55 protein-coding genes and 2 pseudogenes (1 of these 57 only partly in view) are annotated in these 56,340 nt (G+C 70.5%); 43 read left to right on the forward strand and 14 right to left on the reverse strand.

Annotated features, from left to right (window positions below; translation table 11 throughout):
* The first annotated feature begins 624 nt into the window (after positions 1-624).
* From ABEA93_RS32985 to ABEA93_RS42210, 3 genes and pseudogenes are all read left to right on the forward strand, one after another.
* Positions 625-2,178: an Ig-like domain-containing protein gene (locus ABEA93_RS32985; protein WP_345679565.1), complete on the forward strand. Its 1,554-nt coding sequence runs from the start codon at positions 625-627 to the stop codon at positions 2,176-2,178.
* 131 nt (positions 2,179-2,309) lie between these two features.
* Entirely contained in the window at positions 2,310-2,678 is a 369-nt protein-coding gene (locus ABEA93_RS32990) for an integrase core domain-containing protein (protein WP_425585193.1), read from the forward strand.
* Between the two features lie 568 nt (positions 2,679-3,246).
* Positions 3,247-3,327: pseudogene (locus tag ABEA93_RS42210) on the forward strand (transposase); the annotation flags it as partial.
* Between the two features lie 165 nt (positions 3,328-3,492).
* On the opposite strand, the gene ABEA93_RS32995 reads toward ABEA93_RS42210, so the two are convergent.
* Positions 3,493-4,638, reverse strand: coding sequence for a ferritin-like domain-containing protein (locus ABEA93_RS32995; RefSeq protein WP_345679566.1), 1,146 nt, complete (start codon positions 4,636-4,638; stop codon positions 3,493-3,495).
* 1,183 nt (positions 4,639-5,821) lie between these two features.
* On the opposite strand from ABEA93_RS32995, the gene hsaA reads away from it, so the two are divergent.
* The 13 genes from hsaA to ABEA93_RS33060 all read left to right on the forward strand — a co-directional run bounded on the left by hsaA (position 5,822) and on the right by ABEA93_RS33060 (position 18,350).
* On the forward strand, positions 5,822-6,997 hold the full coding sequence (gene hsaA, locus ABEA93_RS33000; RefSeq protein WP_345679567.1) for a 3-hydroxy-9,10-secoandrosta-1,3,5(10)-triene-9,17-dione monooxygenase oxygenase subunit: 1,176 nt from the start codon (positions 5,822-5,824) through the stop codon (positions 6,995-6,997).
* Positions 6,994-7,554: a 3-hydroxy-9,10-secoandrosta-1,3,5(10)-triene-9,17-dione monooxygenase reductase subunit gene (gene hsaB / locus ABEA93_RS33005; RefSeq protein ID WP_345679568.1), complete on the forward strand. Its 561-nt coding sequence runs from the start codon at positions 6,994-6,996 to the stop codon at positions 7,552-7,554. The genes hsaA and hsaB overlap by 4 nt, the downstream gene beginning before the upstream one ends.
* Positions 7,555-7,645: 91 nt before the next feature.
* Complete coding sequence (locus tag ABEA93_RS33010) at positions 7,646-8,464, forward strand: alpha/beta fold hydrolase (RefSeq protein ID WP_345679569.1); 819 nt, start codon at positions 7,646-7,648, stop codon at positions 8,462-8,464.
* The gene (locus tag ABEA93_RS33015; RefSeq protein ID WP_345679570.1) at positions 8,461-9,300 is read left to right on the forward strand and encodes an alpha/beta hydrolase; all 840 of its coding nucleotides are present in this window, start codon (positions 8,461-8,463) and stop codon (positions 9,298-9,300) included. The genes ABEA93_RS33010 and ABEA93_RS33015 overlap by 4 nt, the downstream gene beginning before the upstream one ends.
* Before the next feature lie 257 nt (positions 9,301-9,557).
* Positions 9,558-11,024 (forward strand): 2-hydroxymuconic semialdehyde dehydrogenase, encoded by a 1,467-nt coding sequence (locus ABEA93_RS33020; protein ID WP_345679571.1) that lies wholly within the window; start codon positions 9,558-9,560, stop codon positions 11,022-11,024.
* A gap of 23 nt (positions 11,025-11,047) precedes the next feature.
* Complete coding sequence (locus ABEA93_RS33025) at positions 11,048-11,854, forward strand: 2-keto-4-pentenoate hydratase (protein ID WP_345679572.1); 807 nt, start codon at positions 11,048-11,050, stop codon at positions 11,852-11,854.
* A 56-nt stretch (positions 11,855-11,910) separates the two neighbouring features.
* Entirely contained in the window at positions 11,911-12,690 is a 780-nt protein-coding gene (locus ABEA93_RS33030; RefSeq protein ID WP_345679573.1) for a 2-keto-4-pentenoate hydratase, read from the forward strand.
* The gene (locus ABEA93_RS33035) at positions 12,687-13,142 is read left to right on the forward strand and encodes a RidA family protein (RefSeq protein WP_345679574.1); all 456 of its coding nucleotides are present in this window, start codon (positions 12,687-12,689) and stop codon (positions 13,140-13,142) included. The genes ABEA93_RS33030 and ABEA93_RS33035 overlap by 4 nt, the downstream gene beginning before the upstream one ends.
* The gene (locus ABEA93_RS33040; RefSeq protein WP_345679575.1) at positions 13,139-13,735 is read left to right on the forward strand and encodes a 3-hydroxyanthranilate 3,4-dioxygenase; all 597 of its coding nucleotides are present in this window, start codon (positions 13,139-13,141) and stop codon (positions 13,733-13,735) included. The genes ABEA93_RS33035 and ABEA93_RS33040 overlap by 4 nt, the downstream gene beginning before the upstream one ends.
* A 73-nt stretch (positions 13,736-13,808) precedes the next feature.
* Positions 13,809-14,828, forward strand: a complete 1,020-nt coding sequence (locus ABEA93_RS33045) for an amidohydrolase family protein (RefSeq protein WP_345679576.1) — start codon at positions 13,809-13,811, stop codon at positions 14,826-14,828.
* 133 nt (positions 14,829-14,961) lie between these two features.
* Positions 14,962-15,939 (forward strand): LysR substrate-binding domain-containing protein, encoded by a 978-nt coding sequence (locus ABEA93_RS33050; protein ID WP_345679577.1) that lies wholly within the window; start codon positions 14,962-14,964, stop codon positions 15,937-15,939.
* Positions 15,940-16,057: 118 nt separating this feature from the next.
* Positions 16,058-17,494, forward strand: coding sequence for an amidohydrolase family protein (locus ABEA93_RS33055; RefSeq protein ID WP_345679578.1), 1,437 nt, complete (start codon positions 16,058-16,060; stop codon positions 17,492-17,494).
* 97 nt (positions 17,495-17,591) lie between these two features.
* A complete protein-coding gene (locus ABEA93_RS33060; RefSeq protein WP_345679579.1) occupies positions 17,592-18,350 on the forward strand; it encodes a hypothetical protein in 759 nt (252 codons plus the stop codon).
* Positions 18,351-18,755: 405 nt separating this feature from the next.
* Here the strand turns inward: ABEA93_RS33060 and ABEA93_RS33065 are convergent, their stop codons facing one another.
* Entirely contained in the window at positions 18,756-19,091 is a 336-nt protein-coding gene (locus ABEA93_RS33065) for a hypothetical protein (protein ID WP_345679580.1), read from the reverse strand.
* A gap of 270 nt (positions 19,092-19,361) precedes the next feature.
* Complete coding sequence (locus tag ABEA93_RS33070) at positions 19,362-20,078, reverse strand: TetR/AcrR family transcriptional regulator (protein ID WP_345679581.1); 717 nt, start codon at positions 20,076-20,078, stop codon at positions 19,362-19,364.
* 181 nt (positions 20,079-20,259) lie between these two features.
* Here ABEA93_RS33070 and ABEA93_RS33075 point away from each other — a divergent pair, with 181 nt between their 5' ends.
* From ABEA93_RS33075 to ABEA93_RS33085, 3 genes are all read left to right on the forward strand, one after another.
* Positions 20,260-21,378, forward strand: a complete 1,119-nt coding sequence (locus ABEA93_RS33075; protein WP_345679582.1) for an amidohydrolase family protein — start codon at positions 20,260-20,262, stop codon at positions 21,376-21,378.
* Positions 21,379-21,439: 61 nt separating this feature from the next.
* Positions 21,440-22,384, forward strand: coding sequence for an SDR family NAD(P)-dependent oxidoreductase (locus tag ABEA93_RS33080; RefSeq protein ID WP_345679583.1), 945 nt, complete (start codon positions 21,440-21,442; stop codon positions 22,382-22,384).
* Positions 22,385-22,475: 91 nt separating this feature from the next.
* Positions 22,476-23,555 (forward strand): amidohydrolase family protein, encoded by a 1,080-nt coding sequence (locus tag ABEA93_RS33085; protein WP_345679584.1) that lies wholly within the window; start codon positions 22,476-22,478, stop codon positions 23,553-23,555.
* Positions 23,556-23,888: 333 nt separating this feature from the next.
* Here the strand turns inward: ABEA93_RS33085 and ABEA93_RS33090 are convergent, their stop codons facing one another.
* Positions 23,889-25,619 (reverse strand): ATP-binding SpoIIE family protein phosphatase, encoded by a 1,731-nt coding sequence (locus ABEA93_RS33090; RefSeq protein ID WP_345679585.1) that lies wholly within the window; start codon positions 25,617-25,619, stop codon positions 23,889-23,891.
* 239 nt (positions 25,620-25,858) lie between these two features.
* On the opposite strand from ABEA93_RS33090, the gene ABEA93_RS33095 reads away from it, so the two are divergent.
* A complete protein-coding gene (locus tag ABEA93_RS33095) occupies positions 25,859-26,032 on the forward strand; it encodes a hypothetical protein (RefSeq protein ID WP_345679586.1) in 174 nt (57 codons plus the stop codon).
* Between the two features lie 18 nt (positions 26,033-26,050).
* Here ABEA93_RS33095 and ABEA93_RS33100 read toward each other — a convergent pair.
* Positions 26,051-26,260: pseudogene (locus ABEA93_RS33100) on the reverse strand (integrase core domain-containing protein); the annotation flags it as partial.
* A 97-nt stretch (positions 26,261-26,357) separates the two neighbouring features.
* Here ABEA93_RS33100 and ABEA93_RS33105 point away from each other — a divergent pair.
* From ABEA93_RS33105 to ABEA93_RS33120, 4 genes are all read left to right on the forward strand, one after another.
* Positions 26,358-26,606 carry a hypothetical protein gene (locus ABEA93_RS33105; RefSeq protein WP_345679587.1) on the forward strand — a complete coding sequence of 83 codons (249 nt, stop codon included), beginning with the start codon at positions 26,358-26,360 and terminating at the stop codon, positions 26,604-26,606.
* Between the two features lie 460 nt (positions 26,607-27,066).
* Positions 27,067-28,377: a PP2C family protein-serine/threonine phosphatase gene (locus ABEA93_RS33110; protein ID WP_345679588.1), complete on the forward strand. Its 1,311-nt coding sequence runs from the start codon at positions 27,067-27,069 to the stop codon at positions 28,375-28,377.
* A gap of 73 nt (positions 28,378-28,450) precedes the next feature.
* Entirely contained in the window at positions 28,451-28,807 is a 357-nt protein-coding gene (locus ABEA93_RS33115) for a DUF5994 family protein (protein ID WP_345679589.1), read from the forward strand.
* A gap of 158 nt (positions 28,808-28,965) precedes the next feature.
* Positions 28,966-29,502, forward strand: a complete 537-nt coding sequence (locus tag ABEA93_RS33120) for a DUF5994 family protein (protein WP_345679590.1) — start codon at positions 28,966-28,968, stop codon at positions 29,500-29,502.
* A 21-nt stretch (positions 29,503-29,523) separates the two neighbouring features.
* Here ABEA93_RS33120 and ABEA93_RS33125 read toward each other — a convergent pair whose 3' ends face one another.
* A complete protein-coding gene (locus tag ABEA93_RS33125; RefSeq protein ID WP_345679591.1) occupies positions 29,524-30,291 on the reverse strand; it encodes a neocarzinostatin apoprotein domain-containing protein in 768 nt (255 codons plus the stop codon).
* Positions 30,292-30,430: 139 nt separating this feature from the next.
* Between ABEA93_RS33125 and ABEA93_RS33130 the strand changes: the two genes are divergently transcribed.
* From ABEA93_RS33130 to ABEA93_RS33210, 17 genes are all read left to right on the forward strand, one after another.
* The gene (locus tag ABEA93_RS33130; RefSeq protein WP_345679592.1) at positions 30,431-31,411 is read left to right on the forward strand and encodes a DUF1838 family protein; all 981 of its coding nucleotides are present in this window, start codon (positions 30,431-30,433) and stop codon (positions 31,409-31,411) included.
* Between the two features lie 268 nt (positions 31,412-31,679).
* The gene (locus tag ABEA93_RS33135; RefSeq protein ID WP_345679593.1) at positions 31,680-31,961 is read left to right on the forward strand and encodes an STAS domain-containing protein; all 282 of its coding nucleotides are present in this window, start codon (positions 31,680-31,682) and stop codon (positions 31,959-31,961) included.
* Positions 31,962-32,115: 154 nt separating this feature from the next.
* Positions 32,116-32,643 (forward strand): MaoC family dehydratase, encoded by a 528-nt coding sequence (locus ABEA93_RS33140; RefSeq protein ID WP_345679594.1) that lies wholly within the window; start codon positions 32,116-32,118, stop codon positions 32,641-32,643.
* On the forward strand, positions 32,640-33,899 hold the full coding sequence (locus ABEA93_RS33145) for a CaiB/BaiF CoA transferase family protein (protein ID WP_345679595.1): 1,260 nt from the start codon (positions 32,640-32,642) through the stop codon (positions 33,897-33,899). The genes ABEA93_RS33140 and ABEA93_RS33145 overlap by 4 nt, the downstream gene beginning before the upstream one ends.
* On the forward strand, positions 33,896-35,272 hold the full coding sequence (locus tag ABEA93_RS33150; RefSeq protein ID WP_345679596.1) for an MmgE/PrpD family protein: 1,377 nt from the start codon (positions 33,896-33,898) through the stop codon (positions 35,270-35,272). The genes ABEA93_RS33145 and ABEA93_RS33150 overlap by 4 nt, the downstream gene beginning before the upstream one ends.
* Positions 35,269-36,432 carry a RidA family protein gene (locus ABEA93_RS33155; RefSeq protein WP_345679597.1) on the forward strand — a complete coding sequence of 388 codons (1,164 nt, stop codon included), beginning with the start codon at positions 35,269-35,271 and terminating at the stop codon, positions 36,430-36,432. Before ABEA93_RS33150 ends, ABEA93_RS33155 begins: the two co-directional genes overlap by 4 nt.
* Positions 36,432-36,935 (forward strand): FAS1-like dehydratase domain-containing protein, encoded by a 504-nt coding sequence (locus ABEA93_RS33160; RefSeq protein WP_345679599.1) that lies wholly within the window; start codon positions 36,432-36,434, stop codon positions 36,933-36,935. The genes ABEA93_RS33155 and ABEA93_RS33160 overlap by 1 nt, the downstream gene beginning before the upstream one ends.
* The gene (locus ABEA93_RS33165) at positions 36,932-37,354 is read left to right on the forward strand and encodes a MaoC family dehydratase (protein WP_345679600.1); all 423 of its coding nucleotides are present in this window, start codon (positions 36,932-36,934) and stop codon (positions 37,352-37,354) included. The genes ABEA93_RS33160 and ABEA93_RS33165 overlap by 4 nt, the downstream gene beginning before the upstream one ends.
* Positions 37,351-38,499 (forward strand): acetyl-CoA acetyltransferase, encoded by a 1,149-nt coding sequence (locus ABEA93_RS33170; RefSeq protein ID WP_345679601.1) that lies wholly within the window; start codon positions 37,351-37,353, stop codon positions 38,497-38,499. The genes ABEA93_RS33165 and ABEA93_RS33170 overlap by 4 nt, the downstream gene beginning before the upstream one ends.
* Positions 38,496-38,927, forward strand: a complete 432-nt coding sequence (locus ABEA93_RS33175; protein WP_345679602.1) for a Zn-ribbon domain-containing OB-fold protein — start codon at positions 38,496-38,498, stop codon at positions 38,925-38,927. The genes ABEA93_RS33170 and ABEA93_RS33175 overlap by 4 nt, the downstream gene beginning before the upstream one ends.
* A gap of 2 nt (positions 38,928-38,929) precedes the next feature.
* Entirely contained in the window at positions 38,930-40,093 is a 1,164-nt protein-coding gene (locus tag ABEA93_RS33180; protein WP_345679603.1) for an acyl-CoA dehydrogenase family protein, read from the forward strand.
* Positions 40,090-40,995: an HpcH/HpaI aldolase/citrate lyase family protein gene (locus tag ABEA93_RS33185; RefSeq protein ID WP_345679604.1), complete on the forward strand. Its 906-nt coding sequence runs from the start codon at positions 40,090-40,092 to the stop codon at positions 40,993-40,995. Before ABEA93_RS33180 ends, ABEA93_RS33185 begins: the two co-directional genes overlap by 4 nt.
* Positions 40,995-42,011, forward strand: a complete 1,017-nt coding sequence (locus ABEA93_RS33190; protein ID WP_345679605.1) for an LLM class flavin-dependent oxidoreductase — start codon at positions 40,995-40,997, stop codon at positions 42,009-42,011. The genes ABEA93_RS33185 and ABEA93_RS33190 overlap by 1 nt, the downstream gene beginning before the upstream one ends.
* 6 nt (positions 42,012-42,017) lie before the next feature.
* Positions 42,018-42,584 (forward strand): cupin domain-containing protein, encoded by a 567-nt coding sequence (locus ABEA93_RS33195; protein WP_345679606.1) that lies wholly within the window; start codon positions 42,018-42,020, stop codon positions 42,582-42,584.
* Positions 42,585-42,828: 244 nt separating this feature from the next.
* Positions 42,829-43,515 (forward strand): biliverdin-producing heme oxygenase, encoded by a 687-nt coding sequence (locus ABEA93_RS33200; protein ID WP_345679607.1) that lies wholly within the window; start codon positions 42,829-42,831, stop codon positions 43,513-43,515.
* Positions 43,516-43,535: 20 nt separating this feature from the next.
* A complete protein-coding gene (locus tag ABEA93_RS33205; protein ID WP_345679608.1) occupies positions 43,536-44,897 on the forward strand; it encodes an NADH-ubiquinone oxidoreductase-F iron-sulfur binding region domain-containing protein in 1,362 nt (453 codons plus the stop codon).
* Positions 44,898-44,927: 30 nt separating this feature from the next.
* Positions 44,928-45,122: a ferredoxin gene (locus ABEA93_RS33210; RefSeq protein WP_345679609.1), complete on the forward strand. Its 195-nt coding sequence runs from the start codon at positions 44,928-44,930 to the stop codon at positions 45,120-45,122.
* 223 nt (positions 45,123-45,345) lie between these two features.
* Here ABEA93_RS33210 and ABEA93_RS33215 read toward each other — a convergent pair whose 3' ends face one another.
* From ABEA93_RS33215 to ABEA93_RS33245, 7 genes are all read right to left on the reverse strand, one after another.
* Positions 45,346-45,915, reverse strand: coding sequence for a TetR/AcrR family transcriptional regulator (locus ABEA93_RS33215; RefSeq protein WP_345679610.1), 570 nt, complete (start codon positions 45,913-45,915; stop codon positions 45,346-45,348).
* A gap of 151 nt (positions 45,916-46,066) precedes the next feature.
* On the reverse strand, positions 46,067-46,840 hold the full coding sequence (locus tag ABEA93_RS33220) for a DUF3598 family protein (protein WP_345679611.1): 774 nt from the start codon (positions 46,838-46,840) through the stop codon (positions 46,067-46,069).
* A 40-nt stretch (positions 46,841-46,880) separates the two neighbouring features.
* Positions 46,881-48,296, reverse strand: a complete 1,416-nt coding sequence (locus tag ABEA93_RS33225; protein WP_345679612.1) for an aldehyde dehydrogenase family protein — start codon at positions 48,294-48,296, stop codon at positions 46,881-46,883.
* Entirely contained in the window at positions 48,293-49,357 is a 1,065-nt protein-coding gene (locus tag ABEA93_RS33230) for a nitrilase-related carbon-nitrogen hydrolase (RefSeq protein ID WP_345679613.1), read from the reverse strand. Before ABEA93_RS33230 ends, ABEA93_RS33225 begins: the two co-directional genes overlap by 4 nt.
* A 43-nt stretch (positions 49,358-49,400) precedes the next feature.
* On the reverse strand, positions 49,401-50,873 hold the full coding sequence (locus tag ABEA93_RS33235) for an MmgE/PrpD family protein (protein WP_345679614.1): 1,473 nt from the start codon (positions 50,871-50,873) through the stop codon (positions 49,401-49,403).
* The gene (locus ABEA93_RS33240) at positions 50,870-51,679 is read right to left on the reverse strand and encodes a cyclase family protein (RefSeq protein WP_345679615.1); all 810 of its coding nucleotides are present in this window, start codon (positions 51,677-51,679) and stop codon (positions 50,870-50,872) included. The genes ABEA93_RS33235 and ABEA93_RS33240 overlap by 4 nt, the downstream gene beginning before the upstream one ends.
* Positions 51,676-52,917, reverse strand: coding sequence for a CaiB/BaiF CoA transferase family protein (locus ABEA93_RS33245; protein WP_345679616.1), 1,242 nt, complete (start codon positions 52,915-52,917; stop codon positions 51,676-51,678). The genes ABEA93_RS33240 and ABEA93_RS33245 overlap by 4 nt, the downstream gene beginning before the upstream one ends.
* 137 nt (positions 52,918-53,054) lie before the next feature.
* On the opposite strand from ABEA93_RS33245, the gene ABEA93_RS33250 reads away from it, so the two are divergent.
* Positions 53,055-54,491, forward strand: a complete 1,437-nt coding sequence (locus tag ABEA93_RS33250; RefSeq protein WP_345679617.1) for a dihydroorotase — start codon at positions 53,055-53,057, stop codon at positions 54,489-54,491.
* Between the two features lie 54 nt (positions 54,492-54,545).
* Here the strand turns inward: ABEA93_RS33250 and ABEA93_RS33255 are convergent, their stop codons facing one another.
* Entirely contained in the window at positions 54,546-56,087 is a 1,542-nt protein-coding gene (locus tag ABEA93_RS33255) for a class I adenylate-forming enzyme family protein (protein ID WP_345679618.1), read from the reverse strand.
* 110 nt (positions 56,088-56,197) lie between these two features.
* On the opposite strand from ABEA93_RS33255, the gene ABEA93_RS33260 reads away from it, so the two are divergent.
* Positions 56,198-56,340 carry the 5' end (the start) of a DUF4437 domain-containing protein gene (locus tag ABEA93_RS33260; protein ID WP_345679619.1) on the forward strand. 1,105 nt of this gene lie beyond the right edge of the window, so 143 of the gene's 1,248 nt are visible here — the first part of the coding sequence; the start codon lies at positions 56,198-56,200; its stop codon lies beyond the right edge, outside the window.

Genomic DNA, 56,340 nt, shown 5'->3' on the forward strand with positions numbered 1-56,340 from the left:
TGCCGACCCGCCACGCACACCGCGACGATGCCGCCGTCCACGCCGACGTCGACTTTCCTGACGACGACCGGGACGCCGAGTACCTCGGTGGTGAACGGCACCGCGAGGTGCTCTTCGAGCATCGTGACTGCGGGCCCAGGTCCCCCTGCAGAAGGTTTCCACTGCTGCACCGTTGCCAAGCCAGGGGCGTTGCCCTGCAGTTCACGGTGGCAGCGTCTCATCGCTCGCCTCGGCGCTTCTTCTGGGTCTCAAGCAGGGCAGGCACGTTCGAGCCCCTGGGATCCGCGGCAAGGCATCACGCGAGCTGCCCCAGAGCACTCAGCTCCGGAGCGGCTCGCGTTGCGCACGCAGAGGACGACGGCGGGCAGGCAACCGTCACGTCGGACACCTGTCAGGCCGCACTCCGGCAACCGAGTCGGGTGGCCGCCCGGGGCGGGGGTCGACGCGGGCGGTGCCTCGCCCCCGCGTGACGTCGGCCGCCTGCATGTCGATATGGCGCGGACGTCGCCCATCCATGGCTGTCCGGTTCCCGCGCCTGGTTGTCCTGTTGCTGCGAGGGCTCGGCCACATACTGCGGCGCCGGTATCCTGCCCGCGATCTTGTTCCGCGAACGGTCCTGTCCCCGTGCCGGGTTCATGGGCCGTTGGCCGCAGGCATGGAGACGACAGGAGCCACAACATGTCTCGTCGGGCCATCCACAGCGCGGGAGACGGGGGCACCCCGCCACCACGTCGGACCAAGTGGTGGGGCGTCGCAGTCGCCACGGTCGTTCTGGTGTCGGCGCCCATCATCATCGTCGCCAATGCTGTGTCGGGCGGCGGCCGGCACAACACCGGCCGCACGCCCCAGCATGTCGCGGAGCGTGTGGACCACCCCGGTTGGCAGTCATACTGGTTCGACGAGTTCGACGGGACCGAGCTCGACGCCGGCAAGTGGATGACGTGCCTGTCCGGGTACGACACCACCAAGCCGTGCAAGGGCCCCACAAACGGCGAGCAACAGAAGTACACACCCGCTCAGGTGACCGTCTCCGACGGCAGCCTGCACCTGGCCGCCGAGCGCAAGCCGGTCGACGGGCTGCCGTTCTCCTCGGGCGCGGTGAGCACGGACGCGCGGGCGGGCGAGCCGCTCGAGAACAGTCGCGCGCTGTTCAGCCCGGGGGTCTACATCGAGGCGCGCGTACGTCTGGCACGCGGCGTCGCGATGCGGTCGGCGATGTCGCTCACGCCGATGGTCCCGCAGGAGCCGCACCGTCCCGAGATCGACGTGTTCGAGTTCGGCGGCGAGCAAAGCCTCGCACAGGCAAGGCTGCACGCCGCAGGACCGTGCCGCGTCGAGCTCGGGGAGGTGCGCTCCGCCGACGAGTGCTACGGCGAACTCACCCGTGCCAGCAACTACTTCGTCGACGACTACCGGATTTTCGGAGTCAACTGGCAAGACGACAAGCTCACTTACTATGCGGACGGCAAGCCCATCCTGACCGTCGTCGGAGACGCGGTGCCGCGCGAGCGCATGTACCTGATCTTCAACCTCGCGGTCGGCGGCATCATGGGCGGCGACACCCGGCACGCGCCCGACAGCGCCGCCATGTCGGTGGACTACGTCCGGGCCTGGCGCGGGAGCGGCGAGGCACCCGTCGGCGCCGCGAACGACGGGAACGGCGCGAACCCGAAATCCACGGTATCCGGCGCCTCCCCCACCTCGGCCACCCCCTCGACGACGCCGTCCACGTCGGCGCCCCCGGCCGGCACAACGGCTTCACCGTCCGCCGGGCAGCCCACCCATTCCACGGCCGCGGCGACGCCTGCCCCGCCGCCGGCCGTCACCTCGCAGCCCGCGCAATCCGGCGAGCCATGGCTGGAGGTCCTCGCGCCCGCCGCCGGCAGCACGGTGAGCGGCACGATCACTGTCACGGTGCGCGTCCATGGGGACCTCTCCCGGGTCCAAGAAGTGTCGTTCTACGTGAACGAGAAGAACTGCAGCTCACCCAAGGTGAACGCCGTTTGGGTCGGCTATGACGTCGACATGGAGAGCGACGGCCTGTACTCCTACAAGTTGGACACGCGCCGGCTGTCCAACGGCTGCAACACCATCTCCACGAACGGCGTCGATATCGAGAACAACGAGCACTACTGGCCGCAGAACCGCCTGCACGTGAACGTGAACGTGGCGAACTGAACTCGGTGCCTGCGCCGTTGTGGCCGCGTTGCGGGTGCCGATAACCTCATCCGCGCAGGCGGGAGCCTCAACAACGACTCTGTGCGAGATGCCCGACCCTGGTGCCTGGGCGTAGGCGCGACCGCGGCAGCATGATCACCCGTGCTGCTTCGATTCGCACCCAGCGCTCCATGATCGCGTTCATCCGAGGGGTGCGCACCGCGGTCAAGACGGTGCGAATGTCGGCGTCGGCGAGGAGCTCGTCGAAGAGTGCGTTCCGCACGTACCGCCGTGAGCTCCTCGACCGCACACTCATCTGCAACCAGCGACACCTGCTCCACGCGCTACGCCAGTTCGAACAGCACTCCAACGAACACCGGCCACACAGGGCTATCCACCAAGCAGCACCGCTACGGGAAGTGCCGGACCCGATCATCGATCCCGACGAACTCCAGCAGCTGCGCATACGCCGACACGACCGACTCGGCGACACCATCCACGAATACCGACATGCCGCATGACCTGCGCGGATGAACTTGTCGGCACCCACAAGGCCGAGTGCGTAGCAAGAAGGCCCATCGCCGCCAATCCGTAATCAATCCTTACGACGCCCACCCACAGGCCGCCCAATTCGAATTCAATTCGCGACGATAAACCGAATTCGCCCGCATACCCGCACCCCCTTGGAGTACAACCCCCTTCTTAATAACGGAACCCGCAGGAGGCGGTTTTTTCTGAGTGCGCACGAGTCTGGACTCTTGCGATACAAAGCGAGAAGGATGCAAACACCCGGGCCAAAGACCCAATGGGATTGTTTCAGGACATGGAAAAAGTGGGCCCGCAGCCCACCAATTTCCCCTTCCACCCTAGCCGCCGGAGCTCAATAGGGGAAAAGAATCGCTTCATCACGCGCATCGGAACCTGACGATCCGATTCCGGATTCAGCAGCGACCGAATTTGCTGTCGACTCTCAAGTTGGCTAAATCTAGAGGACGGTTCGCGAGTTTCCAGGTGCTATGTCTTCACCTGATGGTGTGGCCGCGCAGAGAGTCCGGCGGTTTGTAGTCGGCGGTCTGCTGGGGTGGTCGGGTGAGCGAATGCAAGCCGTATCCAAGCGACTTGCCGGACGGCCAGTGGGCGTTGATCGAGCCGGTGATCACGGCGTGGAAGGCCCGACACCGGTCAGTCAGCGGCCACCAGGGCGCGTATGAGGCGCCCGGCCGTGGTGACAGCCGGGCGCCTCGTGAGCGGGAGACCTGGTTCAGCGACGGTCCTCCGGGCGCACGTAATCGAACGTCGGGCCCGCCCTCAGGCCCTCGCCGTCGGCCATCGCCATCAGCGCCCGCGCGTTCTTTTTGAGCGCGTACATGGCCCGCACCGACATCTTGAGCATCTCGGGCTCGCCGTTGAACGCGTGCTCCAGGAACTCCAGTACCTCGCAGTACGTCTCGTTGAACGCTTCCTGCGCGGTGCGGATCTCGCTGCCGACCGGGTGATCCTGGCAAGGTCGGTGACCGGGCTCAGCTTCCCGCCCGTGTGACCGAACGGGCCCGCCGTCACCTGCCGCGCGGGATCGCCGACGAAGACCTTCTCCTCGCCGAGTTCGGCGCAGAGGCGGCGCAGTCCGCTCTCGATCGCGTCGTAGAACTGACCGATCGTCTCGTAATTGTCGCTCTCCCCCGGGTCGCCCGGGTGCGCCGGTTGCTCGAGTCGCATGAACATCGCAAGCGCCTCCTTCCCGAACGGAAGCAAGGACAGCTCCATGGCGGGATCGGCGTGGGGTACCGGCCGCGGGTACGGCGCGAGCATCTGCGGCGTGTCGATGCGCGGCCGTCCGCCGACCGCGTTCAGCAGGTTCGCGGCAAGCGCGAGATGGATCATCTCCTCCACGAACACACTGCTCAGCAGCTCCACCGCCTGCGCGTTCCGGTTCGGGTCGAGCGAATAGAGCGCCGTGAGATAGGGCGGCAGCGTGGCGTGTTCCAGCTCGATGGCCCATTGCAGGTGCTCGCGCAGGCTTTCCAACGTGGTGATCCCGCGGACGTCGGCATTGCCGCGATGGTCGGCCTGATTCATCTGCGGGTACCGCAGGTGCCGTCGCTCGGCCAGCTCCTCCTTGCCGACCACGGTCAGAACGGGAGTGCCGGGCGGGGCGAACATGGTCACGACCAGCTGCGACTGCGCGTCCGCGAGGTTGTTGGCGCCCTGGTAGTGGATGACGTCGCCCCCCGGCTCGAACAGGGCATCACCGGCTTTGAGCACCCTCGGCTGCTTCCCCTCCAGTTCGAACAGGATCTCGCCCTGGGTCACGTAGCCGAACACGGGCCCGGGATGCCGGTGCGGCGGCGCCCCAGGATCACCCGGGGCCAAGGTGACGCGGATCGTCCGCGCCTCGGCCTCGGCAGGTATCAGAGCCCCCGCTTCCGGCAAGGTCGCGACCACCTCGACGCCGGGGGGCAGGTGTGCGTGCTCAGCGCTCATGGGTTTCCTCCAAAAGGGACTGCTCACCAGGACAGGGCGGCCTCCCCGTTTGTGACAGGAATCCGCTTGCGACAGGCATTCGCAGTGAACGGGCTGTCGGCTCCCGGTGCCGCACCGACGACTGTCAAAGCCGGCGCTCCCGCCCGGTCTCCTCCGGAGAGGACGAGAGAACGGAGGAAGCTGTGCGTGAGATCCTGATAGTCGGCGGCGGCGCCGTGTTCCACACGGCACGGGGCCGGGAGAAGCAACCACCCGGGGCGAAGCCCACGCCAATGTCGCTGCCCCCGCCGTTCCTCCCCGAGGTACTGGACGGCACGACAACCGCAGTCGCCGTTCGGCCCGAGGACGGCTCCCGGACTTCGCCGTCCGTAGGACACAACGGCCCTGTCAGCCCATGGAACGCCGGAGGAGAGTCGAGACGCGCCGACACCGCGGCGGAGGAAAGGGCCCTGATGACCGTGGAAGCGTGGTTGTCGGTGTAGAGGCGACCAAGTCGGGTCACCAGGCGCTGGAACATGCGGTGTACCAGGCCGCTCGGCGGGGCTTGCCCCGGCGGCTGGTTCGTGCCCTGCGAGTGACCGAGTCCGTCGGCTGGCCTCATGAAATTGAGACCAACCTTTGCGGTCGGTACGGAAACGTCCTCTCATCGTCGGCGTCCGGCCCCACAGTGGCCTCACCTGGCCAGGCCCGATACACCTCGTCTGCTGGCATGGAGTTACACGATGTGTCGGAGTGCGAGTCGCACCCCCATGTCACAAGGCCACGGCTTCACGACAGTTGCAGCGCAAACAACAACAATCCCCAGGTCGTTTGACCTGGGGATCATGTGTGGTGTGTGTCCGAGGGGTATCACGACCCACATCTCCAATACGGCCAACGGCAACCGGCTCCGGCTCGGTCTCCGCCAGTGACCGCACCCACCCGTGGGATGGCGGCACCGACATCGGTGGCGGCCCGGCCGGAGCTGAGCAGTTCCCGGTTCCACGACGTCCCGTCGGGTGTGCGTCGGCTGCCGGAGGTGAATCGGTCCGATTGCCGGGCTATACCTTTTCCGCCATATCGGCTGGTGGTTCAGGTATTTGCCCGGCATGGCGGCAGGACGCGAGGCTGGCTCCGTCCCCATCCGGACCACCGACGGTAGGCAGGGTGCGGACCCCATCGGATCCTGCAGAGGAGCAGCCCCATGAGCGCCCGCGCCGCCACCGACGTTCTGCATCAGGTCGACGAGATCCTGCCGGTGCTCCGTGAGCGCGCCCAGCAGACCGAGGACGCGCGGGCGGTGCCCGCCGACTCGGTCAAGCTGCTGCGCGAGGCCGGGTTCTTCCGTCTGATGCAGCCGGTCCGCTACGGCGGATTGGAGGCACGGCCGATCGACCACTTCACCGCGGTGCGGGCGATCGCAGGTGCGTGCGGTTCCACCGGCTGGGTGGCGTCGGTCCTGAGCGCCCATCAGTGGCACCTTGCCCAGTTCGATGTCCGTGCGCAGGACGAGTTCTGGCTCGCCGACAACACGGCCGTCCTGTCGTCCGCGTACGCGCCGCTCGGCAAGGCGAAAGCGGTGGACGGCGGCTACACCCTCAGTGGCCGGTGGAGCTTCTCGTCCGGTGTCGACCACGCCTCGGGTGCGATCCTCGGCGGCCTGGTCATCGGCGTCGACGGCAAGCCGGTCGACTACGCCGCGTTCGTGGTCCCGGTCGCGGACTACACCGTGGACCCGGTGTGGAACACGGTGGGGCTGCGCGGCACGGGCAGCAACGATGTGGTCGTCGAAGACGTGTTCGTGCCCGCGCACCGGGTGCTGAGCTTCGATGCGCAGTTCCGCTGCGAGTGCCCGGGGCACGAGGTCAACCCGAACCCGATGTACCGCGTCCCGCTGTACTCGTTCATGACGACGACGATCACCACGCCGCTGATCGGTATGACGACCGGCGTGTACGAGGCGCACGTGGCGCACCAGCGCACCCGCGTGCGCGCGTTCGGCGGGGACAAGGCGAAGGACGACCCCTTCGCGAAGGTCCGGGTGGCCGAGGCGGCCAGCGACATCGAGGCGTCGTGGCTGCAGATGACGTCCAACCTGGCGGCGATCCTGGCGTGCGCCGACGCCGGGCAGCCGATCCCGCTGGAGCTGCGTGCCCGGCACCGCCGTGACCAGGTGCGTGCCGGGCAGCGGGCCATCGCGGCCGCGGACAAGCTGTTCGAGGCGTCTGGTGTGACCGCGCTGCATGCCGACTCGGCTATCCAGCGGCTGTGGCGCGACGCGCACGCGGCGCGGGTGCACGTGGCGAACGACCCGGAGCCGGCCCAGAAGCTGTTCGGCGACCTGGAGTTCGGCGAGTCGGTCACCGGCGGCATGCTGTGAGCACCGCAGCGCCGCTCGACACGATCGGCGCCGTGGACGGGCGCCGCTTCCGCGACGTGCTGGGACGCTTCTGCACCGGGATCGTCGTGGTGACCTCGGTCGACGAGGAGGCCGGGCAGCCGGTGGGCTTCGCCTGCCAGTCGTTCTCCGCGCTGTCCCTCGAACCTCCGCTGGTGTTGTTCTGCCCGGCGAGGACTTCGCGTACCTGGCCGGTCATCGCCCGCACCGGCCGGTTCGCGGTCAACGTCCTCACGCACGCCCAGCAGCCGGTCAGCGCCCGGTTCGGCGGGCGCGAGCCGGACAAGTTCGCGGGCTCGGGCTGGCGGCCGGGCGCGCTCGGGATGCCGCTGCTCGACGGCGTCGCGGCGTGGCTGGAGTGCGCGGTGGAGACCGTGCACGAGGCCGGCGACCACTACATCGTGGTCGGCCGGGTGGCCGGTCTCGACGACGGGGAGGCCGACCCGCCGCTGTTGTTCCACCGCGGCAAGTACACCGTCACCACCCCCGACCCGGCGGGCGCGCCCACGACCTGGCCGGAGACGGACGCCTGGCTCTGACCGGGCGGCCCGGCCCCGGCGGCGATCCCGCCGCCGGGGCCGGGCGCGGTCACCTCGATTCCGCCTCGAACAAGCACGAGGAGTACCACCCATGCTGAGTGTGCAGCTCAACGGACACACCATCGACTACGACGTCTCCGGCCCGCGCTCCGGCGCCGCCGACGCGCACCCGCCGCTGCTGCTGCTGACCGGCTGGTGCCAGGACCACCGGCTGTTCCGGCGCGTGGTCGACCTGCTGTCGGAGGGCCGTCGGGTCATCCGCATGGACTGGCGCGGGCACGGCGCGGACCGTTCCGAGACCGGCGAGTTCGGGCCCGCCGAGCAGGCCGACGACGCGATCGCACTGCTCGACCACCTCGGCGTCGAGCAGGTCGTCCCGGTGTCGACATCGCACGGCGGCTGGGCGAACCTGGAGATAGCCGACCGCCTGGGTGCCGCCCGCATACCGCGGGTCGTGGTGATCGACTGGCTCATGCTGGAGGCCCCCGCCGACTTCCTCGCCGGTCTGCGGGTCAGCTACCACCCGGAGACGTGGCGCGAGGGCCGCCAGGCGCTTTTCGACGAGTGGCTGGCAGCTGCCGACTGCCCGCCGGTCACCGAGCACCTCACCGAGGAGATGGGCGGCTTCGGCTTCGAGATGTGGGCGCGGTCCTGCCGAGTGATCGAGGCCGCGTACCTGAAGTGGGGCTCCCCGCGCGCCCGTATGGCGGCCTTCGAGGAGCCGCGGCCCATCGTGCACCTCTACTCGCAGCCGGCCTTCGAGGGCTACCACGACGTGCAGCGCGAGTTCTCGGTCGGGAACCCGTGGTTCTCGTCGGAGTGGCTCGCCGGGCACACGCACTTCCCGACGCTCGAATCGCCCGCGGAGATCTCCGCGCGCATCCTCGCGTTCGCGGACGGCAGCGCGTGAGCGGTACCGCGCTGGACGTCGCCTACAACGCACGGGACACCGTCGGCCCGGAGCGGTTCGCCGCACTGATGCGCCGGTACCAGGCGGAGTCCGACGGCGCGGTCGCCGAGCTGCCGGGCGTCCCGGGGATCCTGTACGACCGCGGCAGCGGTGAGCGCCTCGACGTGTGGGGCCCCGGCCGCCCCAGGGACCGGCGGCCGGTGTTCGTGTTCCTGCACGGCGGGTACTGGCGGGCGCTGTCGCGGCAGGACTCGGCGTTCATGGCGGCGGCGCTGCACGCGCGCGGCGTGGCGACGGTCGTGGTGGACTACACGCTCGCGCCGACCGCGACGCTGGAGGAGATCACCCGCCAGGTGCGGGCCGCGATCGCCTGGGTGTACCGGTCCGGTCCCGCGTACGGCCTCGACCCCGGCCGCATCGTGGTCGGCGGCAGCTCGGCAGGCGGACACCTCGCCGCGATGACCATGGTCGGCGGCTGGCAGGAGGAGTTCGGGCTGCCGGAGGACGTGGTCGCCGCGGGGTTCCCGATCAGCGGCCTTTTCGACGTGCGTCCGCTGGTGCGTACGCACATCAATGAGTGGCTCGGCCTGGACGACGACCGGGCCGCGGCGCTCAGCCCGTTGCTCGCCCCGGTGGGGCGGCGCTGCCCGGCGGCGGTACTGGTGGCCGAGCACGAGGCCGCGGGCTTCCACGTGCAGTCGCGGGATTTTGCGGCGCACTGGGGTGTCGAGGCGACGGTGGTGCCGGACCGCAACCACTTCGACGTGGTGCTGGACCTGGCGCATCCGGCGACTGCGGTGTCGCGGGCCCTGCACGGGCTCATCGACGCGCTCTGAGACGCCCGGCGGGACGGAGCCGACAGCCCGGCGGGACAGCCGGTGGCCCGGTGGGGAGGTACGGCCCCCGCCGGGGCACCGGCATGTTCGCATGTCCGCGCCCGACGCCACCGCCAAGCGGTATATCCGGTCGGCTATAGCAAGGCCGCCAAAGAGTATTAGACGGTCATATGTCGCCCTGGTCATGCTCGGTGCTGCGGCCACGACCGCGGACAGGACCCGCGGAGGAGCCGCGGAACAACCACGAGGGGATCGGCATGGCACAGACATCCGGCGGCGGCACCGGTCGCGTCGCGCACTACGTGGGCGGCACGTTCCTGCCCGGCGGGCCGCGGACGTTCCCCCTGGTCGACCCGGTCGACGGCACCGTCCGCGGGCACGCACCCGAGGCCGACGAAGCGGTCGTCGACGCCGCCGTCCAGGCCGCACGCGCGGCACTCGACGGCGCCTGGGGCACCACCACCGTGGCCGACCGCGCCGCGGCGCTCCGCCGCATCGCGGACGGCATCGAGGCCCGCTTCGCCGCGTTCGCCAACGCCGAGATCGCCGACACCGGACGCCCCCGCGACCTCGCCGAGACGCTCGACATCCCGCGCGCGATCGGCAACTTCCGCGCCTACGCCGACCTGCTCTACGGCCGACCCGAACGCGCCTACACCACCGCCGTTCCCGCGTGGAGCGGCGGCTCGGGCCAAGCCCTCAACTACACGGTGCGCAAACCCCTCGGCGTCGTCGCGGTGATCTCGCCGTGGAACCTGCCGCTGCTGCTCCTCACCTGGAAAGTCGCCCCCGCGCTCGCCGCCGGGAACGCGGTGATCGCCAAGCCGTCCGAGGAGTCGCCGTCCACCGCGATGCTGCTCGCCGAGGTGATCGACGCGGCCGGTCTCCCGCCCGGCGCGTTCAACCTCGTCCACGGCCACGGCGCGAATTCGGCGGGCGAGTTCCTCACCCGGCACGACGGCGTCGACGCGGTCGCGTTCACCGGCGAGTCCGCCACCGGCAGCGCGATCATGCGCAACGCCGCGGACCACCTGACCGCGGTGTCGTTCGAACTGGGCGGCAAGAACCCGGCGGTGGTGTTCGCCGACGCCGATCTGGAGGCGGCCGTCGCGGGCACCGCGCGATCGGCCTTCACCCACTCCGGGCAGATCTGCCTGTGCACCGAGCGGGTCTACGTCGAACGCCCGGTGTACGACCTCTTCGTCGAGGAACTCGGCAAGCGCGCGAGGGCCCTGACCGGGTACGGGCCGATGATCTCGGCGGCGCACCGCGACAAGGTGCTGTCGTACTACCGGCTCGCCGTCACGGAAGGCGCCACGGTGGTCGCGGGCGGCGGGCAGCCGCGGTTCGGCGATGCGCGCGACGGCGGCTTCCATGTCGAGCCGACCGTGCTGACCGGGCTGCCGAACAGCGCGCGCACCCTCCAGGAGGAGGTGTTCGGACCGGTGTGCCACGTGGCCCCGTTCGACACCGAGGAGCAGGCGCTCGCGCTCGCCAACGACACCCGCTACGGCCTCGCGGCCACCGTGTGGACCCGCGACCTGGCCCGCGCGCACCGCTTCGCGCCGAAGCTCGACGCCGGAATCGTGTGGGTCAACGCGTGGAACGTGCGCGACCTGCGCACTCCGTTCGGCGGCGTCAAGGCGTCGGGGATCGGCCGGGAGGGCGGCGAGTACTCGCTCGACTTCTTCTCGGAGCCGGCCAACATCTGCATCTCGTACTGACCGTACCGAAAGGGATCCCGACGATGGAGACCCCGGCGGCGAACGCCGACCGCATCCGCACCGCGGCGCAGCGCCTCCTTGACGCCGAGCGCACCGGCGTGCCGTGCGCCCCGCTCCGCGACCTGATCACCGGCGTCGACGACGCCTACGCCGTGCAGGAGCACCTGACCGCCCTCCGGCTCGCCGAAGGGCGGCGCCTGGTAGGCCGCAAGATCGGTCTCACCTCGCCTGCCGTCCAGCGGCAACTCGGTGTGGAAACACCGGACTTCGGCATGCTGTACGCCGACATGGCGATCCCGGACGGCGCGGAGGTCCCGGTCGGTGCGGTGCTCCAGCCGCGTGCCGAGGCCGAGGTCGCGCTCGTCCTCGAACACGACCTGACCCACGAACGGCACACCGTCGCCGACCTCATCCGGGCGACCGCGTTCGCGCTGCCCGCGATCGAGGTGTGCGGCAGTCGCATCCGCGACTGGGACATCGCCATCGCCGACACGGTCGCCGACAACGCGTCGTCCGGCCGCTACGTCCTCGGCACCCGGCCGGTGCGTCTCACCGACGTCGACCTCCGCCTCGCCGGCATGGTCTTGGAACGGCGTGGCGCCCAGGTGTCCGTCGGCGCGGGCGCGGCCTGCCTCGGTCACCCGCTCAACGCCGCCCTGTGGCTCGCCGACACTCTGGTGCGGGTCGGGCGCCCGCTGCGGGCCGGGGACACGGTGCTGACCGGCGCGCTCGGTCCGATGGTCGCCGCCGCACCGGGCGACGTGCTGGAGGCCCGCATCGACGGGCTCGGCGACGTCCGTGTCGCCTTCGGCCGGGACGACAGCGCATGAGCCGCCCCACCACCCCGCCCGGCCCCACCCGCCCCGACTCCCTGGGAGCTCCCGACATGACCGACGACGCCTCCGTCGCGGCGTTCGCCCGGACCCTGGACGAAGCCGCCCGCAGCAGCGCCACCACCGGCCTGTTGACCGCGGACGTCCCCGACCTGACCCTCGACGCCGCCTACCGCGTCCAGCGGGCGGGCATCGCGCGGCGGCTCGCCCGCGGCGAGACCGTCATCGGCGCGAAGATGGGCTTCACCAGCCGCGCGAAAATGGCGCAGATGGGCATCGACGACGTCATCTGGGGCCTGCTCACCGACGCGATGCAGGTCGAGGACGGCGCGACGCTCGACACCTCGGCGCTGATCCACCCGCGCATCGAGCCGGAGATCGCCTTCCTGATCGGCGAACCCCTGTCCGGCCGGGTCAGCCCCGCCGCGGCGGTGCGCGCCGTGGCCGGCATCGCCGTCGCCTACGAGGTGATCGACTCCCGCTACGCGGACTTCCGCTTCACCCTGCCCGACGTCGTCGCCGACAACGCGTCGGCGTGCGCGTTCGGCATCGGCCCGTGGCATGCCCCGGACCGGGTCGCGGGCGAGAACCTCGGCATGGTCATGGAGGTCGACGGCCGCACCGTCGCGACCGGTTCGTCCGCGGCGATCCTCGGCAACCCGGTGCGTTCCCTCGCCGCCGCGGCCCGGTTGGCCGAGGGCGCCGGCTCGCCCCTGCGCCCCGGCGACATCGTGCTGGCGGGTGCCGCGACCGCCGCCGTCCCGCTGACGCCCGGCGCGCACGTACGCGTCGTCGCCGCCGAGCTCGGCCGGGTGGAGGTGACCACGCGATGACCTCCTCCGAAGGCATCCTGGTGGCCGGCAAGGCCGCCCCGCGCGGCCGGTTCCCGCACCTCAAGCGCGCCGGCGAGCTGGTGTTCGTCTCCGGCACCAGCTCCCGGCGCCCGGACGGCACCTTCGCGGGCGCGGCCGCGGACCCGATGGGCGTCACCGACCTGGACATCCGGGCCCAGACCCGCGCCGTCATCGAGAACATCGGCGATCTGCTCGGCGCGGTCGGCGGCGGACTGCCCGACGTCGTGTCGGTCACCACCTACCTGGTCAGCATGAACGACTTCGGCGGCTACAACGAGGTCTACGCCGAGTACTTCGACGAGACCGGCCCCGCCCGCACCACCGTCGCGGTACACCAACTCCCTCACCCCCACCTGCTGATCGAGATCTCGGCGACCGCCTACCTGCCCGCGGACCGCGCCGGGAGCCGCCCCGAGGAGGCCACGCGATGACGACCGGGTCCCACCCCCTGCCCAAGCTCACCCAGGGCAGGCCCTTCAACTTCGACACCTGGATCGACGAGCACCGCGACCTGCTGCGCCCGCCGGTCGGGAACATCCAGGTGTGGCGCGAGGCCGACCTGATGGTCACCGTCGTCGGCGGCCCCAACCAGCGCACCGACTTCCACGACGACCCGATCGAGGAGTTCTTCTACCAGCTCCGCGGCGACATGGTGCTGCGCATCATGGAAGAGGAGGGCAAGCCGCCGGTCGACGTCCCGATCCGCGAAGGCGACATCTTCCTCCTGCCACCGCACGTACGGCACTCCCCGCAGCGCCCCGAGCCGGGCAGCATCGGCCTGGTCGTGGAGTTCGCCCGCCCGGCCGCGGTCGCGGACGCGTTCGAGTGGTACTGCGTGTCCTGCCACCGGCTCGTGCACCGCGCCGAGATCCAGCTCCAGTCGATCGTCACCGACCTGCCGCCGCTGTTCCAGGCCTTCTACGACGGCCCGGACGCCGACCGCACGTGCCCGCACTGCGCCACCGTGCACCCCGGCCGCGTCTGGCCCGAGGACCTGCGGCCCCGCACGGCGCGTACCGTCTGACGGCCCGGCCGCACCCCTCCCCATGAACGACCGCGCCACGGGCGCCCCGAAGCACCGGAACCACGGAGGTCCCGTGACAGTCATCGACGTCCACACGCACGTCTTCCCCCGGATCAGCCGGGCAGAGGGCCGCATCCTCGCCGACGCGGACGAGCCCTGGCTGCGGGTGCACGCGGACGGCACCGGGATGATGATGAGCGGCGACCGCGAATACCGCCCGGTCGTCGCACCGCTGTGGGACCCGCACCGTCGGCTCGCCGACATGGACGCACTCGGCGTCGACGTCCAGGTCATCTCCCCGACCCCGCTGATGTTCGGCTACGCCGCCGACCCCGCCCGCGCCGCCGCATGGTGCGACCTGGTCAACGACCGCATCCTCGGCTTCTGCTCGGCCGACCCGGAGCGGCTGCTGCCGCTCGCCCAGGTTCCGCTCCAGGACACCGCGGCAGCGTGCGCCGCCGCCGACAAAGCCAAGGCGGCCGGGCACCGCGGCGTCCACATCGGCAACCACGTCGGCGACCGCTACCTCGCCGACGACGGCATCATCGCGTTCCTCACGCACTGCGCCCACGAGGACATCCCGGTCCTCGTGCACCCCTGGGACATGCTCGGCGCCGAGCGCATGCCCGGGCACATGCTGCAGTGGCTCGTCGGCATGCCCGCGGAGACCCAGCTGAGCATCCTCGGCATGGCTCTCGGCGGCGCCTTCGAGAAACTGCCGAGCAGCCTCAAGCTGTGCTTCTGCCACGGCGGCGGCAGCTTCGCCTACCTGCTCGGCCGGGCCGACAACGCGTGGCACAACCGCGACATCGTGCGCGCCGACTCGCCGAAGCCACCGTCCGCGTACGTGGACCGGTTCTCCGTGGACTCGGCGGTGTTCGACCCGCGGGCGCTGCGCCTGCTGGTCGACGTGATGGGCGCCGAACGCGTCATGCTCGGCACCGATTTCCCCTTCCCGCTCGGCGAAATGGAGCCCGGTTCCGTGGTCCGGAACTGCCCCGGACTCACGCCCGACGAGCAGGAACTGATCCTCGGCGGCAACGCCCGCCGCTTCTTCGGCGCCGGTACGCCCGCCACCCGGAAGGACGGCTGACCCATGCCCCCGACACCCGCCGTCCTCGCCCCCCACGGGCAAGCGGATATGATTGTCGACATTGTGCTCGACATCGCGGCCTCCCGCCGAGCAGACACCGCCGAGCAACGCCCTGTGACGTAAAGGCGGAGCCATGGACCTGCTCAACGGCCGTCTCAAACTGCGGCACCTCATGCTGGTCTGCTCCATCGCCGAACACGGCAGCGTGCTCCGCGCCGCCAAAGCCCTGCACCTCGCGCAGCCCGCGGTCACCCGCGGGCTGCGCGAGAGCGAGCACATCCTCGGCGTGGACCTCTTCACCCGAGGCCCCCGTGGAGTCACCCCGACGCTGTTCGGTGAGGCGTTCCTCGAACACGCCCGGGCGGTGCTCGCCGAACTGCGCCTCGCCGGCGACCGCATCGAGGGCCTCGTCGACGGCCAGGTCGGCACCGTCAGCGTCGGCACCCTGCTTGCCGGGTCGAACGTCCTGCTGCCCAAGGCCATCGCCAGTCTCAAACGGCTCCGGCCCCGGGTCCGCGTCATCGTGCGGGAAGCCCCGTTCGATACCCACCTGCCGATGCTGCGGGACGGCGAGATCGACCTGATCGTCGGCCGCCTCAACCCCATCGAGGACCAGCCCGACCTGCGGCAGATCCGGCTCTACGGCGAACCCGTCGACGTGGTCGCCCGGGTCGGGCACCCGGCCTGCCGGCTCAGCGCGCCCGAACTCCGCGACCTGCTCGGCTACGCGTGGGTCATCCCGCTCGAACAGACAGCGCTGCGCGGCGAGTTGGAGCAAACGTTCCGGGACGGCGGACTGCCGATGCCGGAGGACGTGGTGGAGTGCACGTCGATCCTGACGGTACGGGCGCTGGTCAGGGACGCCGACATGCTCGCGGTACTGCCGCGGTCCGTCGCGGAAGGCGACCCCGGGCTCGTCCGGCTCCCGCTGGCACTGGACGGGGTGCGCCACGAGGTCGGCGTCACCCTGCCCGCCAAGCGGCCGCTCACCCCGTCCGCGCAGCTGATGCTGCGTCACCTCCGGGAGCAGTCCGCGTTCCTGGCGGCCCGCGTCGCCGACCTGTCGTGGATCGACTCCTGGGGTGACCGCAACGACGTCCTGTGGTGGTGACCGGCCCGGAGCCATGCCCCGATTGCCATACCGGGACGGAGAACAAGTATTGGCCCGACCCCTCGATCGCCGCCCACGATGGTGCCTCCCACTATCCCTTCAGCGAAGGCGAGCACACGTGAGCGGCAAGCGAACGGTCATCACCGGACACATCGTCAGCGGCGACGACATCATCGGCGAACTCCCGGACGGTGCCGTCCTGATCGAGGACGGCCGCATCGAGGCGGTCACCCGCGATGCCCGCGAGTTCGCCGGGATTGACGCGGAACACCTCGAAACCGCAGGAGGCTTCGTCCTCCCGGGCATGGTCGACAGCCACCGCCACACCTGGATGTCCCTGCTCCGCGCGCACAGTTGCGACCAGTCGCTGCTGGAGTTCCTCGGCAACACCTTCTACGGCATCGGCTCGGTCGTCACCGCCGAAGACCTGGGCACCGCGGCCCTCGTCGGCGCCCTCGAAGCGCTCGACGCCGGAGTGACGACCATCCTCGACTGCTGCGACTGCGTCAACACCCCCGACCACGCCACCGCCGGCATCGCCGGACTCCGCGAGTCCGGGATCCGCTTCCGATACGCGTACGGCATCCAGTCCTTCGACTTCCGGCCGCCGGGTTTCGCCGCCCACGCCGAGCGCCTCACCGACGCCGCCCGGGTCCGCGCGGAACTCCTGCCGGGTGGCGACGGACTCGGCGACATGGCCATGCTGCTCAGCGACTTCGGCACCCTTCCGTTCACGGACACCGCCGCCGAGGTCCGGCTGGCCCGCGAACTCGGCGTCCTCATCGCCTCGCACACCGGCGCCGCCCCCAACTCGGTGCTGCTGCGCGGCCTGCACGAGATGCGCCGGCACGGTCTGCTGACCCCCGGACACCTGCACATCCACTGCCCGGCGCTCGACGAATCCGAGTGGCAGTTGCTCGCCGACACCGGTGCCAAGGTCTCCATCGCGCCCGAGACCGAGATGCAGATGGGCATGGGCCACCCGCCGTTCCGGGCCTGCATCGACCACGGCATCCTGCCCGGCATCAGCACCGATATCGTCGCCGTCGGCTCCGGCGACCTGTTCAGCCAGATGCGCCTCGGGCTCCAGCACCAGCGCGCCCTCGACAACCACCGCGTGCACCGGTCCGGCGGCATGCCCGCGGCCATCGACCTCACCGTCCGCGACGCCTTCACCTGGGCCACCCGCGGCTCCGCCGAGGCCCTCGGCCTCGGCGACCGCATCGGCTCGCTGACCCCCGGCAAGCAGGCCGACGTCATCGTCGTGAAGCCGCGCATGGACCTCGCGCCCACCGGCCACCCCCTCGGCACCGTCGTCCTGCAGTCCACCGCCGCCGACGTCGACACCGTCCTGGTCGCAGGCCGGGTCCGAAAGCAGGCCGGCCGGCTCGTCGGCATCGACACCGCAGCCGTCCGGACGCGTGCCGTTGAAGCCGCCGACCGCATCCGCACCAACGCCGCGGCGCTGACCGTCCACTCGGCGCAAGACTGCGCCGCCTGGTTCGCGCATGCCGACGCAACCGCGAACGCCCACTTCGCGGCCGCTGACCGGTAGGACCGATCGGCGCGCGGGGCTGCACTTCGTCAGCGACGGCGGCCTCAGCCGTGCACACCCCGGCCGCTTGTGGGCGACCCGCCGCCCGAGCCCCGCGATGTCGGCTGCTGCGCCGCACGGCGCGCGCTTCGCGTTCTACATAGGCGGCGGTCTCCCACCAGTTGATTCGTGCGTTGCGCCGGTATTCGGCTTCCTTGCTGAGGTAGTCCCGGACGGCGGCTGGCCCCCCGTAGTGGTTCTGGTCGGTCAGGCGCTGGACAAGCATTGCCAGTTCTTCCGCGGCCAACACCGCATAGTGCGCAACTGGCCCAAATGCGGTGAAGTGTCCAAGGACCCGTGCGGCCAGGTCCCCATGCCAGCCCGCGAGCGGCTCGACGCGGAACGCCAATGCTGCTGGCTCGGTCGCGACGACGTCGGCACGGAGCCACGTCTCGCCGTCGACGTCGTCGAAGGACGGGTGCAGGGTCTGGTCGGTGCGGCTCGACGGTTTCATTGCCCGCTTGCCGGTGTTGCAGTCGCTGCAAGCCGGGACCAGGTTGAGCGGAACCACCGCCAATGCAGGATAGAGCGACTTGGGCAGATGGTGGTCCATCGTCTTGATGCGGCGCTCGCCGCACAGCGGGCAGCGCTGGTGCGGCGCGGCAGCCATGATCGCCTCATACACCGGGCGCCCCGGTGCGTCCGCGGGCAGCATGCCGTTGTCGTACGCCTTGGCCTGCTCGTCTTCCAGCACACCGTCCAGGACGCACGCCGCCTGGTCGAGGAGATGCAGGTCCCCAGTACTGGCCGCCGTCGCGTATGCGGCAGCGGTCACCGTGTCGGCGGCGGCGGCTGCGCGCCGACGGGATCGGCTTGATCTACGACCAGGCCGGTCGCACCGTGACCGCGGACACCGAACGGAAGGAAAGGATCGCTATCGGTCGATGACTCCCAGCGCCGGCCGGCACCGGACAACCGGCCCGAGCGCGACCGACGCCCAACCCCAGAACGAGGAGGTGATCGACGGACACAGGCCCTGGAAACGAGGAACACCCGCCTCGGCCGAGGCCGAGCACGGGTGCCGATCGCTGCTGCCCGGGAATCGAGGTTCGTGGGGCAATTATGTGTCCGACCCCTTTGCCCGAAGGCAATAAGACCACCTTCATCATCACCGCCGCTTCGTGAACGAAGGCGGCCCGGACATGCTTCAGCGGCTCGGCCGGCGCATCCCACCGCGGAACTCGCATGGACTCACCGGCACTGCGTGCCCCAGGTTGGCTTCCTACACGCTGTCGAGCGAATCGGTGCCGCTGTTGGGGGCGGCTCTGCGGGTTTGACGCCCGCGGATGCGGTTTGCGAAACGGCGCGCATCATGGGCGGCAATGAACTCGGCGATGAGATCTGCCTTGGCGTCTGCGGAATCGGCGTCCCCGGTTTCCCGCCAGGCGAGCAGGAGTGCGGTCGCATCCGCGAGTTGCCACACGTAACGCCCACCCCAGTGCCGGGCGGCTTCGCCTGCACCGAACCGGCGGAACTCGTCCAATCGCACATCCAAACCCCGCCGTCCACTGCAGCCTGCCGTAGCTTTCCCGACGTAGAGCACCTCGGCGCCGTCCACCCAGGCTTCCGTCAACGCGGCCACGGCCACCGACGGGTCTCGACCCTTGAAGTGCCCAGCGGGACTGCCCGTAAGGAATCGCGGGGTCCCAGGGTCGGTACGAACCACGATGTACACACCACCTCTTCGGGGAACGTCACTTCCCGGCAGATCCGCGAAACGCACGAACCCCGTAAACCCGCGCTCCTCAAGCACAGAGCGCGCGAGTCCCCTTGGCCTCCATGGCGTAGCCCGGTTTCGCGCCTGGAGGCGAGGCGTGGAGCTGCTTTCTTACAGGCGTACACCCGGGTCGAGTCGCACCCCTGCGGCGATCGCGGTGATGAGCTGTTCGATCTGGCGTTCGAGGTCCGCGGAGGCGGGTGGGTCGGACGAGAACCAGGTGGCGCTGGTGACCAGTTGCAGGCTGAGTGCGCTGCCTCGCATGGTGTGGAAGGCCATGCGGATGCTGCCGACGCCGGCATCAGGGCCGAGGGCTGCGGCGAACAGTCGATGGATCAGGCGCCCGTTCTCGGCGGCTTCCTCGGCGAGGGCGGCAGTAACGTCGGGTGAGGTGGCGGGGTCGCGGTCGAGGTTGATGCCGACCTGCATGGCGGCCAGGTAGACGGGGTCGCCGTAGTGGGCCGCAAGGACGTCGTACAGGAGGCGCAGGCGCTCCTCGAGGGTGGCGGCCTCGACGGTGGCGTGTTCGAGTTCGGCGTTGAAACGGCGACCGAGTTCGACGACGACTGCGAGCCAGAGCGCCTCGCGGGAACCGAAGTGGTGCTGGATCGAACTCCAAGCGACGTCGGCGCGGCGGGCGATCTCGTTGGTGCTGGCCCGGTAGAAGCCGAGTTCCAGGATGCAGTCGACCGCCGCTTCGACGATGTCGCGGCGCGCTTCCTCCTTGGTTCGCCGGTGCCCACGGCGTCGCGGTGACCGATGCCGCGGTGGGATCCCACGCTGAAACGCGTCCGAGGGGCGTGGATGGGCGGCATTTGGCGGTGTCATGCAGCGATCCTTCCAGGTCGTTCGCGCGGAGCGCCGCCCCTGGCCGGCGCACGCCCCGGGCTCTTGCATGCTCTCGACAATCTATGTTGCATGTACTACACACTACATGGCGGTGCCGATTCGGGAAGGCGGCGCCATTACCGCGCGAACGTCGGCTTTGCGCCGACGAAGGGAGATTCCGATGAGCACGTATGAACGGCTGATCTCAGCCGATGACCACGTCGATGTCGGCCACGAGACGGTGAAGCAGTTCCTGGCCTCGAAGTTCCACGACGACTACGACGCGGCGGTGGACCGCCACCGGGCAGGCATGGCGTCGATGGCGAGCCGGGAGACGAACGAGCGGTGGCGTGAGCAGCAGGCGCCGACCGAAGGGGAGCCGAGTTCGGGCGACGAGGTCAGCTATTCCCACCCGGCGTCGGGCCGTGTCGGCCACCGCGACGCACGGGCACGGCTCGCAGACATGGACGCCGACGGCGTCGACGCGTCGGTGGTCTTCTGCGAGGTCAGCGCCTTCCGCTACCTGTATCTGCTGGAGCGCGGGTCACGGGAGGCGACGCGGGCGTTCAACATGGCGCTGCGGGAGTTCGCGTCACTGGCCCCCGAGCGGCTGGCCGTCTCCCATCAGATACCCATTCATGACATCGATGCGGCTGTGGAGGAGGTGTCCTGGGCCGCGTCCGAGGGCGGGCGGTCCGTGCAACTGCCGGTGTATCCCGCCGAACTCGGTTTGCCGGACTACTGGGACCGGCGCTACGACCGACTGTGGGCGGCGCTGGAAGAATGCGGGCTCCCGATTTGCTGCCACACGGGGCTCAACACGCAGCTCGAGGGGTTGGCCAGACGCGACCCGACGCCGCAGCGCGGCGTCTACGTGCCGCTCGTGCCCTTGTCCGCAGCCGAGGCGATGGGCATGTTCGTTCTGACTGGCGTTCTGGAGCGCTTCCCCGGATTGAAGGTCGTCTTCGTCGAACCGGGGATCGCATGGGTGTCTTGGTGGCTCTACACCGTGGACGACCTCAAACTGCGGCAGGGCTACCGCTTTCCCGGCCTGCGGGAGCTGCCCAGCCACTACTTCCGCCGGAACGTGTTCCTGACGTTCATCGACGAGCCCGATGCGCTCCGGCACGCCCGCGAGCGGCTGGGGGTCGGGAACATCATGTGGTCCAGCGACTATCCGCACCCCGTCTCCAGTTGGCCCAACTCGCGGGCGTGCGTGGACGCTCAGTTCGCCAATGAGCCTGAGGACGAACGCCGACTCGTCCTCGCCGGAAACGCCGAGCGCGTGTTCGGCCTCTAGCCGCACAACAACCAGGGCGCCTGCTCCAGGCAGGCGCCCTTGAGCCGAGGAAGGTCCGCTCATGAGGAACGGCAAGGACATGCGATTCGACGGCCGCGTCGCCGTCGTCACAGGCGCGGGACGGGGACTGGGCCGGGCCTACGCGCGGCTGTTGGCTGAGAGGGGCGCGTCGCTCGTGGTGAACGATCTCGGGGTCACCACTCACGGAACCGACGCGGGCGAGGACCGCGCCGCGGCCGTCGTCGCCGAGATCGAGGCGGTCGGCGGGACGGCCGTCCCCGACCGATCCTCGGTGGCCACGGCCGAGGGAGGCGAGGCCATCATCGCCACCGCGGTGGAGGCGTTCGGCCGAGTCGACATCGTCGTGAACAACGCGGGCCCCAAAGGCGGCGGGGCGTTCGGGGAGCTGCCGGAGGTCGCGATCGACGCCATGCTCCAGGCACACCTGCGCGGAGCGTTCTTCGTCACCCGCCCGGCGTGGCGGCGGATGCGCCAACAGGGATACGGCCGAATCGTCATGACCGCCTCCCAGGCCGTATTCGGTGAGCCCCGCACGGCGCATTACGCTGCGGCGAAAGCCGGGGTGATCGGCCTGACGAACGCCCTGGCCGCCGAGGCCGGGGACAGCGGCATCCAGGTGAACGCCGTGCTGCCCACCGCGCGCACACCCGGCAACGACGCCATCCCCAACGAGACGTTCAAAGCCTGGCTCGACCAGTTCCGCCCCGAGCACGTCGCCCCGCTGGTGGCGTTCCTGGCCCACGAGAGCTGCCCGTGGAACGGCGAGAAGTTCATCGCAGGCGGCGGCCGCGTCTCACGGTTGTTCCTGGCGTCCACACGAGGCGCGTTTGTTCCCGGCCTCACCATGGAGGACGTCGCCGCGGCCGTCGAGACCATCACCGACGAACGCGGCTATGCCGTCTCGCGGACCGCCATGGAGGACATGGCGCTGTGGACCGAGTACTTCCCGTGGCCCGACTCCTCGGGGGAAGTCAGCATGTTCTGATGCCCAACCCCGGACAGCCCGCGTGCACCGCAACCCCGCATACGGCGCCGCACAAACCCCCGGCGTTCTCCCACGACGAAGGCGAATTCCCGTGACAGGCACCACAAGACATCCCGTCATCTCCTGTGACTCGCACGTCCACGTGCAGCCCCAGGACCTCCGAGCGCGGCTGACGCCGGACGCGGCACGGGCCTACGACGATGCGCTTGCGGCCGCGGCCGCCGAACGCCGGTACTTGCTCGCCGGGGTCGATGTCTCCGGTTTGCGTATGGAACACCGCGCCGCGGACCGGTCGGGGGCGTGGGAACCGAAGGCTCGGCTCGCCGACATGGACGCGGACGGCATCGACACCGAGATCCTTTTCCCCGAGGTCTCCGACTTCGTGGACTTCCACACCCTCGGCTCGTTCGAGCACCAAGCGCGCGACGCGTACAACGCCTGCCTTCGGGACTTCACCGCCACTGCACCGGACCGGCTGATCGCGGCCTGGCAGGTCGGCATCCACGATGTCGGCCACGCCGTCAGTGACGTCCGACGCCTTGCCGCGGCAGGCGCCCGCTTGGTGCAGATCCCGCTGCACCCGCGTGAGATCGGCGCGCCCGACTACTGGGACCCCCGGTACGAGCCTTTGTGGACCGCGCTCGAAGAGACCCGGCTGCCGCTGGCACAGCACACCGCCACGAAGGCCTCGACTCTGGCCGCCTTCCGGCGGGATCCGACACCGCAGTTCGGGCTGACCCTCGCCCAGGTCCCCTTCACGCTCAGCGAGAACCTCGCCGGCTGGATTCTGGGAGGAGTCCTGGAACGGCACCCCGGGCTACGGATCGTCGTCTGCGAACCTCTGGTCGGATGGCTCCCGTCCTTCCTGGACCTCCTCGATGACATGTGTGGCCAGGGATATACGTTCCCGGCGCTCCGCGAGGCCCCGTCGGCGTACTTCCGGCGGCAGGTGTACGTGACGTTCATTAACGAACCGCGCGCCGTGGCCGTGCGGCACGAGATCGGGCTGGACCATCTCCTGTGGTCAAGCGACTACCCGCACCCTGCATCGACGTGGCCCGATTCACCCCACGTACTGCGGTCCCAAATGGTCACCGTGCCCCGCGCCGAACAAGAGGCCCTGTTCGGTGGGAATTCGGCGCGCCTGTTCAACCTGGGCCGACAGCCATGACCGGGCGCGGGGAGGTCCTGTGGTCTCCCAACCCCAAACCCCCGACCGCCCTCTTCATGAGATTCCTCGCCACGGCCAAAAACCGAAAACCTCGGCGTCGGCCTCACCGGGGGATGGCCCGTCGCCATAGCCGACGCCCGCATGCCCCGGACTTCATGGTTCCCGGGAGCCCCGACCAACTATTGGCTCCGCCGCCGACGAGAGCGCACTTGCCAACCTGAGCGCACTGGCACCGGCGCTCCGACGCACTGCCGACCACGGCGCACTTCGGAACTGAGCGCACGACCCGGACCGTCACCGGGCCCGTCGACCCGCGCGGCAGGACCACCGCGCTCATTCCCCATCCACACCCGCATCTCCGCCGCAAGTGCGGATGGCCTGCTCGGTCCAGATCGTCTTGCCGTCGCGTCGGTAGCGGCAACCCCATCGGTCGGTCATCTGAGCGACCAGGAAGAGCCCGCGGCCGCCCTCGTCGGTGTACCGGGCGCGGCGCAGGCGCGGCTGGGTGTTGCTCGGATCGCTGACTTCACAGACCAGAACGTCGTCGCGGATCAGGCGTACGCCGATCGGCCCCGCGGCGTACCGCATGGCGTTGGTCACCAGCTCGCTGATCACGAGTTCGGTGACGAACGTCATCTCATACAACCCCCATTGGTCCATGGTGCCCACAACCGCCGAGCGTGCGTCGCCAACGGCTTGCGGCTCCGCGGGGAACTCCCAGTTCCTGACGTCGTCGGCGTTGAGGGTCCGGGTCCGCGCGAGAAGCAGGGTCGTGTCGTCCCGGCCGGCCTTGGCCTTGAGCGCTGCCAGGATGTCTCCGCACATGTTCGCGAGCGGTCTGCCAGGCGTATCCGCGACCTTCAGCGCCTCGGCGAGCCGCACCATCCCGGCACCCGGGTCGTGGTCGTCGCCGTCGGTCAGCCCGTCGGTGTAGAACGCCAGGACGGATCCCGGATCGAGCTGCAGTTCGGCCACCTCGAACGGCAGCCCGCCCACGCCGAGCGGCGGGCCGGGCGAGACGTCCACGAAACGGGGCACGCCCCCGGGCCGCAGAACAGCGGGCGGAGGATGCCCGGCACTGGCCAGCCGGCAGTGCCCGGCCACCGGGTCGTAGACGGCGTACACGCAGGTGGCGCCAACAGGGGGCTCGGACTCGGACTCGGCTTCGGCAGCGAGCCGCAGGACGAGATCATCGATATGTGTGAGCAGTTCGTCAGGCTGCAGATCGATGTCGGCAAGAGTTTGCACAGCGGTGCGCAACCGCGCCATGGTGGCGGTTGCAGAGAGCCCCCGCCCGACCACATCACCGACGACGAACGCGATTCGTGCGGATGGCAACGGGATGGCGTCGAACCAGTCGCCGCCCACTCCCGCGCCCGTTTCGGCAGGAAGATAGCCGGCAGCCGTGTCGGCCGCAGACGTCGACGTGCAGCTTCGCGGCAGCAGCCGCCGCTGCAACGCCTCGGCGACGCCGTGCTCGTGCGCATAGCGGCGGGCGTTGTCCACGGCCAAGGCGCCCCGCGAGACAATCTCGCGGATCAGGGCCACATCGCTGTCATCACAGGTGCGCTCCGGTCCCACAAGCCACAACGTGACTGCCCCGAGGCTCAGGCCACGAGCGTACAGAGGCGCGGTAAGTGAGATACGGGCGTCCGCCGGCCCGACCAAGGCGGCCCTGGCGGGATCCATAGCCGCCGACAGGACCTCGTACGGGTCGTCGACGCGGACAATCTCACCCGACTGCACGGCCAGGGCCTGCGGAATCCTCGGAATGACGGGCAGGCTCCCGCCGAGGCCGACCACGCCCGGAGGCAGGTCGCCGGCCACGGCCACGCGCTGAGCCGAGGCCGGAGCACCACTAGGCAGCAGCCAGGCCGGCTCTTCACCGCGGCACACCATCTCGCTCAGATCAACGGTCGCCAAATCCCCCAATGCCGGGACAAGGACATCCACAATGTCCTGGGCCGTCTGCCTCACGTCAAGGTGCACGCCAATCTGCGCCGCAGCCTCGTACATCAACGCTACGTCGCGCCGGAGACGCCCGTCTGCGTTCTTGATGCTCATCGGGCACGATCCAGTCCGCATAACGACCGGGAGGGTCAAAAGCAGCCACCCAGCCGACCAAGCCCCGAGAAAACACGTTGCCTGCGCCACACACAGTCTCACCACACAGGGCACCAGCGGCCTCACGCACGTGCCGCCGAGCAGGCCCGGCTATAGCTAAAAGTATGCCGCGCCTGGCCACGGAGGTGACGTTGAAGCGGCTGTAGGACGCGTTCGTCATCGAACCGGGCACCCGGCACGTGCGCCTGCCCGGGGTCACCGCGCACCCGATCAGCGCCTGGGCCGTCCAGGCCGCCCGCGAGCTCGCCGACGAGCTCGAGGACGCCGACCACCGTCTTTCGTTCCTCATCGGCGACGGGAACGCGACGTTCACTGCCGCCATCGACGCCGTGTTTGAGCTTGCTCCGCTTTGACGGACACCGTTGTGGTGGTCAGGCCGCGAGCGAGGTCTCGTATTCGACGGGTGTGCGGTAGTCGAGGCTGCTGTGCAGCCTGCGGATGTTGTACCAGGCCTCGATGTACTCGAAGACGTCGGCGCGGGCAGCCGCCCGGCTGGGCCAGGGCCGGTCGGACCCGAGATCGCTTTTGAGGGTGGCGAAGAACGACTCGGCGAGTGCGTTGTCCCAGCATCGGCCCGTGCGCCCGCCCCCCTCGCATGCGAATCCCCGCCCCTACCAGCCGCTCTCCATGCGCCGGCGACCAGCGGCGGGAAGCCCTTGATGGATCTATGGTCGAAACATGAGCGTATTCATCGACCTGGCAGAGAACCGGCCACCCGGAGACGGTGCAGGGGGCCGGCAGGCGAATATCTCTTACGAGGACGTGACCGAAGGTGGGTCTCTGGCCACGTACGAGTACGACCTCCTTCCGAGCGGCGCCCTGAGGGTCCTCCGTACCGGGAAAGGGGAGGCTGCCGCTGTGGACACGGTCTACGCCCCGGGGATGTGGTTCCGCGTGTCCGGAAGGTGGCACGGCGGCACCGAGTAGCCCGTCGCTGGCTTCGGGGAATGCGCGGCGCGTTGCCCGGATGAGCTGCCGCGAACCGCAGCGCGTAGACCGATTTCGCCGCACGACCCGGCCCACCCCGCGCCGCGGCTCTTCCGCCAAGCCGCCGGATACAGGCACTGGCGGCAAGGTTTCGCCGTCGGCCCGGGCGCCTGGTGGGCCGACAGATCAGAGCGAGCGCCCCCGTCACCCGGAAGGACTCGCACACAGGGCCGAGTGCGGGCGAACCGCCCGACTCCCGCCGAGCGCTTCCACGCGCGAGCGCCCAGGTGACGTGCTGATCTCGATGCACGCCACCTGCACGTCCGTCTGCCTTTCGTCCGCCGCGTCGGGGAGCGCCTCTTGTGGGGGTGAACCCACGGAACAGGCGTTCGCCCGGTGAAGACGCCAAGAACCCCAACCTGATCGGACAGCCGCCGGATGTGTGGTGGTGTCTAGCGCTATGGATGAAGGTGACGAACCGCTCGGGATCGAGATCGACCGGTCCGAGGGTTTCGGGGAACGGTTGCTCGGTCTGCTGCTCGACCGTGCGCACGAGTTGCCGCCCCACCTCGTCGCCCCCTTGGTCGCCGAGGAAATCACCCACATGGGCGGCCGAGACGTCGCAATCCTCCTCCAGGACTACGAGCAACTGGCCCTCGTCCCCCTACCGGGCCGACGGCTGGTGGCAGCGGCGCCTCAGCCGATCGACGGAACGCCCGCAGGCCGGGCATTCCTCGACGCCAAGGTGGTCGAGGTACCCCAGCCCGACGGCGTCAGGATCTACCTGCCGCTGCTGGAAGGCACCGACCAGGTCGGTGTCATGGCGGTTACTTGGGACCGAGTGGACGACAACGACCGGCGGCTGCTGCGACGGCTCGCCGGCCTCGTCGCGGACATCCTCGTGACCAAGAACAGCTACACCGACATCTTCACCCTGGCCCGGCGGCGGGCTCCGATGAGCGTGGCGTCGGAGATCCAGTGGTCGCTCCTGCCGCCGCTGCGCATGTCCGTCCCCCAAGTCGAGCTCGCGGGGGTCCTCGAACCCGCATACGAAGTCGCCGGCGACAGCTTCGACTACGCGCTGAACGACGACGTCCTGCACCTCGCCGTGATCGACGCGATGGGGCACGGCCTGGACGCCGCGGTGATGGCCACGGCCGCGATCGGCGCCTACCGCCACGCGCGCCGGGCCTTCGTCGGCCTCGCCGAGATCTACGGGTACATGGACACGGTCATCGCCGAGCAGTTCAGCCCCGAGCAGTTCGTGACCGCGCAGATGATGAGGCTGAACGTCACGACCGGTCGGCTGGACTGGGTCAACGCCGGGCATCCTCCGCCCCTGCTCATCCGGGACGGCGCCGTCGTCCGTCAGCTGACCGTCGAGACGACCCTGCCGGTGGGCTTCGGCGGGCACGATCCGGTCGTCACGACGTTGACGCTCCGTCCAGGAGATCGCCTGCTGTGCTTCACCGACGGCCTCATCGAAGAACATTCCGCAGGAGGCGACGAGTTCGGCCTCGACCAACTGATCGACAACGTCTTCGAGGTCGAGCAGCGACGGCACGGAGTGCGCACGACCGTGCGCGAACTCTCCCAAGCTCTGAAACGTGCCCGCGGCGGGATCACCAGCGACGACGCGACCATCCTCCTCGTCGAGTGGCGGGGCGGCTCGACGGACCATCTGGCCAAGATGGAACCAGCCGCCGCGCGCCCTGCCAAGCGCACGACACAGGCCTCGAAGCGGCCGCAGCGCAGGCCCACCGGTCCCTGAAACGGTTCTCGTCCCCGACCCCCGGCGGCACGGCCGGCCCCACGTACGAGATTCGGCTCCCACGCGCGAGTGGATGTTCGACGGAGCCGGGTGGCCGCGTTCGGACGACACCACCGAGGAACTGCCGGGCCTGGTTGCGGCGGTCAGCGCACACGGCGGCCGGATCGTACGGGCCGGGATCCACTGGCCGCATTGGCCCCGGATCTCGCACACCGTGTTGATCGGCGGGAACCTCCCCGTCCGGGTCAACCCAGTCTCGACCACCGCCTTCACCGTCGTGCTGACCCGCAGCCTCCGCGACCAAGTCCTGCGGCTCGTCGTCCCACCCGGCACCGACACCGACGCGGCACTGACGGCCATGGCCGCCGCGGCCACCGCCGACAACCGGACCAACGCCGCAGACCTCCTCCGTGCAGCTGTCGGCGGATAGCGGCCGTCGTCGACGCCTGCGCCGTTCCCTCCTACGCCCGCCCGGCGCCGTACGGGCGTAAGGTGGGAGCACCGAGGTTTTTCGTACGTAGGCAACCAAGTCGCGCCACCCCGGACAGCGTGGGCCCGCCGACGCGGGCCCACAGAGGGGCGGCCGTCATGCCGAACCCACCCACCCTCGCCATCACACGCCGTGATCTGGCGCGCGCCGCGGCACTCCTGCCCGACCGGGCCCGCCCGCGGCTGCGCATGGAACACACCTTGGACCGCACCGGCACCGTGGACGGGGCCTGGTGGCCGCGCACCAGCAACCTGCGTGCCGAACTCCCCGGCCTGGTCACCACGTTGGCCGCCATACTCGGTCCGGTCGTCGCCGTCGGTGTGGACACCGCAGCGTGGACCGACATCCCCGCCCGCATCACCGTCGACGGACACATCGTCCGCATAATCCCTTACGCCGTCGGCGACAGCACCATGACCGTCGTCCGCGGCCGCATGGACCACTTCCTTCTCCTTGTCCTCCCCCCACCCACCAGTACGGCAGGCGCCGGCACCGCCATGGCCCTCGCCGTCCGCACCGGCAACGCCGCCCCGCTGCCCGTGCTACTCGCGGCAGCCGCGGCCCCCGACCTTGGCAGCCAGGACCGGGCCGCGGACCGATGGGAGGACGAAGGCGGCGCACTGGTCGGCGTATGAACTGCCGACTGCGGATGCCACTCACCACTGTCGGCATCGTGGCCGGCGGCTTCGCGGACAGTCGGTGCCTTGCGTGGTGCGACGCCGCAGCAGGACGAGGGCCGCGCCGCCGGCCAGCACCATGGCACCCGCGCCGGCCGCGATTGCGGGGACGTCGCCGGGCCCGGTGTGGGCCAGTTCCGGGCCGCTGGGCCCGCTCGGGGCGCTTTGCGACGTGGTCGGTTCGGCTCCGCCGGAAGTCGCCGGTTTGCCGGACGCGGACGACGACGGCTTGGTCGTGGACGGCTTGCCCCCGGCAGGGGTCGTCGGCGGTTTTCCTCCCGTCGCCTTGAAGGTGAGGGATGTGGTGACCGTGACCGGCGCGCCGCCGGGGCCTGACCCGATGGTGCTGAGGTCGGTCACCGACAGGATGCACGGGTGGTCGGAGTCGCAGGTGCCGCCGCCGACCTTGCCGACCTTCACGGTGAGGGAACCGCGTGCCGATCCGTCGCTGCCGGCTTTGGTGGTGACGGCACCGGCGCCTACCGCGGCACAGTCCTTCTGTCCCGAGGCGCCCTTGATGCACTGAGCGACGACCAGCGTGTCTCCGGCGCCGAACCCGGTCGCGCGATAGCTGATGGACTGGCCGTCGGTCAGCCCGCCGGATGGGGACGCGGAGACCGCGGGCCCTGCGGCGTATGCCGGGGCTGCCACGAAGACTCCACACGCGGCGAGAGCCGCGGTTCCGACGGCCGCGGCGCCCGAGCGCGCGCGGCGGCCCTTGCGGGGCTGGATGGTTCCGAGAGGCACTGGGCCGCTCCTTCGGAATCAATGCCATCCACGTTTCTCACAACGAAACACGGTATCGAATACCCGGCGAGCGTAGGCGTGACGCATAGCCGCGTCAACACCTTGCCGACAACGCGTCGGCAAGTGTAGGAACGTCGTCATGCCCGAAGATCTGATTTCGCCCGACGACCTGACATCCCCCGGCGAACTCTTCGCCTCGCTCGCGGACCGGGACTCCCGCTTGTTCGTCCAACTCCTCGGCCGCCCGGACGGCCAGGACATGCTGTACCGCATCAGCGGCAAGGTGCTGAACCACGTGCGCGGCGACGCCTACGGCAAGACGTTTCCGCACGGCGCGACGCTGTTCGGCGTCGAGGGCTTCAACATCCGGCGCTTGGCCGCCGATCCGCGCACCGGCGATCTCCACCTGCTCTCCCGGGAAATCGTCTTCTACACCGACCCGGTGACCGGCAAGCCGCTGACCTCGTGGACGAACCCGCTCGACGGGCACACCCGCGCGCTTCCGCCCATCACGAACGCACATGTGGATTCGCGGTATCGGATTCGCGACGGCGTCCTGTTCGGCGTGTTCGGGCCCGCCCAGGTGCCTCTCGGCGGCTCGGTCGCGCCGGCGCGGATGCACGACACCCTCGCCTGGACGGTCGACGTTCCGCCGCTCTACTCGCTCGCCGAACGGTACGGAATCGACGACGACTTCGGCCTCGCCAATCAAACCTATGCGGCCTGGGAGCTGTTCGACTTCCTCGTGGACCGACGCGAGGCCGACGCCCGGACCGACGGCGACGGCACACCCGAAGGCGCAATGCGGGTGGTGAACTGCTGGACCCGCGCATGCCCCTACATTCCCGCGATGGCCATCTCCGAGGAGTCCGCACACGGCAGCCTCGTCTACCACGCGCGGAGTTGGACACTGGACGGGTTCGACGACCTGGAACCATGGCTCCGGTCGGCCGTGCGCGAAGGCTACCCCGAGTACGAGTCCGCGCCCGCCGCGCCCGCCACCGGACCGAACGACACCAGTTGGACCGTGTTCCACGCCTTGGAGCTGGGCCCGCGGGGCCTCACCTGGCGCGACTGGTGCGCCGCCGCCTCGAACGGCTCGAACGCCTCGAACGCCTGACGGCAGGCACAGCCGAGGGCACCGAACGCACGCATCCATCAAACGGTTGATCCGCGCATGCATCGTTCGGTGCCCCGCAAGGCAACCCGGCGCCCGATGCGGCGGCACCGGCCGCCCGAGAACAGTGGGAGCAGAGCGCCACCAGGAGCCGACGCCACGGACTCCGCAAGTACGGGGGCACGCGGTCCGCGGCAACCGGATGCACCGAGAAGGGACCCCGATGCCCGCTCCGCCCCGCACACGAAGAGACGATGCGTCGCTCACGCCTTTGCGTGTCGCCCAGGCCGAGTTCACGCGCGATGCGTCCTCCGCGCTGCGCGCCGACGCGGCCGCCCGGATCGATGGCGATCCCCACCTGGTCGTGGACCTCGCGGCCGTCGCCTACATCGACATGGTCGGTGTCGGAACGTTGTTCCATCTCTACCGGATCGCCGCGGCGCGCGGCGGATCGCTCCGCGTGCTGAACGTCGGACCGCGCGCCTTCCAGCGGCTTCGCATCTCGGGATTGCCGCAGTTCGCCGCTGTCGAGCCGTCGTCCGACAGTCGCTGAGCCACCCGCGGGCGCCGGCCGTCGACGCGCCGCGGGCGGTCGACTCCACGACGATCCGTCGTCACGCAGCCCGGAACGCTTGATCACCAGGTGGAACAGTATTTACCATGGCGGAACATCAAAAGCCTGGCCACCTCCGGGAGGAGACCGGTTCATGACCGTTCACTCGGCGCAACTCGGGCGCTTCATCGAGGACTTCACCGTCGGCGATGTCTATCAGCACCCCTTCGGCCGGACCATCAGCGAAGCCGACTCGACCTGGTTCACCCTCCTGACCTGCAACACGAACCAGAACCACTTCAACGCGCATCTGGCCGCCACGAACCCGATCACCGGCGGGCGCGTCATCGTCAACTCCGGTCTGACGGTGGCGCTTGTGCTCGGCCTGTCGGTGCTCGACACGAGCCAGAACGCGGTCGCCAACCTCGGCTGGACCGACATCAAGCTGGTCCACCCGGTGTACGTGGGCGACACCGTCTACGCGGAAAGCCTCATCACCGGCAAGCGCGCCAGCGGCTCGCGCCCGGGCATGGGCATCCTCACCATGAAGACCCGCGGCCTGAACCAGGACGGCGTCGAACTCGTCACCTGGACTCGCTCCGTCCTCGTGCCGAGCCGCGAATCGGGCCTCGGACAGGACTACTTCCCTGCCTGCACCTCGGGCCCGCTGGAGGCCTGGTGAACACGCCGCGGCTTCCGCTGGACGACATCCGGATCATCGCCGTGGAGCAGTACGGCGCCGGTCCGTGGGGCTCCCTCCACCTCGCCGACCTCGGCGCCGAGGTCATCAAGATCGAGGACCCAGGGGCGGGCGGCGACGTCGGCCGCTACGTGCCGCCCTACGCGGAGGACGAAGACTCCCTTTTCTTCGAGGTCTTCAACCGCAACAAGCGCAGCCTCTCCCTCGACCTGGCCACCCCCGCCGGCCGGTCGGTCTTCGAGGATCTCGTCCGGGTGTCCGACGTCGTCTACTCCAACCTGCGCGGCGACGTGCCCGCGAAGATCGGCATCACGTACGACGACCTCAAGCACCTCAACCCGCGGATCGTGTGCTGCTCCCTGTCCGGTTTCGGCATGACCGGTCCGCGGGTGGCGGAACCCGGCTACGACTACGTCCTGCAAGGCCTGCTCGGCTGGATGGACGTGACCGGGGAACCGGACGGGCCGCCCACCAAATCCGGTCTGTCGATGGTCGACTACTCCGCGGGCTTCATCGCGGCCATCTCCCTGCTGGCCGGTGTCCACGCGGCCCGCCGGGACGGCGTCGGCATGGACTGCGACGTGTCGCTGTTCGACACCGCCTTGGCGCTGCTCAACTATCCCGCGGCCTGGCACCTCAACGCCGGGTACCAGCCGCACCGTACCCGGCGGTCGTCGCACCCGTCCCTCGTCCCGTTCCAGCTCTTCGAAGCCGCCGACGCCTGGATCGTGGTGGGCTGCCCGAAGGAGAAGTTCTGGCAGCGGCTCACCGGCGTCGTCGGACGGCCCGAGTGGGCGCACGACCCGCGGTTCGCCACGTTCGCCGACCGCGAGCGCAACCGCGTGGAGCTCCTCGGTCTGCTCGAACCCCTGTTCCACACCCGGTCCGCCGCGGACTGGCTCGCCGACCTGCATGCCGCCGGGGTGCCGTGCGGGCCCGTCAACTCCATCCCCGACGCCCTGGCGGACCCCCACACCGCCGCGCGCGGCATGCTCGTGGAGACCGAGCACCCGCGGTACGGCCGCCTCCGCCTGCCGTCGACCGCGGTGCGGGTCGGCGGCGAGCCGCGGCCGTCCCGCCGCGCGCCCCGCCGCAACGAGGACTTCGGGCATGTCCTGACCGAAGTCGTCGGCCTCACCGACACCCGCATCTCCGAGCTGGTCGACGCCGGCGCGTTCGGTCCGCCCGCCGAGGTTCCCGGTCTTCCCGACCGCTACCGCGAGGCAAGGCAGCCGTGACCGTAGCCGGCGAACTCGCGCGGTGGAGCGGCGGGCTCCGGTTCGAGGACGTTCCCGAGGCGGTGCGCCGGGCCGCCGCCCGGCAGCTGCTCGACGGGGTCGGAACCGCTCTGGCCGCCCGGCGGCTGGGTGCGGTCGACGCCGGCCTGGCGCTTGCCACCGGCCTCGGCGGACCGCCGGAAGCGGCGCCGTTGGGTGCCCGGAGCCGGCTGAGCGCGCCGATGGCCGCCTTCGCCAACGGGCTCCTCGTGCACGGTCTGGATTTCGACGACACCCACGCGGACGGCCTGGTGCACGCCACGGCCGTCGTGCTCCCGGCCGCGTTCGCGGTGGGGAGTCAGCTCGGCGCGACCGGTCGCGACGTGCTCACCGCGTGCGTGGCGGGATACGAAACCGTGTCCCGGGTCGGCGCGGCGAGCCCGTACGGTTTCCACGCCCGCGGGCTGCACGCCACACAGGTCGCGGGGGTGTTCTCCGCGGCCGTGGTCGCGGCCCGGTTGGCCGGCCTCGGCACGGACACGACCACGCACGCGCTCGGGATCGCCGGGTCGAGCGCGGGCGGGCTGCTGGAGTTCCTGGCGGCCGGTGCCACGACCAAGCAGCTGCACCCGGGTTCGGCGTCGATGTCCGGAGTGATGGCCGCACGCTTGGCCGCGCTGGGCGCCACCGGTCCCGCGACCGTGTTCGAGGGGTCGCGCGGGCTCTATGCGGCGCTGTCGGAGCGGCCGGCGGACCCCGGCGCTGTCGTGCGGGGTCTCGGCACCACGTGGGAGTCCCTCCGGATCACCACCAAGCCGTATCCGTCATGCCAGCTGATGCACGCCGCGCTCGACGCGATCACGGCGGCCCTGCCTCAGGCCACCGTGAAGGCCGACAAAGTCGTTTCGGTCACCGTGGACGTGCACCCGGACGGAAGCGCAGTCGTGTGCACGCCGGCCCGGGACAAGGCCCGGCCGCGCACGGCCTACGACGCGAAGTTCTCGCTGCCGTGGACAGTCGCGGCACTGCTTGTCGATGGCAGTGTCAGTCTCGACACCTATACGGACGCGTCTCTGGACCGGCCCGAGATCGCCGAGCTGGCGGCGCGGGTCCGCACGAATATCGTGCCGGGCGCGATGTCTGCCGCGGATGCCCCTGGCCGTGTGGAAGTCCGCTTCGCCGACGGAAGCACGCGCGCCGCCGCGGTGCCGCACAGCCGCGGCGGCCCCGAAGCACCGCTGTCGGACGCCGAGTTGTCGGCCAAGTTCCTGGGAAACACCGGCGACAGCGGCGCGGCACGCGAACTCCTGGACCGTGTCCTCCGATTGGAGGACGAACCGGACCTGGCCGCGATCACCGAACTGTCCGCCCGAGCCGCCGAGGAACACCCATGACGACACCCTCCACACCAGCCCCGATCACGGTCGCCCCCGCCGACTTCCCCTGGTACGACGTGAACGGCTTCACCTTCTCTCTCGGCCTCCGCATGGGTGACGACGTGTGGTGCTCGGGGCACTCCGCGTCCGCGCTGGACCCGGAGACCGGCCGCCCCGGCATCCGCGGCGGCATGGCGGACCAGGCACGGATCGCCTACGCCAAACAGGCCGCCGTCCTCTCCGCCGCCGGGCTCGGCCTTTCCCAAGTGACCCGCATCGTGGAAAACGTCACGGTCGCCGGGCTTCCCTCTTACGAGGAGGCGGCGCAGGTCCGCCGGAGGCTGTTCCACGGAACGTCGCCCGTCGTGGTGACCGTGGTCGTCGACCGGCTCGTGCGGCGGTCGGCGCTCATCGAGGTCGAGGTGCACGCCGCGGCCGACGCCCCGCCGCCGGGCCCCGCCGAAGTCCGCGTCGAGCACGGCGGCACGGTGCTCCTGCCGACGCTGCTGCCGGTCGACGAGCACGGCACCGTCGTCGCGGTGGGCGACCCCGCCGCGCAGTACGCCCACTGCCTCGACCGGGCGGCGGCGCTCCTGGAACCCCTCGGTCTGGACCTGTCCCACCTCGTCTCCACGACCGAGTTCGTCACGGCGAAGGCCAACCGTGCCGGACGCGACATCGACCGCATGCGCGCCCGGCGGCTGGGACCGGTCTATCCGGCCGTCACCCGGGTCCTCACGGAGGCGCAGCTTCGGCCGAGCATCCATGTCGCCGTCGAGGCGGTCGCCTCGCGGCAGGAACCCGAACCCGTCGACCCGCTTGGGCTCGCCCCGCACATGCCCGCCCGCAGCCCCGCCGTCCGCGCCGGGAATCTCTTGCACATCAGCGGATTCGGTGTGCTCGCCGCGGTGCCGGACCTGCGCGGCCAGGCGGAGAACCTGTACGCGACCCTGCTGCGCACCATGGAATCGGTTGGCTCCGGCCCCGAACACCTGTTGTCCACCGTCGAGTTCGTTGCGGCGACCGCGCTGCCCGACTACCGGGCGGTGGCGGACGTCCGGCGGTCGCTCCTCAAGGAGCCGTACCCGGTGTCCACGGGAATCGTCTGTTCGCGGATGGCCCATACGGAGGCGCTCCTCGATGTGGCCGCCGTGGCGGCCATCCCCGGGGAGGTGTGATGGCGCTGCTCACCGACGAACTGCGGGCGCGCATCGGCGAAACACGCGCGTACACCGCGCCCGAGCCACTCTCGGCCGCGTCCATGCGGTACTACGCGCTGGCGGTGGGTGACGCGAACCCGCTCTACATCGACCGCGGCGCGGCCCGCGCCGCCGGGTGGCGCGACGTCATAGCGCCGCCGACGCTGCTGTGCGACAGCAACCAGTACCTCGCCGACGCCGAGCGCGACGAGGACGGCTTCGCCGGGCACAGTTGGGACATCGCGCCGCCGGACTGTCGGCTGGTGCGCGGCGGCAACACCTACGTGTTCCACAAGCCGGCGCACCCCGACGACGTCGTGACCGTGGTCTGGCGGCTCGTCGATCTGGCCGAACGCGTCAACGGGGCGGGACACGCGATGCTCATCGTCACCAGCGAGGCGACCGTGGCCGACGCGGATGGCGACCCGATCCTGACGAACACCGAAACGGTCATCCACATAGCCCTGGGCAAGGCGTCATGACGCATCCGACGATTCCCCCGGTCGGCAGCGAACTGCCGGTTCTGCGCCGGACGATCACGCTCACCGACATGATCGCCTACGCGGGGTCCACCTGGGACTGGCACCGGTTGCACTACGACCCCGACTATCTGGCGCGGCGCGGTCTCCCGGCTCCGGTCGTCGACGGCCAGTTCTTCGGCGCCCTGCTCGTCGCCCAAGCGCAGGACTTCTTCGGCGGCCAAGCGTTCGTGCGCAGCTTGCACTTCCGGTTCGCGAACCTGGTCTTCGCGGGTGACACGGTGGAGTGCACCATGCGGGTGACCGCCGTGGAGACGCGCGGAAGCCTGGTGGTGGCCACTCTCGCGGCGTCCGTCGGTGTCGGCGGCGACCACGCACGCGTGGCGGTGGCGCCGGCCGGGCTGCAGGTGGAGTTGCGGTGAGCGCGTCCGTGGCCATTGTGGGGGTGGCCGAGTGCGATCTCGGCAGTACCGGGTTGTCGGTTCTGGAACTACAGGTGCAGGCGGTGACCCGGGCGGTGGCCGATGCCGGGTTGCGGCTGTCGGATGTGGACGGGCTAGCGACGAACAACGTCGGACGGTTCTCGACGACGTCACTCGCCGACTATCTGGGGCTGCGTCCGGGGTGGGTGGAGTCGTCGTTCCTCGGCGGCTCGGCGTTCGAGACGTACGTCGGCCGTGCGGTGCAGGCCATTGGGGCCGGGCAGGCCGAGGTGGTGGTCGTCTCGTATGCCTCGAACCAGCGTTCGGCTCGGTCGCGGCGGCTCGGCGGGGTGTTCGACGACACCGTGCCCGAGGCTCAGTTCGAGGCGCCGTACGGTCCGCTCTATCCGATCTCCTACTACGCGATGGCCGCGCAGTCCTATCTGCACCGGTACGGCGTGTCCCGCGAGCAGCTCGCCGAGGTCGCGGTCGCCGCGCGCGAGTGGGCGCTGCTGAACCCGGCCGCGTTCCGGTACGGCGCCGGCCCGCTCGCGGTCGCCGACGTGCTCGCCGCACCGCTGGTGTCGTCGCCGCTGACCACACTGGACTGCTGCCTGGTGACCGACGGCGGCGGCGCGGTCGTCGTCACGTCGCTGGACCGGGCACGCGATCTGCCGCATCCGCCGGTCGCGGTGCTCGGCTACGGCGAAGCCACGAGCCACACGGCGATGGCGACCCGCGACGACATCCTCGACACCGGCGCCGAACGCGCCGCGCGGGCCGCCTATCGCCGCGCCGGGCTCGGCCCGGACGACGTCGGCCTGGCGATGGTCTACGACTCGTTCACCATCACTCCCCTGCTGTCCCTCGAAGCGCTCGGCCTGTGCCCGCCGGGCGAGGCCGCGGCGTTCGTCGCGGACGGCCACACCAGGCCGGGCGGCAAGCTGCCGCTGAACACCAACGGCGGCGGACTGTCGTACTGCCATCCCGGCCAGTACGGGGTGCTGCTCCTCGTCGAGGCCGTCCGCCAGTTGCGCGGCTCGTGCGGGCCGCGCCAGGTGCCGGGTGCCGAGGTCGCGGTGGCGCACGGCACGGGCGGCATCTTCAGCCATTCCGCGACCGTGCTGCTGGGGGTGGAGCGGTGACGAACGACGACGGACTGCCGCCGATCGACCGGGTGACCGCGCCGTGGTGGGACGCCACCCGCGACCGCAGGCTGCTGCTCCAGAAGTGTGCGCCGTGCGGGCATGTGCAGCACTATCCGCGCCCGGTGTGCACGGTGTGCGGGGCGGTCGGCGCGTACACGTGGATCGAGGCGTCGGGGCTGGGCACCGTCGACAGTTACACGGTCGTTCACCGGGCCCCGACGCCGGGGACGGAAGTCCCGTACACGGTGGCACGGGTGCGGTTGGCCGAGGGCCCCGTCCTGCTGACCCGGCTCGACAACGTCCCCGACGACGCGTCGGCGTTCGACGCCGAACTGCGTCTGACCTGGCAGCCCCTGCCCGACGGCCGCCACCTGCCCACGTTCACCGCCCGCGCGGTCGATCCCGCGCCACGGCCAGGAGTGTGACGATGGATTTCGAACTCAGCGACGAACAACGCCTGTTCCGCGACACGATCCGCGACTTCGTGGCGAAGGAGGTCACCCCGGTCGCCCAGGAGTGGGAGCGCACGAACCGCTACCCGACCGAAATCGTCGAGACGATGAAGAAGTTGGGCCTGTTCGGCATGACGGTGCCCGAGGAGTACGGCGGTCTCGGTCTCGACATGGTGAGCTTCGCCCTCGTCTTCGAGGAGATCTCGAAGGGCTGGATGGGCGTCGCCGGCATCCTCGGCTCGCATTCGCTCTCCTGCTGGCTGATCGCACGGCACGGCACCGAGGATCAGAAGGCGCGCTACCTGCCGCAACTGGCGACCGGCGAGCGGCGCTCCGGGCTGGCCCTGACCGAGCCCGGCGCCGGCACCGACTTGCAGGGCATCGGAACGCGCGCGGTCCTGAAGGGCGACCACTACGTGGTCACCGGCAGCAAGACGTGGATCACCAACGCCCGGTACGCCGACCCGCTGCCCGTGCTGGTGAAGACCGATCCGGACGCGTCGCCCGCGCACAGGGGTATGAGCGTGCTGCTCGTCGAGCAGGGAACTCCAGGCTTCACGGTGAGCCGCGACCTGCCGAAGCTGGGCTACAAGGGCCCAGAGTCGTGCGAGGTGGTCTTCGACGGCGCCAAGGTGCCGAAGGCGAACCTCCTCGGCGGCGTGGAAGGCCGCGGCATGCAGCAGGTGCTGTCCGGTCTCGAAACCGGGCGGATCAACGTCGCGTCCCGGTCGCTCGGCGTCGCCCAGGCCGCCTACGACGCCGCCCTCAAGTACGCCCGCGAACGCCACGCCTTCGGACAGCCGATCGCCGAGTTCCAGGCGATCCAGCTCAAACTCGCCGACTTGGCCACGAACATCCAGGCGGCGCGCCTGCTCGTCTACTGGGCGGCGTCCTGCGCCGACCGCGGCGAACGCGTCGACATGCAGGCCGGCATGGCCAAGCTCTTCGCCTCCGAGACCGCGGCCACCGCCGCGCTGGAGGCCATGCGCATCCACGGCGGGCATGGGTTCTCGCAGGAGTTCACGGTGGAACGCCTCTACCGCGACGCTCCCTTGTTGGTCATCGGCGAAGGCACCAGCGACGTCATCCGCACGGTCATCGCCCGTTCGCTGGTTTCCGGAAAGGAGCGTGTCGGATGACGTCCGACTCCGCAGCGGCTTTGCGGTCTCATCTCTATGTGCCCGGAGACCGTCCGCAGGTGCTCGCCAAGGCCGTGGCCCGCGGCGCCGACGCGCTCATCGTCGATTTGGAGGACGCCGTCCCGACTGCCGCGAAGGCGGAGGCCCGGGGAATCGTCGCGGACTTCCTGGGCGGCCTGCGCCCGGCGGGGGCCGACGGCGCCGAGCCGACGCCCGCCGTGTGGGTGCGGATCAACCCCGGGGCGGCCGGGCGGGCCGATCTGAAGGCGGTAATCGGACCCGCTGTGGCGGGTATCTGCGTGGCCAAGACCGAGTCCGCCGACGACGTCGCCGAGGTCGTGGCGCTCCTGGACGCGCTGGAGCACGAACGCGGCCTGCCGGCGGGCCGGATCGCGGTGTCCCCGCTGCTGGAGTCCGCCGCGGCCATTCTGGCGGCCCGGGACATCGCCGCCGCGCCGCGCGTGCAGCGTCTCCAAGTGGGCGAGGCCGACCTGCGGGCCGAAATCGGTGTCGAGACCGGGCCCGACGAGAGCGAGCTGCTGTGGGTGCGCAGCCAGGTGGTGCTGGCGTCGGCGGCCGCGGGTATCGAGCCTCCCGTGGGGCCCGCGTCCACGAACTTCACCGACCTTGCGGCCCTGCGGCAGTCGACGGAGGCGCTGCGGCGTCTCGGGTACCGCGGCCGGGCGTGCATCCATCCGGCGCAACTCGACGTGGTCCACGATGTGTTCACTCCGACCGCCGAAGAAGTCGACCAGGCTCGCGCGCTCGTCGCGGGATACGAGGCGGCCGTCGCGGCGGGGAGCGGCGTGTTCGTCGACGCCGCCGGGCGCATGGTGGACCTGGCGGTCGTGCGGAGTGCCCGTCGCACGGTCGCGGCGGCACGCTCGGGCGGGGAGTCCTGATGCGCATCACGTACGGCCCGTGGGGCGAGACGATCGACGAAATGGCCGACGCCGCTCGGCGAGCGGAACGCGCCGGGGCCGAGGTCGTGTGGATTCCCGAACTGCACCGCAGCGCGACGGTACCCCTCGCCGCGCTCGCGCGGGCGACCGAGACGGCACAGCTCGGCACCGGTATCGCCCTGGCGTTCACCCGCAGTCCGATGGTGCAGGCCTTGGAGGCACTCGACCTGGACGAGATCTCCGGCGGCCGGTTCATCCTCGGGTTGGGCAGCGGTGTGCAGCGCCTCAACGAGGATTGGCACAACGCCCGGTTCGGCAAGCCGGTGGCCCACATGCGGGAGACCGTGCGGAACATTCGCGCGTTCTGGGCGGAGGCCGCCGGCGGCAAGCCGATCGATCTGCCCGGCACCCACGAGCCGATGCGGATTCGCGGCTACCAGCGGCCGTTCCACCAGGAACGGGCCGCGATTCCGGTGTACTTGGCGGCCATGGGGCCGGCGATGACCCGGCTGGCCGGGGAGATCGGCGACGGATGGATCTCCCACGAGCTGCACTCGCCGCAGTATCTGGCGGATGCCATCCTGCCCGGTCTTTCCGAAGGGTTGGCGCGCGCGGGCCGGACCCGCGGCAGCCTCGATGTCGTGGCATCCGTGCTGTGCGCCATCGACGACGATCCGGCGGTGGCGCGGCGGTGGGCGGCCGGCACCGTCGGGTTCTACGGATCTGTGCGCACTTACGCGGACTTCTGGGCCGCGCACGGAATGGCCGCGGAACACGACGCCGTGATGGCGGCGTTCCGCTCCGGCGCGGCGGCCGACGACCTCGCCGGCGCCGCACCCGACCACATGGTGGATGCCGTCACCGCGGCCGGGACGGCGGACGACGTGCGGCGCCGGATCATGGCCTTCGACGGGATCGCCGACAGCGTGAAGCTCTCGCCGTCCACGCACGGTGTCGATCCGTCGGTGACGCGTCTCTGCCAGGACCGCATCATCGACCTGATCGCCACCCTGTAGCCGGGCGTGGGCACATCCGTCCGACGCCTGGATCTGCGCGCGGTGGCGGACGGCGACGGGCGGGGGTGGGCGACGACGACAATCCCGGAGTCGTCTCCCCCGGTCCGGCTTCTGCGCCTCCACCACGACCGCGCGACCAAGGCGAGCGTGTCGCTGGTGGCCTTCCCGCACGGATGGTCGCGGGCCGCCGCCGGGGCTTACACCGCGAGTGAGGAGTTCCTGGTGCTCTGCGGCGGCCTGGCCGTCAGCGGACAGCGCTACGACGCCGGCGCGTGGGCGTGGCTGCCGGCCGGCGCGCTCCGCTTCGACAGCACCGCCCCGTCCGGCGCGTTGGCCGTGGCCTGGTTCTCCGGCCCGCCGACGTGGGTGCCGCACCGCGGTCCGGGACCGGCGCGAACGGCCCCCCGTCCGTCGTGCGCGCCGCCGACGAAGCCGCCGACGAAGCCTGAACCCGTCGACGCGCGCCGGGACCGGGAGTTGCTGTACCCCCGGTCCTGGCAATGGGCGTGGGTTCCCGCGGGGCATCCGGCCCCCCGCTTGGCGGAGCCGGCGTTCGTCCGCTTCTGGCCGTAGCCGGCACAGCACGTCACACACCGCCGCGCGCAGCCGTACATAGCCGGCTACGGCCGCGCCCGAGCCACACCCTCGCCAAAATGGAACGATGTTCCGATGACTCTTGGAATATCGCGACAGCTTGTCGTAATGTAACCGACAGAACGTCGGGAAAGTTTCGTGCCGATCCGGCCCTGCCGACGTACGCCGCATCACGCGCGTGTCCACATCTGTGTCTCGATCCGACTCCCGGAGGGGATCCCTCATGTCCGCCGAAGCCATATCCGCCAGCGCCAAGTTCTCCGAGGCCCTCAAGACCGTCACGTGGGACGACCACGAGAAGGCCGAGTACACCGAGTACATGCAGGCCATGCTGGGCGGAAAGCTGGACATCTCCGGCTACACCGACATGGTCGCCCAGCACTACTTCGCCTATGTCGTCCTGGAGGAAGCCGCCGAGGCGATGCGCGGCGACGCGGTCGGCGGGAAGTTCGTGTTCGACTCCCTGCTCCGCACCAAGGCCCTTGAAGAGGACCTGGAGCACCTGATCGGGGAAGACTGGCGCGACCGCATCGCGCCCAACGAAGCCACGAAGGAGTATGTCGCGCGGATGCGCGAGGTCTGCTTCGACTGGCCGGGCGGGTACGTCGCACACAGCTACACCCGATACCTGGGCGACCTGTCCGGCGGCCAGGTCATCCGGGCGTCGCTGGAGCGCGCGTTCCCCGAGCAGCTCGCCGGCGGCAAGGGCGTGGCGTTCTACCTCTTCCCCGAGATCGAGGACTTCAAGGCGTTCAAGGTCGACTACCGCCTTCTGCTCGACACCGTCGCGTGGTCGGACGAGGAGCAGCAAAAGGTCATTGACGAGGCCCTGATCGCGTACCGCGTGAACACCAAGGTCCTCGCGGAGCTGGGCCGCGACCTGTCGCGCTACCTGCTCGACCACAGCTGAGAGACCGGGGAACGTCCGTGATGGAGGCCCACAACGCCACCGACGCGCTCCCGGTTGTGCGCCGCGCGGAGGCTCTCGCCACCGGGGTCGGCATCATGGCCGACCGGGACGGCGAAGGCCGGGAAACGCTGAACGAGTACCGAACCAGGGGCGGTTACCCGCCGTTGGCCGAACCGTCCGCCATCCGCGCGGCGGTGCGCGCGGCCGAGGTGCGCGGTGCGGGCGGTGCGGGCTTCCCCACCGCGGTCAAGCTGGACACCGTTGCGGCGGCGCCCGGTCCCCGGGTCGCCGTCGCCAACGGCGAAGAAGGCGAACCCGCGTCCGCCAAAGACCGCCGGCTCCTGCGCAACCGGCCGCACCTGGTTCTGGACGGCCTGCGCCACGCGGCGCATGCCGTAGGCGCCGACACTGCTTTCGTCTATGTCTCCGACGCCGAGGCCGCCGCATCGGTCCGCCAAGCCCTTGCCGAACTCGCCGAAGACGGCCTGGGGGCGGGCGCGACGGACAGTGCCGGGCCCGACCCGGTCGGGCCGGCCGGTCTCCGCCTTCCGGCATTCGCGCCGACGCTCGTCGAGGTGACGCCGTCGTACGTGGCCGGAGAGGAAACCGCGGTGGTCCGGGCGCTCGGCGGTGACGTCGCCCTGCCGCTGCCGAAGCCCCCGCGCCCGTACGAGCAAGGCGTGGGCGGCCGTCCCACTCTGGTCTCCAACGTGGAGACGCTCGCCCGCGTCGCCCTTGCCGCGCGCGGCGAGCCGGGGGCGTCGGCCGGCGACACGGTGCTGCTCACGGTCGTCGCGGGTGGCGACGCGTGGGTGTGCGAAGCGGAGGCCACCGCTGCCGTGGCGGCCGCCGTCGAGCGGGTGCGCGGCAGCGTGGACGGCGTATCCGCCGTCCTCATGGGCGGATTCGCGGGTGGCATCTGGCGTCCCGACGTGCTCGGCGCCGCCGCCTCCCACGACACCCTGCGGGCGCACGGGTCCCTGCTCGGCTGCGGCGCGGTGATCCTCGTCGAGGACGGCGACTGCCCGGTGGCCGCCGCCGCCGACGCGGCGTCGTTCCTCGCGGCGTCCAGCGCCGGCCAATGCGGCGCGTGCGTCCGCGGCACGCACGTCGCGGCCGAGCAGCTCATCGCGATCGCCCGGGGCGTCGGGACTGCCGAGAACCTGGCGCTCCTTCGCCGCCGCACCGCGGCACTGCCGGGCCGCGGAAACTGCGCCCTCCCGGACGCCTTGGCCATGCTGCTGCGCACGCTCGACGAGCACTTCGCCGCGGAACTCGACGCCCACCTGGCCGGCCCGTGCCAGGTATGCGCCGCGCGGGTGCCCGAACAGCCCACCACCGCAACCCGGTTCCGGGTCCGACTCCCGCACGCCACCGCCTGACAACCACGCATTCTTCGGCAAGGAGCCCTGATGAAGGTCCGCATCGACGCCGCACGCTGCGAAGGCCGCGGCTACTGCTCACGGTTTGCGCCCGCGCTCTTCGAGACGGACGACGACGGCTACCCGCGCATCCTGGTCACGGACGATCTGGACGACGAGCAGCTCGCCGACGCCCGCACGGCCGTGTCCGCGTGCCCGGAGCAGGCGATCAGCCTGCACGACTGAGCGGCCCGGCGCGCCTTCCACCGGCCCCGGTCATCCCGGCGGAACGCGAACTGCGGGGGCGCGGCCCACGAGGCGGCGCAAGACAACGGCGGAGGGAGACCCTCTCCGCCGTTGCCGCGTTTCGGCACGGCCCCCGCCCGCGCGACTCCCGGAGTCTGCGGCGGCAGTCGGCCGGAAAGGCCCTGTGCTCACCCAGGGCCGCCGACGGGAGATTCAGTCCGGTTCAGTCCGCTGCCGACGCCGGCAGGCGCCTCGCCTTGCCGTCCTTGCCCACGCGGGCGCCGAGTCCGCGCAGGACGTAACTCGTCGTGGCGTCGATCGCGTGTTCCAGGCGGTCCGCGGTCAGGTCGGCGGTACTGCGTCCGGCGATGGTCGCGGTCACCAGCGGGACCAACAGATCGACGTCTTCCGCGGCCAGGTAGCGCTGTTCGACGCCGGCACGGATGATGGCGCGCAGCCGATCCGCCAGCGGGGCGATGTGCTCGGCCATCCTCCGTTCACCGTCCTCGCTCAGTACGCCCGCCACGGAACCGGCACCGATATGCCGGGTGGCGAGGTGGTCGAGCTGGATGCGGATGAACACCCGCAGTCGGTCGATCGGCGTCGACACGGTGTCGAGTTCGGCGTCCAGGCGTTCCAGATAGCTCGCGGTCTCGTGCGCCGTGAAGGCGATGAGCAGCGATTCCTTGTCGGGGTAGTAGTTGTACATCGCGGTTCGCGCCAGGCCGGCCGTCGTCGCGATGTCGGCGAGCGTCATCGCGTCGTAGCCGCGTTCTCCCAAGAGTCGCGTCATCGCCGCGAAGATCCGGGCGTTGGTCCGGCCGCGGTGTTCTTCGAGCGAAGCCCCGGAGATTCTCGGCACCGTCGGAATGCCTCCCTGGGAACGGCCGAGCAGCCCGGCACGGCCGGGCTGCTCGGGTGGAAACCGCGGGCGGTGCCGCCGTTTAGCGCTCTTCGGCGGGCCTGGGCTCGACGCCCAGCGCAGCACACGCATCGTAATACATTCGGGTCACCTCGACCCGAATCTGCGGACGTTCGGTGATCGGCGTGCTCCACGGCACACGCACGGTTTCTTCGGTGCCGTCGACCACGGCTCTGAACGCGATCCCGATGCCGTCCAACGTGAGGGTCTCGGCCGCGGTGGCGCTCGGGCGGCCGCCGAGGGCCTGGACGATCAGCAGCGCGTCCTCGGGGTGGTCGAGGTTCATGTGGTCGACGACCGCCCCGATGATCTGCGCGCTGAACGGATTGTCGGCGGCGGACGCGGCCGCTTCGACGCGGGTTTCGTTGATGAGGGTGCGCATCTCGACCTTGCCGTCGCGGATCCACTGCCACGTGCGGGTGCGGTGCCGGCCGTCGTCGGAGAGGACGATCAGCTCGAACAGCCGCAGGTCTTCGCCTTCGGCCTTGTAGATCCAGGTCAGGTAGATGGTGTTCTCGTCGAGTCCCCAGGTGATGCCCTTCATGCGGTCGGTGTCGAAGTGCATGCGGCCGTAGCCGTCGTAGGTGCCGGGGAACCGGTGGACCTCGGTACGGCCGTCGGGCCAGGTGTAGGTGTTCGTCTGGTGGTACTGGTACTCGCCATCCGCGGGGAAAGCGCAGGTCAGGTGTGACCGGTGCTGGTCGACGACCTTGCCTTCCGGGTCGACGTACGTGTACGTGCCTTCCCAGTCGCCCTCGTGCTTGGCGAGCAGGGGCATGCCTTCGCGGATTCCCATGGTTCTCCTTGGTGGAATGTGCGGCTATGCCGTCGGGCGTTCACGGCGTGTTCCACCACGGGTCGCGGCCCGTGGTGGAGTTGTCGATCAGGGTTTGGCTCCGGACGAAGCGCCGGAGCGACGCGTCGCCCATGCGCGAACCGCCGAGGCCGCTGTAGCGGAACGAGTGCTTTTCGCCTTCGTGGACGAGCGCGGTCAGGGCGGCGTCGTTGATGCTGACCGCGCCGACGTCGAGGCGGCGGGCGACCGCGCGGGCGGCGGCCGGGTCAGGGCCGAAGACCGCGCCGGACAGGCCGTAGTCGGAGTCGTTGGCCAGCGCCACGGCCTCGTCTTCGGTGCCGAACGGCATCACGGGCATGAGCGGGCCGAACGTCTCCTCCCGCATCACGGTCATGGTGTGGTCGACGGCGGTGAGCACGGTGGGGCGGATCCAGTGGCCGCCGCCGTGCCGTTCGATGCGGCCGCCCGTGGCGACGACCGCGCCTTTCGCCCGGGCGTCGGCGAGTTGGGCGGCGATGACGGCGGCCTGGTCCGGGTCGATGAGCGGGCCGATCGCGCCGTCGGAGGGCTCGGGGTAGGCGAGGTTCACCTGTTCGGCCTTGGCCGTCAGCAGGCCGACCAGCTCGTCGTGAACGGACGCGTGCACGTAGATGCGTTCGATGGACAGGCACGATTGGCCCGCGTTGGCGCACGCGCCCCACAGCAGTGCCGAGCCGGCGCGGTCGAGGTCGGCACCGGGCAGGACGATCGCCGGGTCTTTGCCGCCGAGTTCGAGGAACGCGGGGATGAAGCGGCGCTGCGCCGCGGCGCCGACGATGCGGCCGGTCGGGACGCTGCCGGTGAAGCACACCAGGTCGACCAGGCCGACGAGCGCGGCACCGGTCGGCGCACCGCCTTCGACGACCGCCAACACCTTGGCGATGTCCGGGACTTCCGCAATGACGCGGCGCAGCGGCGCGATGAACCGCGGGGTGACCTCGCTCGGCTTCACCACGACGGCGCATCCCGCGGCGAGCGCCGGGATCGCGTCGATGAGGCCGAGCAGGAGCGGGAAGTTCCACGGCGTGATGACGCCGACGAGCGGGTAGGCCCGCGGCGCCGTCTCCAGGGTGATGCCGGGCAGGACCGACGAAGGACGCGGTGCGGTTGTCAGAAGCGGCTCGGCGGCGTCGGCCCACCGCCGGGCCATGGCGGCGACCTGGCCGGCCTCCATGCGGGATTCGTAGGCGCGGCCGGTGTCCCGGACGAGCGCGTCGAGGAGGGTGTCGGCGTGCTTGTCCAAGGCGTCCGCCAAGGCCCGCAGCGCGGTGGCGCGGCCGCGCGGCCCGCGGGCTTCCCAGGCAGGCTGGGCGGCCCGCGCGTCTGCGGCGATCCGGGCGAGTTCGTCGCGGCTCGGGGGCGTGAGGCGGCGTTCGATCCGGCCCGTGCGTGGATCGTGCACGCCGATGTCGTTCACGCCGGGTCTCCGGTGGCGAAGCGGACGGCGCGGGCGATGTTCTCGCGGTGGCGGGCCGCGAAGAACGCGCGTTCGGGGGCGGCGCCCTTGAGGCCGTTTGGCTCGTCGACGGGATGACTCGCGTACTCCCCTGCCCACAGCGTGGATTTGACGCGGGCGGGGAGGTTGCTCATGGCGGGGCGGCTGCGTTCGCGGCGCAGTGCCGCGAGGTCGATCTCGGCGGCCGCGACGAGGGATTCGCCCGAGTCGGCCCGGGCGAGGGACCGTCCGAAGTGGTCGACGATCTCGGAGTGCCCGTTGGTGGAGTCGCCGGACAGCGGGATGCCGGTGATTCCGGCGCTGTTGGCGGAGACCACGGCGGCGAGGTTCTCCGCCGCGCGGCAGCGGCGCGCGTATTCCTTGATCGTGGGGTCGGGGCTGCTGGCTTCGCTCGTCGCGTGGACGAAGATCTCGGCACCGCGGAATGCCAGGGCGCGGAACAGTTCCGGGTACAGGATTTCCTCGCTGGCCGCGGCGGCGAGGTTGCCGATGTCGGTGCGGGCGACGGGCAGGACGGCGTCGAGGCCGTAGTGGTCGAGGTAGGAGTCCCAGACGTCGTACGGGCTGGGGGTGTACATCGAGTGCAGCCGCCGGTAGCGGAGCACGGTGTCGCCGGTGGGGCCGAAGACGACGCCGGCCTGGAAGTACAGCCCGGGATAGTGCCGGTCGGTCTCGTAGGCGTTCACGGCCAGGTGGATGCGGTGCCGCTGGGCGGCGGCGGCCAGCAGGTCGTACTCGGGGCCGTCCGGAGCGAGTGCGGCTTTGGCGGCCCAGCCTTCGATGGTGTCGCCCATGGGAAAACCGGTGAGCGCGTACTCGGGCAGGACGACGAGGCGGGTGTCGTCGCCGTGCCAGGAGACGGCGGCGGCGATTTGCGGGGTGATCCGGTCGATGGCGGCCGTGATCGCTTCGCGGGCTTCGGTCTCGCCGAGGCCGTTGACCGCGCGGGTCGCGGTCTGGAGTGCGACGGCGCGGAAGGCCGTGGCCGGTGGTGCGGGGTGGGCTGACGGCGGCTGGGTCATCGCCGGACCTCCGGTTCGTGTCGGCGGGAGCGGGGGCAACTGGTCACGAGGGGACCGCGGTGGGGTGGTCGCGCGGCGACGTCTCGGGGGTGGTGCACACGAGCTTCATGACGTCGGCGAAGTCGCCGTTGGGTTCGGCCATTCCGGCGAACGCGTCGACGAGCCGTCCGGTGTGTTCGGCGGACAGCATCCGTGCCGCGTTGAGGCGGAACTTGTGCAGGACGTCGGCGCGCGACAGCGGGCTGCCGGGTCCGCCGCGCGACGAGTCCACCCGGTGTTCGAGCGCGGCGCCCGAGTGCGTGGTGACGCGGAGTACGGCCGCGAACGCGGTGGGGAACAGGCGTGTCGCGCGTTCGTCGGCGACCACGTCGATCCGTTCGGCGAGTGCCCGAAGCCGCGGGTCGGCGGCCTTGTCGTCGGTGAAGTCGTCGAGGTGCAGGCCGAGTCCGCCGCCGCCGAGCAGGGCGCGGGCGACGGTGTAGGGGCCGCTGAACTTCGCGTGGTAGCCGCTCTCAGGCCGAACTTTGTGGGCGCGGGGTTCACCGATGGTCCGCAGCACCGGTGCGGCCACGCCGAGTTCGGCGTGCTCGACGTCGGCCGCGGTCAGTCCCGCGGCGCGCAGCGCGAGGGCGCAGTCGATTCCGGGGTGGGTGAAGTGGTTGCTGGGATAGGGCTTGTACACCGTGCGGAGCAGTTCCCACCGGTCCCCGAGCCCGTAGAGGAGGGCGTCGGCGTCGTAGGCGCCGTCCAGGTAGGCGTTGAAGAAGCCGAACCTTCCTTCGAGGACGGTGGGCGGCCCGGTGACTCCGGCGGCGGCCAGGGCGGCGGCGGTCACGCCGCTGTGCGCCGCCCATCCGCAGTGGATGCGTTTGACGCTGCCACCGGTGCGGTTCGCCTCGATGAGGCCCGCCCCCATGCTGGCGGCGATGCCGAGTGCCGACGCCAGGGCGGGGGCGTCCAGGCCGTGCAGCAGGCCGGCCGCGGTCGCGGCGCCGAGCGTGCCGCAGATCGACGTGGCGTGCAGGCCCTTCTCGAAGAACACCGAGTTGCCCAGGTCCGGCAGGTAGGACGCCATCCCGAGCCGGTTGGCCACCTCTATTCCGGCAGCTGTCGCGGCCAGCAGTTCGCGGGTTCCGGCGCCTGCGGCTTCGGCGGCCGCAAGGGCGGCCGGGACGACGTTGGCGGACGGGTGCAGGACGCTGGGCAGGTGGGTGTCGTCGAAGTCGAGCAGGTGGGCGAAGGTGCCGTTCGCGAGTGCGGCGCTCGGCGCCGGCAGCCGTTCGCCGCTGCCGATGACGCCGGCTTCCGGGGTTCCGCCCCAGCCCGTCACCATGCGCAGGACCGCGGCGTCGGGGGCGTTCCCACCGGCGGACTCGGCTCGGCCGGCGAGGCAGTTGCCGACCGTGTCGAGGATGCGGTGCACGACGTCGTCGGCGACGTCGTCGGGCAGCGGGCGTTCCCGGCAGGCGACGGCGAACTCCGCCAGTGTCTGCACCTGCGTGCGTGCGTCCGTCATCGGTCCGTCACCACCGCGAGGGGGCGGGCGGGCGCGCCGGTGGCGCCGACGATGTTCAGGGGTGCGAGCACGAGGATCAATTCGGTGACGCCGGCGTCGAGCAGTTCGGTGAGCCGCATCGTTTCGACGATGTTGATGCCGTGGTCGACCAGGAACATCCGGTGGACCGGCAGGAGCGCGTGGCCGGCGCCGGGCTTGATCTGCTCGAACGCGATGGTCTCGCCGCCGGCCAGGCGCACCCCCGCTCGGACGAGCCAGGTGGCGGCGCTCTCGTCGGGTCCCGGAACGCCGTCGCGTGCTCCCACGAAGTCGTCGTGGCGGTCCCACAGCCGGGACCAGCCGCTGCCGACGAGGACGGCGTCGCCGGACCGCACGGTGGTGCCGGTCGCCTTCTCCGCTTCGGCCAGGTCTTCGGCGGTGATGCCGTAGCCGGGCGGCAGAGTCTCGACACCGTGCAGGCGCGCGACGTCGAGGAGGACGCAGCGCCCGACATAGGGTGTGAAGCCGTCGATCCCCAGCCTCGCGAATCCTTCGTGGGACATGACGGAGAACGCGTCGACGTCGCCGTGCAGACGCCCTCGGTGGCTGACGTGCGCGAGCGCGTCGACGTGGGTGCCGACGTGCCCGCCGGTGACGATCACCTCGTTGGCGGCGGACGACCCGTCATCGCGGATGTAGTCCCCGTGTCTGCGGACCAGGGACATCTGGAACGGCGGGTGGTTCGGCGACTGCGGCATTCCGCGACGCATCGGCTGCGCCAGATCGAACACGCGAGCGTTGTCGAGCGCGGACCAATCGAACGTCATGCGGATTCCCCCGTGATCACGCCGGCGTCGGCGAGGCGGCCCAGTTCCTCGGCGCGGAGTCCCAGACGGGAACTCAGCACGCGGAAGGTGTCGGCGCCGCGCGGTCTCCCGGTCCAGGCGATGCGACCGGGGCTTGCGGAAAGCCGGTAGAGCAGGTTCTGCATGCGCACCGGTCCGAGCACCGGGTCTTCGACGGTGGTCACCGTGTCCAGGGCGCGGTACTGCGGGTCTGCGAAGACGTCGGCGATGTCGTAGATGGGCGCGGCCGCGGCTTCGGCGGCCTCGAACGCCTTGACGACGTCGGCGAGATCGCGGTCGGCGATCCACGCACCTACATAGGCGTCCAACTCGTCCGCGTGCGCGGCGCGGTCGACGCCCGCGGCGAACCAGGGTTCGTCGATGACTTCCGGGTGCCCCACGAGCCGCATGACGCGTTCCGCGATGCTCTGCGCGGAGGTGGAGATGGCGACCCACTTGCCGTCCCGGCACCGGTAGGTGTTGCGCGGCGCGTTGTTCACGGACCGGTTGCCGGTCCGCTGCTGGACGACGCCCAACTGGTCGTAGACGATCGGCTGCGGGCCGAGGACCGCGAGGATCGGCTCGATGATGGCCAGGTCCACGACTTGGCCGCGGCCGCTGCGGGTGTCGCGTTCGTACAGCGCGGTCATCACGGCCTGCGCGGCGGTGAGTGCGGCAATACCGTCGGCGAGGCCGAACGGCGGGAGGGTCGGGGGGCCTTCGGGTTCGCCGGTGATGGCGGCGAACCCGCTCATGGACTCGGCGAGGGTGCCGAAGCCGGGGCGGCGCGCGTACGGCCCGAACTGGCCGAAGCCGGTGACGCGGGCAATCACCAGGCGCGGGTTGGCTTCGTGCAGGCGGTCCGGTCCGAGGCCCCATCGTTCCAGCGTCCCGGGGCGGAAGTTCTCGATCAGCACGTCCGCGTCCCGGATCAGGCGCAGCAGGATCTCGGCGCCTTCGGGCCTGTTGAGCGCGAGGCCGACGGCGTGCTTGTTGCGGCCGAGCATGGTCCACCACAGGCCGACGCCGTCCTTGCTGGGGCCGTGGTCGCGGACGGGGTCGCCGCGCGTGGGGTGTTCGATTTTGACGACATCGGCGCCGTAGTCACCCAGGATCGTCGCCGCCATGGGTCCGGCGAACAGTGTTGCGATGTCCAGAACGGTCACCCCGGCGAGGGGAGGGTCGCGGCGCCGGTCGGCCGGCTGCGCATCGGTCGTCATGAAGGGGCTTCTCCGTCCATGTCCCTTGGCTGGCCTCATCGGCGGCCCTATTGTCATCATAGCCAGAGCATTCCATCCAGCGAAACGCTGTCTCAGTTTTGCGTCATCTCGCTCGTGCGGACGGAGAACCGACACCCATGGCCCTCTACGAACTCGCGGTCAAGAACGGCACGATCATGCTGCCGGGCGGCAGCACCATGCGCGCGGACCTCGCGGTCCGCGACGGCAAAGTCGCCTCGATCGCCGCGGACATCCCGGCCGCGGAGGCCGACGACGTCCTCGACGCCCGCGGCAAGGCAGTGCTGCCCGGCGCCGTCGACGCGCACTTCCACCTCGGCATCTACCGGGACCTAGCCGTCGACGCATACGAGGAAACCCGCTCGTCGCTGGTCGGTGGCGCGACCACGGTCGTGTCGTACTTCCGGACCGGCGCGCACTACCTCAACAAGACCGGGCCCTACCTCGACCTCTTCCCCGAGGTACTCGCCGCCGTCGACGGCAAGGCGTGGACGGACTACGGCTTCCACCTGGCGCCCATGACGGTCGCCCAGATCGAGGAGATCCCCGCGCTCGTGCGCGACCACGGGGTGACCTCGTTCAAGTACTACATGTTCTACAAGGGCTTCGACCTGGCGTCGAACAGCCGCGACGCGCGGGCGTTCACGATGGGCGACGAATACGACCTGGGGCATCTCTTCCTGCTCATGGAGAAGATCTCCGAAGCCCAGGCCGAGCACCCGCATCTGCGGCTTTCACTGTCACTTCACTGCGAACAGAGCGAACTGATGAGGGTGTTCATCGACCGGGTGAAGGCCGCCGGGGACGCGCAGACGCTCAAGGCGTACCACGAAGGCCGTCCGCCGCTGACGGAGCGGGTGGCCATCGGCGAGGCGACCACGATTGCCTCGCACACCGGCACGAACATCAACCTGCTGCACCTGTCGAGCGCGGACGCGGCCGCCGCGGCGGTCCAGGCCCGCCGCGCCTACCCGCACATCGACATGCGCTTCGAGACGACCCTGCACCACCTGTGCCTCGACCACGACACCCTCGACGCCCGCGGCGGACTGGGTGGCAAGGTCAACCCGCCGATCCGCACCTCCGCCGACAACGAGGCGCTCTGGGAACGCTTCGCCGCCGGCGAACTCGACTGGGTGGCCTCCGACCACGCCTGCTGCATGGAGGAACTGAAGGGGGATCAGGTCTGGCCCGCCACACCGGGGTTCGGCGGAACAGCCCTGCTCTACCCGGTCCTGATCTCGGAAGGGCACGTCAAGCGCGGCATACCGCTGGCGCGCATCGTCGAAGCCGTGTCCACCAACCCGGCGCGCGCCTACAACCTCACGTCCAAGGGCAATCTGCTGCCCGGCTACGACGCCGACCTGACGGTCGTCGACCTGGACAAGACGCAGACCGTGACCACGGAACTGTGCCGCTCAGGCCAGGACCACTGCCCTTTCGAAGACGTCGAGCTGACCGGCTGGCCGATCCACACCGTGGTCGGCGGCAAGGTCCGGTTCCGCGACGGCGAGGTCGTCGGTGAACCGAGCGGAGCCTATCTGCACCGCGGCTGACCGGGCCGGGCGGGCACGGCCGACCGCCGTCGGCCGCGCCCGCCCGGCGCCGGCTCACTCTTCCGCGATCAGCCGCTCGCGCAGCTCCCGCTTGAGGACCTTGCCGCCCGCGTTCCGCGGGAGCCGTTCCACCACGGAGAGTTGGCGCGGGATCTTGTAGCCGGCGAGGGTCGGCCGCAGGAACTCCGCCAGCGTGTCCCGGTCGACGTCGGTGTCCGTGGCTAGCACGACGACGGCGACCACCCGCTCTCCCCACTTTTCGTCGGGCAGCCCTACCACGGCCACGTCGTCGACGGCCGGATGCGCCAGCGCGGCTTCTTCCACCTCGCGCGGATAGACGTTGACGCCGCCGGTGATGATGACGTCCTTCTTGCGGTCGACCAGGTAGACGTAGCCCTCGTCGTCCCGGATCGCGATGTCCCCGCACGTGACGAACCCGTCGTCGGTCGTACAGGCATCCGTCGCCGGCTCGTCGTCGAGATAGCCGTTCATCAGGTATGGCGAGCGGCTGAACAGTTCGCCGGGCTCCCCCGGCGCGGCCTGCGCGCCGGCCGCGTTCACGACGCGCACCTCGGTGTGGAACCACGGATGGCCCACCGACCCGGTCTTGCGCCGCGCGTCGGCCGGTCGCAGGTTCGCGATGATGCCGGATTCCGTCGAGCCGTACAGCTCGTGCACGCCCACGCCGGGGAACGTGTCGAGCACCCAGGCTTTGAGGGGACCGGGCAGCGCCGCGGCGTTGAAGAACACGGTATCGAGGCTGGACAGGTCGTATGCGGCGATGCCCTCGGTGCCGAGCGCGCGGAGCGTGTGCGCGTGTGTCGGCACCAGGAACATGGATTGGATGCGGTCGCGCTCGACGGCGGCCAGGCAGGCTTCCGGGTTCCAGCCGCGGAGCATGGACACGGTCCCGCCGGTATGCACCGGGGCATAGCCGAACGCGAACCCGGCCCCGTGGTACATCGGCGCGACCGCAAGCGAGCGCCGTCCCACGCCGAGGTTCCATTCCAGGGCGCTCATATGGAACGTCAGCGAGCGGGACCGGTGGGAGATCACGACCCCCTTGGGGTTTCCGGTTGTTCCGGACGTGTAGGCGATGCAGAACGGGTCCTGCTCGGCCAGGGGGTGCGCCGGGTCGGTGTCGGACGCCGCGGCCAGCGCGTCCTCGTACGGCTCGCCGTTCCGCGCGCCGTCGATGCACACCTTCGTGCGGAACCCGGACAGCGCACCGGCCACCGCCGATGCCGCCGCGTCGTCCGCGACGAGTCCGATGCTGCCGGAATGCTCCACGATGTACCGGACTTCGGCCTCGGTGAGCCGCGGATTCAACGGCACCATGACCATGCCGGCCTTGGCGACCCCCGCCGCGATCTCGCAGTACTCCAGCCGGTTGCCCAGCAGGACCGCTATGCGCGCGCCGGGCGTCAGCCCGGCGTCCGAAAGCGCGTTCGCGACCTGGTTCGACCTCCGGTCGAGATCGCGGTAACTGAGCACGTGGTCGCCGTCGACGACCGCGGGCATGTCCGGCTGCGCCGCGGCGAAGCCGCGCACGCCGTCGACGATGGTCAGGGGCGCGCCCCCGAAAGTGATGCCCACTCTTGTCCTCCCACAGGATGCTGGCCTAACGTCGTGACCCACAAGATTGGAACAACGTCCCGTCTATCGAAACATTATCCACCGAACGAGGGATGCCAATGCGACCCCATGTGGAGACAATCCAAGAAAAGGACTACATCTGGCACGCCGCCGAGTTGGTCGGCGGTGAGGGCCGGGCGAGCGAGCGTCGGCTCTCCGTCGACGAGGAGGATGGATCGTCGTCCATCCGCATCGACTTCCACACCGCCTGGGG

It is taken from the genome of Yinghuangia aomiensis (assembly GCF_039542225.1).
GTDB lineage: Bacteria > Actinomycetota > Actinomycetes > Streptomycetales > Streptomycetaceae > Yinghuangia > Yinghuangia aomiensis.

What these genes read in the sequence shown, in the direction of transcription:
- ABEA93_RS33025 (WP_345679572.1), top strand. Translation starts at nt 11,048, where the DNA reads ATGGAGACCCCGGCGGCGAACGCCGACCGCATCCGCACCGCGGCGCAG.
- ABEA93_RS33140 (WP_345679594.1), top strand. Translation starts at nt 32,116, where the DNA reads ATGACCGTTCACTCGGCGCAACTCGGGCGCTTCATCGAGGACTTCACC.
- ABEA93_RS33090 (WP_345679585.1), bottom strand. Translation starts at nt 25,619, where the DNA reads ATGAGCATCAAGAACGCAGACGGGCGTCTCCGGCGCGACGTAGCGTTG.
- ABEA93_RS33155 (WP_345679597.1), top strand. Translation starts at nt 35,269, where the DNA reads ATGACGACACCCTCCACACCAGCCCCGATCACGGTCGCCCCCGCCGAC.
- ABEA93_RS33180 (WP_345679603.1), top strand. Translation starts at nt 38,930, where the DNA reads ATGGATTTCGAACTCAGCGACGAACAACGCCTGTTCCGCGACACGATC.
- ABEA93_RS33070 (WP_345679581.1), bottom strand. Translation starts at nt 20,078, where the DNA reads ATGACACCGCCAAATGCCGCCCATCCACGCCCCTCGGACGCGTTTCAG.
- hsaA (WP_345679567.1), top strand. Translation starts at nt 5,822, where the DNA reads ATGAGCGCCCGCGCCGCCACCGACGTTCTGCATCAGGTCGACGAGATC.
- ABEA93_RS33120 (WP_345679590.1), top strand. Translation starts at nt 28,966, where the DNA reads ATGCCGAACCCACCCACCCTCGCCATCACACGCCGTGATCTGGCGCGC.
- ABEA93_RS33220 (WP_345679611.1), bottom strand. Translation starts at nt 46,840, where the DNA reads ATGGGAATCCGCGAAGGCATGCCCCTGCTCGCCAAGCACGAGGGCGAC.
- ABEA93_RS33165 (WP_345679600.1), top strand. Translation starts at nt 36,932, where the DNA reads ATGACGCATCCGACGATTCCCCCGGTCGGCAGCGAACTGCCGGTTCTG.
- ABEA93_RS32990 (WP_425585193.1), top strand. Translation starts at nt 2,310, where the DNA reads ATGATCACCCGTGCTGCTTCGATTCGCACCCAGCGCTCCATGATCGCG.
- ABEA93_RS33040 (WP_345679575.1), top strand. Translation starts at nt 13,139, where the DNA reads ATGACGACCGGGTCCCACCCCCTGCCCAAGCTCACCCAGGGCAGGCCC.
- ABEA93_RS33080 (WP_345679583.1), top strand. Translation starts at nt 21,440, where the DNA reads ATGAGGAACGGCAAGGACATGCGATTCGACGGCCGCGTCGCCGTCGTC.
- ABEA93_RS33210 (WP_345679609.1), top strand. Translation starts at nt 44,928, where the DNA reads ATGAAGGTCCGCATCGACGCCGCACGCTGCGAAGGCCGCGGCTACTGC.
- ABEA93_RS33035 (WP_345679574.1), top strand. Translation starts at nt 12,687, where the DNA reads ATGACCTCCTCCGAAGGCATCCTGGTGGCCGGCAAGGCCGCCCCGCGC.
- ABEA93_RS33230 (WP_345679613.1), bottom strand. Translation starts at nt 49,357, where the DNA reads ATGACCCAGCCGCCGTCAGCCCACCCCGCACCACCGGCCACGGCCTTC.
- ABEA93_RS33200 (WP_345679607.1), top strand. Translation starts at nt 42,829, where the DNA reads ATGTCCGCCGAAGCCATATCCGCCAGCGCCAAGTTCTCCGAGGCCCTC.
- ABEA93_RS33185 (WP_345679604.1), top strand. Translation starts at nt 40,090, where the DNA reads ATGACGTCCGACTCCGCAGCGGCTTTGCGGTCTCATCTCTATGTGCCC.
- ABEA93_RS33050 (WP_345679577.1), top strand. Translation starts at nt 14,962, where the DNA reads ATGGACCTGCTCAACGGCCGTCTCAAACTGCGGCACCTCATGCTGGTC.
- ABEA93_RS33250 (WP_345679617.1), top strand. Translation starts at nt 53,055, where the DNA reads ATGGCCCTCTACGAACTCGCGGTCAAGAACGGCACGATCATGCTGCCG.
- ABEA93_RS33205 (WP_345679608.1), top strand. Translation starts at nt 43,536, where the DNA reads ATGGAGGCCCACAACGCCACCGACGCGCTCCCGGTTGTGCGCCGCGCG.
- ABEA93_RS33130 (WP_345679592.1), top strand. Translation starts at nt 30,431, where the DNA reads ATGCCCGAAGATCTGATTTCGCCCGACGACCTGACATCCCCCGGCGAA.
- ABEA93_RS33075 (WP_345679582.1), top strand. Translation starts at nt 20,260, where the DNA reads ATGAGCACGTATGAACGGCTGATCTCAGCCGATGACCACGTCGATGTC.
- ABEA93_RS33010 (WP_345679569.1), top strand. Translation starts at nt 7,646, where the DNA reads ATGCTGAGTGTGCAGCTCAACGGACACACCATCGACTACGACGTCTCC.
- ABEA93_RS33110 (WP_345679588.1), top strand. Translation starts at nt 27,067, where the DNA reads ATGGATGAAGGTGACGAACCGCTCGGGATCGAGATCGACCGGTCCGAG.
- ABEA93_RS33215 (WP_345679610.1), bottom strand. Translation starts at nt 45,915, where the DNA reads ATGACGCGACTCTTGGGAGAACGCGGCTACGACGCGATGACGCTCGCC.
- ABEA93_RS33160 (WP_345679599.1), top strand. Translation starts at nt 36,432, where the DNA reads ATGGCGCTGCTCACCGACGAACTGCGGGCGCGCATCGGCGAAACACGC.
- ABEA93_RS33240 (WP_345679615.1), bottom strand. Translation starts at nt 51,679, where the DNA reads ATGACGTTCGATTGGTCCGCGCTCGACAACGCTCGCGTGTTCGATCTG.
- ABEA93_RS33060 (WP_345679579.1), top strand. Translation starts at nt 17,592, where the DNA reads ATGTCGGCTGCTGCGCCGCACGGCGCGCGCTTCGCGTTCTACATAGGC.
- ABEA93_RS32995 (WP_345679566.1), bottom strand. Translation starts at nt 4,638, where the DNA reads ATGAGCGCTGAGCACGCACACCTGCCCCCCGGCGTCGAGGTGGTCGCG.
- ABEA93_RS33020 (WP_345679571.1), top strand. Translation starts at nt 9,558, where the DNA reads ATGGCACAGACATCCGGCGGCGGCACCGGTCGCGTCGCGCACTACGTG.
- ABEA93_RS33190 (WP_345679605.1), top strand. Translation starts at nt 40,995, where the DNA reads ATGCGCATCACGTACGGCCCGTGGGGCGAGACGATCGACGAAATGGCC.
- ABEA93_RS33030 (WP_345679573.1), top strand. Translation starts at nt 11,911, where the DNA reads ATGACCGACGACGCCTCCGTCGCGGCGTTCGCCCGGACCCTGGACGAA.
- ABEA93_RS33235 (WP_345679614.1), bottom strand. Translation starts at nt 50,873, where the DNA reads ATGACGGACGCACGCACGCAGGTGCAGACACTGGCGGAGTTCGCCGTC.
- ABEA93_RS33115 (WP_345679589.1), top strand. Translation starts at nt 28,451, where the DNA reads ATGTTCGACGGAGCCGGGTGGCCGCGTTCGGACGACACCACCGAGGAA.
- ABEA93_RS33105 (WP_345679587.1), top strand. Translation starts at nt 26,358, where the DNA reads ATGAGCGTATTCATCGACCTGGCAGAGAACCGGCCACCCGGAGACGGT.
- ABEA93_RS33245 (WP_345679616.1), bottom strand. Translation starts at nt 52,917, where the DNA reads ATGACGACCGATGCGCAGCCGGCCGACCGGCGCCGCGACCCTCCCCTC.